Source organism: Rhodobacter sp. (assembly GCA_020637515.1).
In the GTDB taxonomy this organism is placed as follows: domain Bacteria; phylum Pseudomonadota; class Alphaproteobacteria; order Rhodobacterales; family Rhodobacteraceae; genus Pararhodobacter.
The window spans coordinates 56,853-112,272 of record JACKKG010000001.1; the positions used below are offsets into that span (position 1 = coordinate 56,853).

The following is a 55,420-nucleotide window of genomic DNA, read 5'->3' on the forward strand; positions in this document are numbered from 1 at the left end:
CGGCATCCTGACGGGCACAGCCGAGCACGCCGACAGCGTCCTGCTGGATATGCCTGACGACGATTGTTACCATATCGCCCCCGCCGCCGGGCTCCTTGAGCCGCTGGTCGATCTGGGCGAGCGCGTGTCGGACGGCGCGCCGCTGGCGCGGATCTGGCCGGCCGACCGGTCCGGCGAGGCGCCGGCCGTGATCCACGCGCAGCGCGACGGCGTGCTGGCGGCACGGCATTTCCCGGGGCTGATCCAGTTGGGCGATTGCCTGGCGGTGGTCGCCGTTCAGGCCTGACGGCCGACCGCCGCAGAACGTGGAAGGGATCAGACCCCCACGCCCGGGCCCAGGCAGGCCATCGGCCGGTCGTTCTGCTGCACCTCATACAACTCGGTCCCGGGCCCGTCGGGGCCCTGGAACACCCCGCGCAGCCCGTCGCCGTTCTGATAGAACCGCCAGCATTGTTCGTTGTCCGGCGCGTTGTCGTAGACGAAGCAGATGTTGCCGCCGCGTTCGTACCAGTGCCCGTCCTGGCAATCGTCGCCATTGAAGGCCCAGCGCACCTGACGGTCTGGCAAGTATTGTTCGACCCCGTAGGGCGTGCCCTGGAACGCATAGCTCAGGGTCCGGCCCAGGGTATAGGCGTCGAACGCCTCGGCCGACAGGGCGGGACCATCAGGCGCGACCTGCGGCGCCGCGTCCGGTTTGGACGGGACTTGCGCCAAGGCGGGCGGCGACAGGGCCGGCAGCGCAAGGGCCAGCGCCAGCGCGGCGAGGGGGATGGATCGCATCGACACCTCCACAAAGCGTTCGGGACCCCGGCCGCCGGCGGGGTGCGGGCGAACGGAGAACCGCCTCACTGTGCCAGAGCCAGGCTCGCGCGACCAGCCGCGGGCCGTCACGTTGCCGCGAGTCCGCCTGCCGCGCGCCCGGCGGCGAGCCGCACCAGTCGCGGGTCCATCACCCGCCGCCAAAGGGGTGGCACCAGCGCCAGCACCGCCATGGCGGGCAGCGGCGCGGGCAGCATCGGCGCGCCGTCGGGAAGGATCAGCTGCGGATAGGGGCGCGCGGGATGGGCGTGGTGATCCGAATGGCGCGGCGCGTTCAGCGTCACGGCCGAGGAATACCACCCGGCCGCGTTCCACGAATGGCCCGCGCCGACCGGCTCATAGCGCCCCTCGGACGTGCGGGATCGCCTGAGCCCGTAGTGCTGGACGTAATCCGACAGCAGCAGCTGCGCCTGCACATGCGAGGCCAGAAGCAGGTAGACCGCCAACCCCTTTGGCCCGAACAGCGCCAGGGCCAGCGCGATCAGGCCCAGCGCACCCCCCAGATACAGCGCGTAGGGGTTGCGCCGTCGCCCCTGGGCGCGCGCCGAAAGCGCCCGCTCGGCCGCCAGCCCGGCCCGGAAACTGCCGATCCAGGCGCGCGGCAGAAACCGCCAGTAGCCCTGCCCGCGCCGCGCCGAATTGGGGTCGTCGGGCGTCGCCACATGGACGTGGTGCACCAGCCGGTGCGCGGACACGTGGTGCCCGAACAGAAAGGTCACATAAACCGCCACGCCCAGCCGCATCAGCCAGCGGTCGGCGCGGTGGATCAGCTCATGCGCCGCCGGGTTGCCGACCTGACCGAAATAGAGCCCGAAACCGATCACCCCCGCCAGCCAGTCGGCGCCGTGCAGCCGCCCCGTCAGCGCCCACAGCGCAACCGGCATCAGCACCAGTTGCAGCGTCCCCGTCAGCGCCAGCAGGCCGTCGCCGGCGGGAAAGGCGCCCTCGCGCGGTGCCAGCGCGGTCAGCGGGTCCATGGCCAGCCAGAACGCCCCGACCGACAGCGGCGCCAGCCAGATCCAGACGCCGCCCCAGACCACCCCCGCGACCAGCAGGGCGGCGGGCAAAAGCGTGGCGATGGCAAAGGCATAAAGGCGCATGGCGTGACGATACCCCAAGCCCGGGCAACACAGAAGAGGCTGCCGCCCCTTCCATCCCCGGCCCGCACAGGCTAGGTGCAAGGAGTAAACAAAGGCCCAACCGGCGCGGAGGCCCCATGTCCTTTTTCGGTAAACTCAAGGAACGGATGTTCCGCTCGTCCTCGAAGCTGGACGAAGGGCTGGACGCGCTGGTCGCGGCCGATCCCGATCCCCAACCGCAGTCCCCGCCGGCCACAGCCCCCGAAACGGCGAAACCGGGGCTGCTGTCGCGCCTGACCGGGCGCACGGACGCGCCGCGCCGCATCCTGGACGACGCGATGATCGAGGACCTCGAGGATCTGCTGGTGCAGGCTGACCTGGGTGTGGACACCGCGCTCAAGGTCACCGCGAACATTGCCGCGACTCGCTTTGGCAAGAAGGTCACCACCGACGAGATCAAGACCGCCCTCGCGGCCGAGGTGGCGCGCATCATGGACCCCGTTGCGCGGCCCATGCCGATCTATCCAAAGCGCCCGCAGGTGGTGCTGGTGGTGGGCGTCAACGGCGCCGGCAAGACCACGACCATCGGCAAGCTGGCCTCGCAATTTCGCGCCGCCGGCAAGTCGGTCATCATCGCCGCCGGCGACACGTTCCGCGCGGCGGCCGTCGAACAGCTTCAGGTCTGGGGCCAGCGCGCCGGCGTTCCGGTGATGACCGCGCCCGAAGGGTCGGACCCGGCCTCGCTGGCCTTTGACGCGCTGACCCGCGCCCAGACCGAGGGCGCCGACCTGTTGATGATCGACACCGCCGGGCGGCTTCAGAACCGCGCCGACCTGATGGAGGAACTGGCCAAGATCGTCCGCGTGATCCGCAAGAAGGACCCCAGCGCGCCGCACAACACGCTGCTGGTGCTGGACGCGACCACCGGGCAGAACGCGCTGAACCAGGTCGAGGTGTTCCGCCAGATGGCCGATGTCACCGGCCTGATCATGACCAAGCTGGACGGCACGGCGCGCGGTGGCGTGCTGGTGGCGCTGGCGGACCGGTTCGGGCTGCCGATCCACGCGATCGGCGTGGGCGAACAGATCGACGATATGTCGCCCTTCGACCCGCAGGAGTTCGCCAGGGCCCTCACCGGCGCCGACTGACGCCGCCCACCCCAGCACAGGTTCCACGCCATGAGCGACTGGCTGATTTCGCAGGAAGGCACGCAGACCGGGCTCTACCTGTCGATGGGCTTTGCCCTGGCGGCGGCGGTGCTGCACGCGATCTTCGGCGCCTTGCAAAAGGGCCGGCACGATCCCTGGCTGTCTCGCGCGGCGATCGACACGGTGATCTTCGTGCTGGCGACGCCGGTCGCGCTGACGCTGGTGCCCTGGCCGGCCCCCCATCTGTGGCTGATCTTTGCCGGGGCCTGGGTCATTCATACCGTCTACAAGATCCTGCAGGCGATGACCTACACGCGCGGGGCCTATACCGTGGTCTATCCCGTGGTGCGCGGCACCGGACCGCTGTTCGCGGTGCTGGGCGCCGGTCTGATCTTTGGCGAGCATTTCAACGGCTGGCAGTGGTTCGGCGTGGCGGTGCTGCTGTCGGGGATCTATGGCCTTGCGCTTTACAACCTGCGCAAGTTGACCGTGGGGCGCGACAGACTGGTGCCGGCGCTGGGCTTTGCCGTGGCGACCGGGGCCATGGTCGCGCTCTATACCACCTATGACGCCTATGGCATTCGCGCGACCGAGAACCCGTTCACCTTCCTGGCGTGGTTCTTTGTCCTGGACAGCCTGTTCATGCCCGTGGTCGGCGCCCGCCGGCTGGTCGCGCTGCCGCGCGCCGAGCTGGTGGCCCTGCTCAAGCGCGGCTTTGTCGGCGCGATCGTCGCCTTCGCCAGTTTCGGCGGCATCATGCTGGCGACGCGGTTGGGACCGGTCGGCCAGGCGGCGGTTTTGCGCGAGACCTCGACCGTGTTCTCGGCGCTGATCGGCTGGCTGATGCTGGGCGAACACACCGGCCCGCGCCGCGTCGCGCTGATGGCGATGATCGCGGCCGGGGCGGTGATCGTGCAGCTGGCCGCCTAGCGCAGCGCCGCAACGAAGTCCGCGACCATCGCCACGATCAGGGGCGCCAGCGCAGGCGTGATGATGTGCCCCATGCCCGGCAGGGCGCGAAACGCGGCGCCGGGGATCGTCGCGGCGATCTCGCGGCCCAGATCCAGGGGGATCAGCGTGTCGTCCTCGCCGTGAAGGACCAGCGTGGGCAACCGCGTGCGCGCCAGCCCGGGACGGCGGTCGGGCGCACCGGACAGCGCCATGACCTGCCGGTTCATCCCCTCGGGATCGACGCCGCGGTCAAAGGCGACCTCTGCCATGGCGCGAATTGCGTCCTCGGGCATGGGGTAGCCGGGGCTGCCCCATTTGCCGTGTTCCTCGACCTGGGCGTCCAGATACTGCGCGCGGGTGCGCGGGCGAACCAGCAGGGCCTCGGCCCGGGCCAGCGCGGCAACCGCGTCGGCGCCGGCCTCGGCGCCCAGGGGTCGGCAGGCCGACATCACGATCACCGCAGACAACAGCCGATCCGGCGCGTCCAGCATCAGTTGCTGCACGACCATGCCGCCCATGGAAATCCCGAAGACATGCGCCCGCTCGATCGCCAGCGCATCCATGAGCCCGGTCACATCCGCCGCGAGATCGCCGATGCCATAGGGCGCGGGCAGGGCCTCGCCCCGCCGCAACCGGTCCAGGATCGAATCGGCGTCGGCCGGCTGCCCGGGCACCGGGCAGCGTTGCGACAGGCCGACATCGCGGTTGTCGAAGATCACGGTGCGAAAGCCGCGCGCGGCGAAGCCGTCGATCAGCGCGGCAGGCCAATGCGCCATCTGGCTGCCCTGCCCGCGGATCAGGATCAGCGGCACGCCGTTGTGCGGACCGTGATCCTCGATCGCCAATGAGATGCCGTTCGCGCGGATATGCTGCACGCCCATCACGCGGCGCCCCGGGTCTCGACCATGCGGATGTAATAGGCCGACCCCAGCGTCAGAAAGGCGTCGTCAAAGTTGAAACCGGGGTTGTGCAACGCGGGGCCGATCCCGTGGCCGATGGTGCATTGCACCCCCGGCACGATCTGCGCCATGTCCGCGAAATCCTCGGAGCCCATGACGCGTTCGGTGCGCAACTCGGCCTTGTCGCCGACCAGGTCCCGGGCGACCGCATAGACGTGCTGCGACAGGGTGGGGTCGTTTTCCAGCACGTCGAAGACATTGCGCATGTCGAGCTTGACCTCGATCCCGTGCGCGGCGGCGGTGCCGTCGCACAGCGCCTGCATCCGCTCGGTCACCCGGGCCGCCGCGTCCCGGTTGAAATAGCGCACGGTGCCGGCCAGCGTCGCCACCTCGGGGATGACGTTATAGGCCGCGCCGGCGTGGAACTGCGTGACCGAGACCACCACCGGATCGGTCGGCTTGATGTTGCGCGAGACGATGGTCTGGATCTGCCCGACCAGCGAGGCGGCGATCACCAGGCTGTCGATGCCGGTTTCCGGCGAGGCCGCGTGGCAGCCCTTTGCGGTGATGGTGATGTCGAAGAAATTCGCCCCCGCCAGCGCCGGCCCGGGGGTCACGCCGATCACGCCGGGCGCCTGATAGGGCGAGTTGTGCAGCGTATAGACCTCGTCGCAGGGAAACCGGTCGAACAGCCCGTCGGCGATCATCGCGCGGGCGCCACCGAGGCCTTCCTCGGCCGGCTGGAAGATGAACACCGCGGTGCCGGCGAAATCGGGATCCTCGGCCAGGTAGCGCGCGGCGCCCAGCAGCATCGTGGTGTGCGCGTCATGGCCACAGGCGTGCATCACGCCGGGCGTCTTCGAGGCATAGGGCAGGTTGGTCTGTTCGTGGATCGGCAGCGCGTCCATGTCGGCGCGCAGCCCGATGGTGCGCCCCGGTCGGTTGCCCTTGAGCACGCCGACCACGCCGGTCTTGCCCAGGCCCGTCGTCACCGCGAGTCCCAGCCGTTGCAGCTCGGCGGCGACGATGGCCGCGGTGCGGACCTCCTGAAAGCCCAGTTCGGGGTGCTGGTGCAGGTCGCGGCGGATCGCCGTCAGATCGGACGCATAGTCCTGAAGTCGCTGGGGAATGGTCATGGCAAGGCTCCTGTTCGAGGACCGCAGGCTGACGCGGCGCCCTGGGGGATGCAACCGGAATCGCGCGGTGCGGGTGGCGGCCGCCGGGGGCCAGCCCCCGGACCCCCGGGATATTTGACGCACAAAGAAGGGGCATTTGAGTCAAATTGTCGGCAATGGTCGCGGGCTTGCGGCGGCCGCGGCAGGCACTAGATTGGAGGGGACAGTCCGATGAAAGCCCGGCCCCGCCCATGATCCGTTACCGCCTGAAATGCGACCAGGGACACGAGTTCGAGAGCTGGTTCGCCTCGACCGCGGCCTTTGACGGCCTGCACAAGGCCGGGCACCTGGCCTGCGCGACATGCGGCAGCGCGCGGGTCGAAAAGGCGCTGATGGCGCCCTCGGTCGCGACCGTCGAGGCCGAGACCCGCCCGTTGGCCGCACCCGCCTCGGCGCTGGAGGAAAAGCTGGCGGCGCTGCGCCGGCATGTCGAGGAAACCTCGGATTACGTCGGCACGGATTTCGCGACCGAGGCGCGCGCGATCCATCTGGGCGAGGCGCCCGAGCGCCCGATCTGGGGCGAGGCCCGCCCGGACGAAGCCCGCGCGCTGGTCGAGGAGGGGGTTCCCGTGGCCCCCCTGCCCTTCATGGGCAAGGCCCGCGCGAACTGATTTCTCGACAAAGCCACAATTCTTTCGCGAATGCGCCGAATTCGGGGCCCTGGATACCGGGTAGCCAGTGGCTCTGTTCGCGTTGGAGGTTGTCATGCAAAAGTCCGTTCCCTCACCGGCCCGCGGGCCCCTCATCCGACCCGGCGATTCCGGCCTGGACTGGGTCACCGTTGCCGCCGCCGCGGGCAGCGTGGCGCTGGCGATCGGCATTTCGATGGCCGCCGGGGTTGGCGGTGGCGACGCGCCGCAGGACCCGTCCGTCTATTCCCAATCGGCGGCGCTTTAACGCCGTCTGGTCCCTCAAGTCCCGGCCAAGCGGACACCGGCCCCGGGCACAGTTTCATGGTTCTTCATTTCAGGAGTCGTTTCCTCATGTCTCAGATCCTTCCTTCCCTCGTCCGGTTCATCCGCGACGACCGCGGCGCCATCACGGTTGACTGGGTGGTTCTGGCCGCCGCCGTCAGCGGGTTGGGCCTGGCCTCGGTCGCCTCGGTCCGCGAGGGCACGGGCGCCCTGGGCAGCGACATCGCCAGCGCGCTTTCGGGCGCCACCGTAGCCGTGCTGGGCGAACTGGGCAGCGATGGCTATACCGGCCCCCGGGCGATCGGCGAGGGCCGCAGCACGGTCGAGACGTCGTATGCCTGTCCGCGCGGTTCGGGCGTGTGCTTCACCACCACGACCACGTTCACCAGCTTCCAGATGGCCGACGGCAGCACCTGGACGCGGCGCAGCGACGTCAACGACCTGCCCGACAGCGAGCCCTACGTCACCTGGTGGGATCAGGACGGCCACCTGGTCAACGACGCGCCGCGCATCGACGTCTGATCGCCGCCCGGCCCGGCTGTCCGGCTTGACCGGACGACGGGGTCGCGCCCCCAGCCCACCCCTGCCCCGCCCGGCCGCGTGCGGCGCCTCTTGCGCGCCCCTGCCCCCAAGTCTATGAGAGGCGCGCGCCGCGCATGGGGTCCGGCGCGCGTTCGGACGGGGGCCTGGATGCCTGTTCTGGTGATGAAATTCGGCGGCACCTCGGTGGCCGACCTGGCCCGCATCGAAAACGCGGCAGCGAAGGTCAAGCGCGAGGTCGAGCGCGGCTATGACGTGATCGTCATCGTTTCGGCGATGGCCGGCAAGACCAACGAACTGGTCAAATGGGTCAACGACACCTCAGGGTTCTATGACGCGCGCGAATACGACGCGGTCGTGTCGTCGGGCGAGAATGTCACCGCCGGGCTGATGGCGCTGCGACTTCAGGAAATGGGCGTGCCGGCGCGTAGCTGGCAGGGCTGGCAGGTGCCGATCAACACCACCTCGGCGCATGGCTCGGCGCGGTTCGTGTCGATCCCGCGCGAGAACATCGATTCGAAATTCGCCGAGGGCTTCAAGGTCGCCGTGGTCGCGGGGTTCCAGGGCGTCAGCCCCGAGGGCCGGATCACCACGCTGGGCCGGGGCGGCAGCGACACCACCGCCGTCGCCTTTGCCGCCGCCTTTGACGCCGATCGCTGCGACATCTACACCGATGTGGACGGGGTCTACACGACCGATCCGCGCATCACCTCGAAGGCGCGCAAGCTGGACAAGATCAGCTACGAGGAAATGCTGGAACTTGCGTCACTGGGCGCAAAGGTCCTGCAAACCCGTTCGGTCGAACTGGCGATGCGCTACAAGGTGCGCCTGCGGGTGCTGTCTTCGTTCGACGAAACCGATGAAACGTCCGGCACCCTGGTCTGCGACGAGGAGGAAATCATGGAATCGAAAGTCGTCTCTGGCGTCGCCCATTCGCGCGACGAGGCCAAGATCACCCTTTTCACCATCGACGACCGCCCCGGCATCGCGGCGGCGATCTTCGGCCCGCTGGCCGAGGCCGGGGTCAACGTGGACATGATCGTCCAGAACATCAGCGAAAAGGACTATGACGCGGCCCATTCGGGCGCCGTCACCGACATGACCTTTTCGTGCCCCGTGGATCAGGTGAAGCTGGCCAAGAAATCCATGGAAGAGGCCCGGGCCGCCGGCAAGATCAAGTATGATGAACTCATCATCGACACCGATGTCAGCAAGGTGTCGGTCGTGGGCATCGGGATGCGCAGCCACGCGGGCGTCGCCGCGCGCATGTTCCAGGCGCTGTCGGCCGAGAACATCAACATCAAGGTCATCGCCACCTCGGAGATCAAGATCTCGGTGCTGATCGACCGCAAATACATGGAACTGGCGGTGCAGACCCTGCACGACGCCTTTGCGCTGGAATCGGCGGTCTGACCGTGCCCCGGGGCACCCGCCAACCGGGTGCCCGCTTTTGCAGCACTGCCGGTTTTGCCCCGGTGCGGCCCCCGCGGCCGTCGCAAAGCTGTTTCCCTTCCGCTGCAAGTTGATCTAGAGTCGGCACGTCTCAACCCCTTCAACCCCGCCCGCCGCGCGCCCGAAACCGTCAGGTCAGGAACCCCTTCCGAATGCAGGATCGTAGCGAAAGCGAAAGCCGCCGCCTGCTGCGCCGCTTGCGCGACACGTTGGCCGAACCGGGCCAGGGGCAGGAACGGCTGGACCGCATCACCGGGCTGATCGCCGACTCGATGCATACGGATGTGTGCTCGATCTACCTGTTCCGCGACCGCGAGACGCTGGAACTGTGCGCAACCCGCGGCTTGAAACCCGAATCCGTGCACCGCACCCGGATGCGGCTGGGCGAGGGTCTGGTCGGCCGCGTGGCCCGCACCGCGGCGGCTGTGAACACCGCCAATGCGCCCGGCGAACGCGGGTTTCGATACATGCCCGAAACCGGCGAGGAAATCTATTCCAGCTTTCTCGGGGTGCCGATCCAGCGCCTGGGCGAGAAACTGGGCGTGCTGGTCGTGCAATCGCGCGAGGCCCGCGCCTATTCCGACGACGAGGTCTATGGCCTCGACGTGGTGGCGATGGTCCTGGCCGAAATGACCGAACTCGGCGCCTTTGTCAGCGACGACACGGCGATCGCCTCGTTGCACAAGCATCCGGTGATGATCCGCGCCGGATCGGGGCAAGAGGGCACCGCCGAAGGGCAGGTCTGGCTGCACGAGCCGCGCGTCGTGGTGACCAACCTGGTCAACGACGACCCCACCGCCGAAGCCGAACGCCTGCGCGACGCGGTCACGCGACTCAGGGGGTCGGTGGACGATCTGCTGGAAGCCACCGGCGACGTGGACAAGGAACAGCGCGACATTCTGGAAGCCTATCGCATGTTCGCGAATTCGCGCGGCTGGCTCAGGCGGATGGAGCAGTCCATCGAAAACGGCCTCTCGGCCGAGGCCGCCGTCGAAAAGGAACAGTCCGAGGCCCGCGCGCGTCTGCAACAGGCGCCCGACCCCTACCTGCGCGACCGCCTGCACGACCTGGACGACCTGTCGAACCGACTGCTGCGCATCCTGACCGGCCAGGGCAACGACACCGGCGCCACGCTGCCCGACCGGCCGATCCTGGTGGCGCGCAACATCGGCCCGGGCGAATTGCTGGAATACGGCAAGCAGTTGCGCGGCGTGGTGCTGGAGGAGGGCTCGGTCGGTTCGCACGCCGCCGTTGTGGCGCGGGCGCTGGCGATTCCGCTGGTCGTCCACGCCGAGGGCATCACGACCGAGGCCCTGAACGGCGACGCGATCATCGTTGATGCCGACGAGGGCGTGGTGCACCTGCGCCCCGACGAAAGCGTCGCCTCGGCGTTTCGCGACAAGATCGTCATGCAGACCCAGGCGGCCGCGCGTTTTGCCGCGCTGCGCGACCGGCCGGCCGTGGCGCGATGCGGTGCCCGCGTCGCGCTTCACATGAACGCCGGCATCATGGCCGACCTGCCCTCGCTCCTCGGTTCGGGGGCCGAGGGGGTGGGCCTGTTCCGCACCGAACTCCAATTCCTGCTGCGCAACTCGATGCCCCGGCGCTCGGACCTGGCGGCGCTTTATGCGCGCGTGCTGAAGGCCGCCGACGGGCGCCGCGTGGCGTTCCGCACGCTGGACATCGGCTCGGACAAGGTCATGCCCTACATGAACCGCCCTGAGGAACCGAACCCCGCCATGGGCTGGCGCGCGGTGCGGGTCGGGCTGGACAAGAAGGGCGTGATGCGGATGCAGTTGCAGGCCCTGATCCGCGCCCATGCCGGACGGCCGCTGACCGTCATGTTCCCGCTGGTCAGCGAAATGTCCGAATTCGCCGCCGCGCGCGAAATCCTGCTGCGCGAAATCGAACGCGAGGCCCATCTGGGCCACCCCTTGCCCGAACGGCTCGAGGTCGGCGCCATGCTGGAAACGCCCAGCCTGGCCTTCGCCCCCGAGGCCTTTTTCCGCATGGCCGACTTCATCTCGATCGGCGGGAACGACCTGAAGCAGTTCTTCTTCGCCGCCGACCGCGAGAACGAGCTGGTGCGGCGGCGCTATGACACGCTGTCGCTGAGCTTTTTCACCTTCATCCAGAAGATCGTGACGCGCTGCGCCGCGACGGGCACGCATCTTTCCTTCTGCGGCGAGGACGCCGGCCGCCCGATCGAGGCGCTGGCCCTTGCCGGTGCCGGGCTGCGCACCCTGTCCATGCGCCCCGCCGCGATCGGCCCGGTCAAGGACCTGATCCTGCGCGCCGATCTGAACGCCGTGGCCGAGATCATCGCCGACGCCAAACGCCGGGGCGAGGATCGGCTGCGCCCGGCGATCGTGGACTATGTCCGCAGCCTGCCGCCCCCGGACACCGCCCGCGCCCCCTAGGCCGCGGGCGTGGCGCTGTCGGGCGCCGGATCGGGCACGGCCCGCGTGACGGCGCCGGTGACGCCCTGCCAGGCACCAGGCGCCAGCGCCAGGGCCAGAACCCGGTCGGGGTTGGTCGGCGGCGGCATGAGAACGCCGTCCATCTTTTCGAAGCCAAAGCGCCGGTAATACGGATAGTCGCCCACCAGCATCACCCGCGTCCAGCCGGCTGCGCGCGCGCGCTTCAGCGATTCGCGGATCAGCAGGCCCGCCAGGCCTTCGCCTTGCCGCGTGGGGTGAACCGCCACCGGCCCCAGCAACAGCGCGGGCTGACCGCCGACCCGCACCGGCCAATAGCGGATGACCCCGGCCAGGGCGCCCGATTCATCCCACAGGCACAGGCACAATTGCGCCACCGGCGGCACATCGTCACGCAGACGATAGGACGACAACGCCGTCCGCCCGGGGGCAAAGCACAGGTCGTAAAGGGCCTCGACCTCCCACCAGTCGGCGGGCTCTTCCTGACTGAGATCCACCCCATCCTCCCGGTGCCGACCGTTGGAATCGCCCCTAACATGCTCAAGGATCAATTTCAAATGCCGGGCCGGACCCGAACGCGCGGTCCCCGGCAGGACCCTGAAAAGACGCGACAAGGCCAGGGGCCCGCATCACGCGGCAAAGTCGCGCTGGCGCGCGCAGGAGCGGCGGGTGGGTGGGTGGGAGCGACTGCGCGCGCTTATCCCAGAACCGCGCCGGGATTGAGAATGCCCGCCGGATCGAGCGCGCCCTTGATGGCCCGCATCGCCGCCAATCCGGCCGCATCGCCGTAGCGCACCAGATCCCGCGTCTTCAGGCGCCCGATTCCGTGTTCCGCGCTGATCGAACCGCCCATCGCGTTCACCAATCCATGAACGGTCTCGGTGATGGCCGGACGCAGCGCGTCATAGGCGTCGCGATGCCGCCCCTCGGCCGGAAAGACGTTGTAATGCAGGTTGCCGTCGCCGACATGGCCGAAACAATTGACCCGCATGTCGCCCAGGGCCCGCAGCGCCGCGTCGGCGCGGGCGATGAACGCGGGCAACGCGGCCAGCGGCAGGGCGACGTCGTGGCTGGCGATCGCGCCGACCAGGCGATTCGCCTCGGGGATGGCCTCGCGCAGGGACCAGAACTGCGCCCGATGCGCGGCACTGGTGGCGATCACGCCGTCCTGGACCAGCCCCTTCGCCAGCGCCACTTCGAACAGCGCGCTCAGCGCCTGCTCCGGGTCCAGTGCGGCCACCAGCCCCAGGTCAATCAGCACCGACCAGTCGGGCGGATCGGCAAAGGGCTGGCGTTGACCGGGCAGATGCCGGGCGACGAACCTGGGACCCTGCCCGCCGATCAGCTCAAAGGCCGAGACCCCCTCGCCCAGCCGCTCTTGCGCCAGCGCCAGAAGGGCCAGCGCGGCCTCGGGCGAGGGCACGGCCAGCATCGCCGCGCCGGTGCGCGCCGGGCGCGGGAACAGGCGCAGCGCGGCCGCCGTGATGACCCCCAGCGTCCCCTCGGAACCGATCAGCAGATGCCGCAGGTCGTAGCCCATGTTGTTCTTGCGCAGCCGCTTCAGACCGCCAACCACCGAGCCATCGGCCAGCACCGCCTCGACGCCCAGGCACAGCTCGCGCATGGTCCCCCAGCGCAGAACATTTGCGCCGCCCGCGTTGGTGGCCAGCAGCCCCCCGATTCGCGCCGAGCCCTGGCTACCCAGCGCCATGGGGAACAGCCGGTCCGCCTGTTCGGCCCGCGCCTGGACATCGGCCAGCACCGCGCCCGCGTCGGTCACCAGCACGTTCCCGGCGACGTCGATGTCGTGCAGGCGGGTCATGCGTTCGACCGACAGGATCAGGGGCAGCGGCCCGTCCGGCATGACCTGCCCCCCGACCAGCCCGGTGCCGCCCGCGTAGGGCACGACCCCGACCCGCGCGGCCTGGGCCGCGCGCAGGATGACCGACACCTCGGCGGTCGAGGCCGGCCGCGCCACCGCCCCCGCGCAGCCATGCATCCGCCCGCGCAATTCGACCAGGTAGCGCGCCTCGGGCGCGATCAGCGTGCCCGGAGGAAGCATGCCCGAAAGACCGTCCAGAAAGGCGCCGTCGCAAGGGTTCAGCATGGCAGACCCCGTGCGCCGTCATCCGCCGCGTGACCCGGCGCCACCCGCGGGCCGACCACCGACCACCCGGCGGGGCCGCCCCGAAGCCGCCGCAGGAGGGCCGGCTCAACCGACATCGGTGCGCCCCCGCCGGTCGCCGCGCAGGTTGGAATAGAGCACATGATTGCGCCAGCGGCCGTTGATCTGAAGATAGCTTTGCGCGACGCCTTCGTATTTGAAGCCGGACTTTTCCAGCACCGCGCGCGAGGCGGCGTTTTCGGGCAGGCAGGCAGCCTCGATCCGCGAGAGGTCGAGTTCGGTGAACGCGTGGTGCACCAGCGCCCGCAGCGCCTCGCGCATGTAGCCGTTGCGGGCAAAGGGCTGGCCGATCCAGTAGCCGACGGTGCCCGATTGCGCGGGCCCCCGGCGGATGTTGTCCAGCGTGATCGCCCCCAGGATCTGGCTGTCGCTGCGCCGGAACAGGAACAACGGCAGCCCGGTGCCTTGCGTGCGCATCCGCGCGGCCCATTGCACCCGCCCGGTGAACGCCCGGCGCGAGAGGTGATCCTCGGCCCAGGTCGGCTCCCACGGCGTCAGGAACCCGGCCGAGGCCACACGCAGGGCCGACCAGCCGCGATAGTCCGCGTGCTCGGGCAGGCGCAGGATCATGCGTTCGGTTTCCAGCCGGAACTTCCGCTTGGGGGCCAGCAGGAAACCGCCCATCACGCCACCAGCCTTTCGCGCAGCGCCTCCAGCGAGGGGGCGCCCGCCACCGGGCCATACAGCGCCATGCTGACGCGCGCCTCGGACACCAGCCGTTCGGCATAGGTGCGGATCGCGGGCAGGTCCACGGCGTCGATCTTCTGGATCGTTTCCTCCAGGTCCGGCACGCGGTCCCAGATCGCCATCAGCCGCGCCAGACGCTCGGCGCGGCTCGACGGGCTTTCCAGCCCCATCAACAGACCCGCCTTCATCTGGGTGCGGGCGCGGGCGACTTCGGTTTCGCTCAGATCCTCGGCCGCGCGCTTCATCTCGTCCACCGTCAGCGTCGCCAGTTCGGCAAGGTCCTCTTCGCCGGTGCCGGCGTAGATCGTGATCGCGCCGGTGTCGTCATGCGCGCCGGCCTGCGCAAAGGTCGTGTAGCACAGGCCGCGTTCCTCGCGCAGTTTCTGGAACAATCGCGAGGACATGCCGCCGCCCATGGCCGCAGCATAGATCTGCGCGGTGAACAGGTCGGGGTCGCGAAACGCCGGGCCCTCGAACGCCAGCGCGATATGCGCCTGCTCCAGGTCCTTGACCTCGCGCCGTTCGTTGACGTGGAACCGCGCGGGGGCAGCCTGCGGCATGACCAGCGCCGGCAGATGGCCGAACAGCCCCTCGGCCAGTGTGACCAGCATGTCGTGCTGCACCGCGCCCGAGGCCGCGAGAATCATCTGCCCCGGCCCGTAATGTCCGGTCACGAAGCGCCGCAGATCGGCCGCGTCGTAGCGTGCGATCCGGTCGGCGGGGCCCAGAATCGGCCGGCCCAGGGGCTGGTCGGGATAGCTGGCCTCTTGCAGCCAGTCAAAGATCACGTCGTCGGGCGTATCGGCGGCCTGGCCGATCTCTTGCAAGATGACATGGCGCTCGACCTCGATCTCGCGGGCCTCGAACGCGGGGTTCAGGACGATATCGGCGATCACGTCCAGCGCCAGGGGCACGTCGGCCTGAAGCACGCGCGCGTAATAGGCCGTCATCTCGCGCGAGGTATAGGCGTTGATGTAACCGCCGACGTCCTCGATTTCCTCGGCGATCTGCAAGGCGGTGCGGCGCGCGGTGCCCTTGAACGCCATGTGTTCCAGGAAATGCGCGATGCCGTTCTGTTCGGCCTGTTCGTGGCGGGCGCCAGCCGTCACCCAGATCCCAACCGCCGCCGAGGCCAGCCCCGGCATGGGTTCGGTGACGATGCGAAAGCCGTTCGGCAGCGTGGTGACGCGGTGCATCAGGCGCCCGCCCCCATGCCGATCCGGTCGAGAATCAGCGCCTGGAGCGCCGCGCGGTCACTGGTCATGCGCGTCACCCGCTCGGGCCGATCGAACAGGTCGGCCATGCGCGGGGGCAGCGGCGGGCGCAGCCCGGTGGCGCCCTCGACGGCATCGGGAAACTTGGCCGGGTGGGCGGTGGCCAGCGTCACCATCGGGTTGCGGCCCTGGTGATCCTCGGCCACGGCGACACCGACGGCGGTATGCGGGCAGATCAGCTCGGCCGAGGCCGCCAGCGTGGCGGAAATCGTGGCCGAGGTTTCCTTTTCGCTGACCCGGCCGGATTCGAATTCGGCGCGCAGGGCCTGCAATGCCCCCTGGCTGACGGTGAAGGTGCCGCGCGATTTCAATTCGTCCATCACCTGCGCGACCGCATTGCCGTCACGGCCATAGGCATCGAACAAAGCGCGCTCGAAGTTCGAGCTGACCTGAATATCCATCGACGGCGAAATCGACGGCCGCACCCCTTCGGTCTGGTAGATGCCGGTCGTCAGGCAGCGGTGCAGAATGTCGTTCTGGTTGGTCGCGATCACCAGCTTGCCGATCGGCAGCCCCATCTTGCGGGCGATGTAGCCGGCGAAGATGTCGCCGAAATTGCCCGTGGGCACGGTGAAATCCACGGGCCGGTGCGGTGCGCCCAGGCTGGTCGCCGCGCTGAAGTAATAGACGACCTGCGCCAGAACCCGGGCCCAGTTGATGCTGTTCACACCCGCCAGCCGCACCCGGTCGCGAAAGGCAAAGTCGTTGAACATGTCCTTGAGCAGGCCCTGGCATGTGTCGAAATCGCCATCGACGGCGATGGCGTGGACATTCGCGTCCTGGGGCGTCGTCATCTGGCGGCGCTGCACCTCGCTGACGCGGCCATGCGGGAACAGGATGAACACATCCACGTTCGAAAGCCCGCGAAACGCCTCGATCGCGGCCGAACCGGTATCGCCCGACGTCGCGCCGACGATGGTGATCCGGTCGCCTGAACGATCGAGCGAGGCCTGGAACAGCTGCCCGATCAGCTGCATGGCAAAGTCCTTGAAGGCCAGCGTCGGGCCGTGGAACAGTTCCAGCAGGAAATGATCGGGCGCCAGTTGCTTCAACGGCGCGCGCGCGGCGTGGCCAAAGCCCTGGTAGGCGCGCTCGATCAGCTTTTCCAGGTGGCTGTCGTCGAACGTGTCGCCGACAAAGGGCTTGATGACCCGAAAGGCGATTTCCTCGTAGCGCAGGCCGGCCAGCGCCACGATCGCGTCATGCGAAAACTGCGGCACGGTTTGCGGCACATACAGGCCGCCGTCTCGGGCCAGCCCTGTCAGCATCGCCTGCTCGAAGGTCAGAACGGGCGCGCTGCCCCGGGTCGAGATATAGTGCATCAGAGTTCCTCAAGCCTTGCTGCGCTGGATACGCCACAGCAGGGCGAATGTCATCACCGCCCAGACCGCCGCCAGCAGAAACCAGGTGATCGCATATTCCAGATGATCGTTGCGGAAGATCGCCGTGCTGATCGGCACGGTGACCAGCGGCGGCGCGGCGGCGCTGTCGTGGCTGGCGACGATCAGGAACGGCTCGGCGTTCAGCGCCCGGGCGATCGGCTCCGCCTCGCGCGAGAACCACAGGCCGTGCGCCAGGTCCGGCGCGGGCGTGTAGGCGTCGGTATCGGCGGGCCAGTCCAGATTGCCGGTCACGGCGACGTTGTCCGCGGCACCGGCGAAGGCTGCGCGCGCGCTCTCGGGCAGAAAGCCCCGGTCCACCAGAACCCGGCGTCCCCCGGCGGTTTCCAGCACCGCGATCACGCGGCTGCCCGGGCCGATCCCCTCGATGCTGGACAGCACATGCACCGCCTCGCCGGTGAAGCGCCCGCTCACGGTCACGGGCAGGAAGCGGTCGCGTTCGGGCGCCGGTTCGGCGGGCAACGCGACCGGGTCTTCGTGCACACGGGCCTCGACATGGGCGATGAGGTCCAGCTTCCACTCCAGCCGGCGCACCTGCCAGAACCCCAGCGACATCAGGATCGCAACACCGACAATCCCGAATATCCCCGCCCCGATCAACCGGCCCATGCCAGCGCCTTTCCTGCAAAGAGAACGGGGGGCACATAGCCCCCCGCGTGTCGATCAGCAAGTCGCGTCGCGGCCTTATTGGCCCCAGACATAGATCGAGGCGAACAGGAACAGCCACACGACATCGACAAAGTGCCAATACCAGGCCGCCGCCTCGAAGCCGACGTGGCGTTCCGGGGTGAAGTGGCCGGCACGCACCCGCAGGTAGCAGATGAACAGGAAAATCGTGCCGATGATCACATGCGCGCCGTGGAAGCCGGTCGCCATGAAGAACGAGGCGCCATAGATGTTGCCGGCAAAGCCAAAGGCGGCGTGGCTGTATTCGTAGCCTTGCAGCACGGTGAAGCACAGGCCCAGCACCACGGCCAGGATCAGACCGTTGGCCATGTCCTTGCGGTTGTTGTCATGCACCAGCGCGTGGTGCGCCCAGGTCGCGGCGCACCCCGACAGCAGCAGGATCAGCGTGTTGATGAGCGGCAGGTGCCAGGGGTTGAAGGTCTCGATCCCGGCGGGCGGCCAGGGGCCGTCCACGGCGGGGTAATCGGGCCCCATCGGATAGAGCGCGTGCTTGAAGAAGGTCCAGAACCACGCCGAGAAGAACATCACCTCGGAGATGATGAACAGGATGAAACCATAGCGCAGGCCGATCACCACGACCGGCGTGTGGTCGCCCGACTGGCTTTCGACGATGACGTCCGCCCACCAGGCATACATGGTGTAAAGCACGCCGACGAAGCCGATCAGGAAGATCCACGGCCCCATGTCGTGCATCCACAGAATGCCGCCGGTCAACATGGTAAAGGCCGAGACCGCGCCGACGAACGGCCAGATCGACGGTGGCAGGACGTGGTAATCGTGGTTCTTTGCGTGGGCCATATGGGTTCCCTCAGACTTTCCCGTTTCTTGCCGCTTGCGCGGTCCTTTCGTTCCCGGCCCCGGTTTGCGGGTGCCGAATTCCTCAGTTCGTCTCGACCGTGGCTGCCTGGCTGTCGTCGGGCAGCTCTGCCGGGTGGAAGGTATAGGACAAGGTGATCGTGGTCAGCCCCTCGGCCTGGACATCGGGATCGTCGAGGATGTCCGGATCGACATAGAAGGTGACCGGCATCTGCACCCGTTCACCGGGTTGCAGAACCTGCATGGTGAAGCAGAAGCAGGCGATCTTGATGAAATACCCGCCCGCCGAATAGGGCGTCACGTTGTAGCTGGCCGACCCCGCGATCACATGGTCGGTGGGGTTATAGGCCTCGTAGAACGCCATCCCGGTCTCGCCCAGCCGCAGGCGCATGGTCCGTTCGACCGGGTGGAACTCCCACGGGAAGCCACGCTCGACGCTGGCGTCGAAGCGGACCTCAACCTCCTGGTCCAGCACCACATCCGAGGGGCGCTCGGCTCGTGCCGTGGTGCCGCCGTAGCCGGTGACACGGCAGAACAGGTTGTAGGCGGGAATCGCGGCCCAGGCCAGCGCACCCATCAGCACCACCACGGCAACGGTCGTCGCCGCCGTCCGGCCAATGCCGTCAAGGCTGCGCCACCACCGCATCATTGGCCCGCCTCCGCCCCGGTCGGGTGGGTGCTGTGACGCGGGCTGAGCTGATAGGTGTGGTCATAGCCCTGCATGTCGCTGCCCTGGCTGATCTTCACCATCGTCAACCCGAAGGTCAGCAAGATGAAGGCCGCCAGCACCAGCCCCAGCCCGACATTGCGGCTGCGGCGGCGGCGGTGCAGTTCGTGTTCCTGTGTCAGCCCCATGTCACCGTCCCCCAATGCGCCAGTTCGGCCAGCCGGTCGGCCCAGGGCGTCGCCTCGACCAGGAAGGCCATGAAATGCAGGAACAGATAGGCCAGGGACAGCGCGAAGAAACGCTTTTCAACGGCGTAATTGTCGGCCTGCGCGGTTTCCTCGGGGCGGCGCCAGATGCGGATCGCCCCGATCAGGAACAGCACGTTCAACACCAGCGAGACCGCGAAATAGATCGGCCCCCCGATGGTGGTGAACGCCGCCGCCAGCGCCACCGGCATCAGCGCCACGGTATAGACCAGGATGTGCGCCCGCGTGGCCCGGCGGCCGTGGGTCACGGTCAGCATCGGCACGCGCGCCTTGTCGTAATCGTCGTTCATGAACAACGCCAGCGCCCAGAAATGGGGCGGCGTCCACATGAAGATCACCAGAAACATCAGCACCGATTCGATGCCGATATGGCCCGTCGCGGCGGCCCAGCCGATCATGGGCGGAAAAGCCCCCGCCGCGCCGCCGATGACGATGTTCTGCGGCGTCGAGCGCTTCAGCCACATGGTGTAGACCACCGCGTAGAAGAAGATGGTGAAGGCCAGAAGCCCGCCGGCCAGCAGGTTCGTGGCCAGCGACAGCATCACCACGCTGAGCCCCGACAGCGCCAGCCCCAGGCCCAGGGCTTCGCCGGGCTGGATGGTGCCCGCGGGCAAGGGACGCTTGGCGGTGCGACGCATGACGCGGTCGATGTCCGCATCCCACCACATGTTCAGCGCGCCCGAGGCCCCGCCGCCCAGCGCGATGAAGATGATCGCGGCCAGCGATTCGACCGGGTGCAGGTGCACGGGGGCAACCAGCAGGCCCACCATGGCGGTGAACACCACCAGCGACATGACGCGCGGCTTCAGAAGCTGCACATAGTCGCCGAAACCGGCCTCGCCGGTTCCGCCGCCCTGCACCGCGATATCTGCCTGGATGTCGCTCATCTTACCCCCGGAAAGATCGGGCGCCGCGCGGCGGACTGGCTCCGCGCGCGGCGCCCGGGGTCAACGTCAGTTCGAAGCCGAGGCGAGTTGCGTCGCCGCTTCGGTGTAGCCCGGCGCGGCGGCGAGGTTGGTCGCGCCATGCGATTGCAGCCAGGCGATGTAATCCGCTTCCGGCACGGCGCGGATCTCGATCGGCATGTAGGCGTGCCCCTGACCGCAGAGTTCCGAGCACTGGCCGAAATAGATCCCCGGTTCATCGACGTTGAACCAGGCCTGGGCCAGACGGCCGGGAACGGCGTCCTGCTTGACCGCGAAGGCCGGGATCGTCCACGAGTGGATCACGTCGGCACCGGTGACCTGCACCACGACGTTTCGACCCACGGGCACGACCATCGGCTCATCGACCGCGAGCAGGTTGAAGCTCTGGTCGTAGCCATGCGCCTCCAACTCGTCGGGTTGCAGCAGGTAGCTGGAGAATTCGACGCCGTGGTCGGGATACTCGTAACCCCAATACCACTGGTAGCCGGTGATCTTGATGGTCACATCCGCCTGCGGCATGATCTGCTGGCGGAACAACGCCGGCACGGTGAACGAGCCGATGAAGATCAGGATGAAGATCGGCAGGATCGTCCAGGCGACTTCCAGCGGCGAGTTGTGCGTGAACCGGGCCGGCGTCTGGTTGGCGCGGCGGTTGTAGCGCACGATCACCCACAGCAGCAGCAGGCAGACAAAGGCGGTGATGATCCCGATGATGATCAGCACCATATGGTCGATCCAGTGCGCCTCGTCCGCCAGCGAGGTCGAGGCGATTTGCAGCGCGATCCCCTCGGGATGCGGCGCGCCCCGGACTGGCAGGCCGTCGATGACGGTCTGCGCCATGGCCTGACCGGACAGGGCCAGCGTCAGTGCCACGGCGCCCAGACCGGTGGCCATCTTGGCGGACAGACGGGTGAGGTCCTTGAAAAGATGCATCTTATGTTCCCGTTTTACGCGGCTCTTCGACCGTCATTCTCCTCCGCCGGACGATCAGGGCGCCGGTTCGTGCGGGCATTGCACGGAACGGGGCGCCCGCCGACACGGGCGGTTTCCCTCTCTCCTAAAATCATATTAGCATCGCCAGAACAAGCCAAACCAATGCGTCAGGTTGCCGCCTCTTGATCTGTATCAAGGACGCGCCACACCGACGCGAAAGGACGCAGATGACCGCCACCGCCGCCACGCAGACCCCCGAGGCCCCGTTCCGTCCCTTCGAAACCGCGCTGGACCGCGACAACAGCCTGTCGTTGCTGCGCGGCGCGACCGAGGGCGCGGATGACGGCGAGCTGTTCCTCGAGCGGCGCCGGTCCGAATCACTCGTGCTGGACGACGGGCGAATCCGCAGCGCGGGCTATGACGCGGCCGAGGGTTTCGGCCTCAGGGCGGTGCGGGGCGATGTCGCAGGCTACGCCCACGCCTCGGAACTGAGCGAAAGCGCCCTGAAACGCGCGGTCGGCATGGCCCGTCTGGCGGTGGGATCGGGCGGCGGCACGCTGGCCGCCGCGCCGGCCGGAACCAACCGGCGTCTCTATGGCGATTTCGACCCGATCTCTGATGCCGGCTTTGCCGCCAAGATCGACACGCTGCGCGCCATCGACGAGTATCTGCGCGCGCTGGACAAGCGCGTGGTGCAGGTCACCGCGACCCTGGCCGCCAGCCTGCAGGAGGTGGCGATCCTGCGGCCTGAGGGCAATCTGATCACCGATGTCCGGCCGATGGCGCGGATTTCCATTGCGGTGATCGTGGAACGCGAGGGGCGGCGCGAATCGGGTCATCACGGTGGCGGTGGACGGATCGGCCTGTCGGGGCTGATGGACCCCTCGCACTGGCAGCCCGTGGCGCGCGAGGCGCTGCGCGTGGCGCTTGTGAACCTGGATGCCGTGCCGGCACCCGCCGGATCGCTGGAGGTGGTTCTGGGCCCGGGCTGGCCCGGCATCTTGCTGCACGAGGCCGTGGGCCACGGGCTGGAGGGCGATTTCAACCGCAAGAAGACTTCGGCCTTTGCCGGGCTGATGGGCCAGCAGGTCGCCGCCCGGGGGGTGACGGTGCTGGACGATGGCACGATCCCCGACCGGCGCGGTTCGGTCAGCGTCGATGACGAGGGCACGCCCGGCGCGCGCACCGTCCTGATCGAGGACGGCGTGCTGGTGGGCTACATGCAGGATCGCCAGAACGCCCGGCTGATGGGCGTGGAGCCCACCGGCAACGGCCGGCGCGAAAGCTACGCCCATGCGCCGATGCCACGCATGACGAACACCGTGATGTTGGCTGGCCGCGATGCCCCCGATTCGCTGGTTGCGGGCATGAAGGACGGCATCTGGGCGGTCGGCTTTGGCGGCGGGCAGGTGGACATCACCTCGGGCAAGTTCGTGTTTTCCTGCACCGAGGCCTACCGGGTGACGAACGGCAAGGTCGGCGCACCGGTCAAGGGCGCGACCCTGATCGGCGACGGGCCTTCGGTGTTGAAGAACGTGCGCGGCATCGGCAACGATCTGGCGCTGGACCCGGGCATCGGCAATTGCGGCAAGGCGGGGCAATGGGTGCCGGTGGGGGTTGGCCAGCCGTCGCTGCTGATCGGCGGGCTGACCGTCGGCGGCGTGGCCTAGGGGCGCGGCGACCCAGGGCGGTGGGGGCTGCCGCCCCCACACCCCCGCTTCAAGGGGGGCACGCCCCCCTTGAAAATCCCCGTGCGTATTTCGGACAAGATGATGCGGGGTGTCGCGCATTTATTCGGTGATGCGCGGAATTTCTTCACCACCTGTTAACCTTCTGCCGGCAACCTGCGAATCGAATGAGGCGAGGTTGCGATGGACGGGACTACACTTTCTTCTCCCACACCCTTCACCCCACCCACCACGGAAGAAGACCGCTTGTCGTGGCTTCGCCTCATTCGCTCGCGCCGGGTTGGCGCATCGACATTTCAGCGGCTGATGGCCGAACACGGCAGCGCGCAGGCGGCGTTGGCAGCCCTGCCCGCGCTGGCGGCTGCCGCGGGCGAATCGGATTATGCCCCCTTTCCCACCGAGGCCGCCTGGCGCGAGATCGACAGCGGCACCCGTCGGGGCGCCCGTCTGCTTTTCCTGGGTGCGCCCGGCTATCCGGCGGCGCTGGCCGCGCTGTCGGATCCGCCGCCGGTGTTGTGGGCGCGCGGATGCCAGGCGGTTCTGGACCGTCCCGCCGTGGCGCTGGTCGGATCGCGCAACGCCTCGAGCCTGGGCGGCCGCATGGCGCGCAAGCTTGCCGAGGGGCTGGGGTTCCACGGGTTGACCGTGGTGTCCGGCCTGGCCCGGGGCATCGATACCGTGGCGCATCAGGCGGCCCTGAAGACCGGCACCGTCGCCGTCATGGCGGGCGGTGTCGATGTGATCTATCCCGCCGAGAACGCGCCCCTGGCCGCCGCCATCGCCGACCAGGGCGCGCTGGTGTCCGAACAGCCGATCGGCCTGCAACCGCAGGCGCGCCATTTCCCGCGCCGTAACCGGCTGATCGCGGGGCTGGCCCATGCCGTGGTGGTGGTCGAGGCCGCCGATGGCTCGGGCAGTCTGATCACCGCCCGCGATGCGCTGGACCAGGGGCGCGAGGTGATGGCGGTGCCCGGCCACCCGATGGACGCCCGCGCCGCCGGGTGCAACCGGCTGATCCGCGACGGCGCGCGGCTGGTCGCGGGGGTCGAGGACGTGATCGCCGCGCTCGAGGACAGTCTGGCCGCGCACCCGCCCGTCGCGGCCGCGCGGCGCGCCGCCGATCCGGCGCCGGCGCCGGCGGCGACCGTCACGCGCCCGAATGCCGTGGACACGCTGACCTTGCACCGCCAAATCCTGGACAGGCTCGGCTCGGCCCCGGTGGCCGAGGATCAACTCGTGCGCGATCTTGGCCTGCCGGCCGCCACGCTCGCGCCGGCGCTGCTGTTTCTGGAACTCGACGGTCGGGTGCAGCGCCAACCCGGCGGAATGTTGGCCCGGGCCTGACCCCTCGCCGCGCCCCCCCCCCCTCAGCGCGCGCGACGCGGACGGCCCGGCGGTGACGGCGCGCCCCGCCAGGCCCCTGGCCCGGGTGCCGGAAACTGCCCCGCGCCAGGCCTGTCGCCCCCCGGAATGCCCCCCCGAATGCCCCAAGATTTGCGCCCGGAACATACCACCCGAACCGGCGTGCAAACCGGGGCGCGCGGCCCCTGGGTGGGGCCGGAAAGACCCCGTGCCAAAGCAGCGGCGCACCGGCCTCGCGATTGACATCCACCCGCGTTCGACCCATCTATGCGGCGCGGTTGAACCCGCGCGCCCCGGATTGACCGGATGAAAGGCGTTCATCGTCAGAGGTTTGCATGGCAGTTGTCGTCGTCGAGTCCCCCGCCAAGGCCAAGACCATCAACAAATACCTGGGCAAGGACTATACCGTTCTGGCGTCATTCGGCCATGTGCGCGACCTGCCGGCCAAGGACGGCTCGGTCGATCCCGACCACGATTTCGACATGAAATGGGAGGTCGCGGCGGATTCGAAAAAGCACATCAAGGCGATCACCGACGCCCTGAAGGACGACGACACGCTGATCCTGGCCACCGACCCCGACCGCGAGGGCGAGGCGATCTCGTGGCACCTGGAACAGGCGCTGGAAAAGAAGCTGAAGGGCAAGACCGTGAGCCGCGTCACCTTCAACGCGATCACGAAAACCGCGATCCTCGAGGCGATGAAGCACCCCCGGCAGGTGGACGCGCCGCTGGTCGAGGCCTATCTCGCGCGGCGCGCGCTGGACTATCTGGTGGGGTTCAACCTGTCGCCCGTGCTGTGGCGCAAATTGCCGGGCGCGCGTTCGGCCGGGCGGGTCCAGTCGGTCTGCCTGCGCCTGATCGTCGAGCGCGAGATGGAGATCGAGGCCTTCCGCGCCCGCGAATACTGGAGTGTGACCGCCACGCTGGCCAATGCCCGGGGCGCCGAGTTCACCGCACGGATGGTCAACCTGGGTGGCAAGAAGCTGGACAAGTTCGACCTGGCGACCCAGCAGGCTGCCGAGATCGCCGTGCAGGCGCTGACCTCGCGCGATCTCTTCGTGCAGTCGGTCGAGGCCAAGCCCGCGCAGCGCCACCCGACGGCGCCCTTCATGACCTCGACCCTGCAACAGGAGGCCAGCCGCAAGTTCGGCATGGGCGCCAAGCAGACCATGGCCGCCGCGCAGCGTCTCTACGAGGCCGGGCATATCACCTACATGCGGACCGACGGCATCGACATGGCGCCCGAGGCCGTGGCCCAGGCCCGGGACGAAATTGCCCGCCGGTTCGGCAAGGATTATGTCCCCGCCAGCCCGCGGATCTACAAGAACAAGGCCAAGAACGCGCAGGAAGCGCACGAGTGCATCCGCCCGACCGACATGGCCGCGGACCCCGACAGCCTGCGCCTGGCCGAGAGCGACCAGCGCAAGCTCTACGATCTGATCTGGAAGCGCACCATCGCTTGCCAGATGGAGGCCGCGCGCCTGGAGCGCACCACCGCCGAGATCGGCTCAAAGGACGGGCAGGTCGGCTTGCGCGCGACGGGTCAGGTGGTTCTGTTCGACGGTTTCCTCAAGGTCTACGAGGAAGGCCGCGACGATGAAGACGGCGACGAAGGGCGCCTGCCGCAACTGTCGCAGGGCGAAGCCACCGGCAAGAAGGCGATCGTGCCCGAGCAGCACTTCACCCAACCGCCGCCGCGCTACACGGAAGCGACGCTGGTCAAGCGGATGGAAGAGCTGGGCATCGGGCGCCCCTCGACCTATGCCAGCATCGTCACCACGATCCAGGAACGCGGCTATGTCCGCAAGGACAAGAACCGACTGATCCCCGAAGACAAGGGCCGGCTGGTGACGATCTTCCTGGTCAACTATTTCCGCAAATATCTGGAATACGATTTCACCGCCGATCTGGAAGAGCAACTCGACGATGTCTCGGCCGGGTCGCGGAACTACAAGGAGGTTCTGTCCGGCTTCTGGCGCGACTTTCACGCCGCGATCGAGGAAACGACCGAACTGCGCATCACCGATGTGCTGGAAAAGATCGACGAGGTCCTGGCGCCGCATCTCTATCCCCCGCGCGAGGATGGCGGCGATCCCCGCCTGTGTCCGACCTGCGGAAAGGGGCGGCTCAATCTGAAGACCGCGCGTTCGGGCGGGGCCTTCATCGGCTGCAACAATTATCCCGAGTGCCGCTATACCCGGCCGCTGTCGGGCGACGAGGGGGACGCCGAGCTTTCCGGCGACGGAAAGCTTCTGGGCCACGATCAGGGCGATCCGATCTTTCTGCGGGCCGGGCGCTTTGGCCCCTATGTCCAGCGCGGCGAGGTCTCGGCCGAGGTGCCCAAGCCGCCCCGCGCCAGCCTGCCCAAGGGCTGGGCGCCCGATGCGATGGACCTGGACAAGGCCGTGAGCCTGCTCTCGCTGCCGCGCCCCATCGGCCCGCACCCTGAGGACGGCGCCCTGGTCGAGGCCGGGATCGGGCGCTTTGGCCCCTATGTGAAGCACAACGCCACCTACGCGAACCTTCCCGAGGTGGACGAAGTGTTCACCATTGGCATGAACCGCGCGGTCGAGGTCCTGGCCGCCAAGCTTGCGCGCGGCCCGGGGCGCGGCGCCACGGCGCAACCCCTGAAGGTGCTGGGCGATCATCCCGATGGCGGGTCCGTGCAGGTGATGCCGGGCCGCTACGGGCCCTATGTCAAATGGGACAAGGTCAACGCGACCCTGCCCAAGGACGTCGCGCCCGACGCCGTCACCCTGGAGCAGGCGCTGGAACTGATCGCGGCCAAGGCTGCGACCAAGGGCAAGGGCAAGGCCGCCAAAAGCCCGGCCAAGGCCCCCGCAAAGCCCAAAGCCACGCCCAAGGCCAAGCCCAAGGCAAAGACGTCCGGCGGCTGACGCACCGGCTAGAAGGCGCGGGAAATCAGTCTGAGGCTGTCCAGCCAGTGCACCAGCCCTGAGACCGGCTGCGGCGGGCGAACCCGGTTTGCGCGCGCGACATAGGACTGGATGACCCCATCCACCCCCCGGGCGATGCCCCGATCCATGAACACCAGCCCGTTTTCGAAGTCATGGGCAAAGCTGCGGCGGTTCAGGTTGGTCGAGGCGATGATCGCCAGCCGCCCGTCGATGGTGATGAGCTTTGCGTGCAGCAGGCGCGGGAAGGGATCGTAATCGAAAAACCGCACCCAGCCGCCAAAGGCGTTGGCAAAGGCCCGGTTCAGCCCCGACACCATGAAATCCGTCGCCTCGCGCACGCGCACCGTGGTCACGACCGTGACCTCGACCCCACGATCGCGGGCACGGTGCAGGGCGGCGTCGATGTTGTCGGGCAGGTTCAGATAGGGAATGGCGATGTGGATCGACCGCTGCGCGGCATCGATCAGCCCCGCATAATAGCGCGCCATCGCCTCGCCATCGGTGAACGGGATCGAGATGTAGTGCCGCACCACGCCGTCCCGCACCGTCGCCGCCCCCCCCGGGGCTGCAAGCGGCCGCAACGCCTGGCTGTCGTAATCGCGATGCCACAGCGCCCCCATATGCGCGGCGATCAGTCGCACGGTGGCGTCGCGGCTCAGTTCGATTTCAAAGTCGTCGTAGGCGGTGAAGCCCCCGGTCAGCCGATTGTGGCTGGGGTCATACTGATGCAGAAAGGGCCAGGCGCTCAGATCCCGGGGGCTTTCAAAGAAATACCCCTCGTGAATGTTGCGCCCGCCGATCATGGCGCGCGATCGCCCCGGTTCGCGCGCAAGGGTGGCGAACAGCTTGACATGCGTGATGCGGTGCAACCGCCCCAACTGCCCCTCAAGCCCGCGCGCGGCGCTGGCGGGCAGGCGATAGGGCTGCACCTGCACGGTCGGATAGCGGGCGGCCAACCCCTCGAACAGGGCGCGGTCGGTGTCGGTCAGCATGATATCGGACACCAGGATCCGCACCACCGTGCCCCGCGCCGCGTGCCAGGCCAGCATCCGGGCAATCAGGTAGCCCGCGAAATCCGCGTTCAGGTTCAGATAGTTGACGTAAATCAGATCGAGATGCGGCGCGTCACGCCAATCCAGCGCCATGTCCGGATCGCCCACCTCGAGCGCCGCGCGGCTGACGCGGGCGCCGGTCAGGGCCTCGATCTTGGCGTTCAGCGCATCCAGCCCGTCAGGCAACATCCGGCTGGCGCCGACCGGCGCGGGACAGGTGGCCGACAACCCGCCCGACGCCATGAAGGCCCGGTCCAACGCATCCCCCCCGGCGCTGCGCGCGCAGCCCGGCACGATCGCATCCAGACGCGCGACGGCGGGCAGCGCGGTTTCCTCGCGCTGGACATGCAGCGTCCAGGCCGGGCGCCCGCCTGGCGTCACGCTCAGGTCGCAGGCCCCGGTCGCGGGGTCGAGGTCCAGCCAGCTGCGCGCGCGCTCGGCCGGGCCGACACGAAAGCGCACCGGCTGGCCGGCGGCGGTCCAGGCATCCGTCTGGCCGTGATCGGCGCCCTCGAACCGGTGCCGCGCGGGCGCGTCGCAGCGGGCCTCGACGGTGTAGGCGCCGCGCCCCTGCGCCAGAAAGGTCAACGAGGACAGGCGCGCGCCGGCGCCCGTGAAATAGGCGCGCCCCTGCCCCGCGGCGGGGCCGTCTGGCGACAGCACCAGGTAGCTGACCTGATGATTGCCACCCTCGGGCGCCGGAACCGGCTGCGCAGGCTGGGGCCGCACGGGCGAACAGGCCGCCAGCGCCAGGACCGCAAGCACGAGCAGGGAACGAAATCCAGTCAACATGGCGCGCACAATACCCCGGCGAGACCGGGGCGCAAGAGGCGCGCGCCGCCAGGCGGCCACGCCGATTGACTTCGCCGCACTGCCGCGTCAAAAACGGGACAACCAGCTTTCGGGGGGTATCATGCAGAAGATCTACGGTTCCGCCGCCGAAGCCCTGGACGGGCTTCTGTTCGACGGAATGACCATCGCGTCGGGCGGCTTCGGCCTGTGCGGCATTCCGGAACTGCTGATCGCCGCGATCCGGGACTCGGGCGTCAAGGGGCTGACGGTGGCCTCGAACAACGCTGGCGTGGACGAATTCGGCCTGGGCGTTCTGCTGCAATCGCGGCAGGTGAAGAAGATGATCTCGTCCTATGTCGGCGAAAACGCCGAGTTCATGCGACAGTATCTGTCCGGCGAGCTGGAGCTGGAGTTCAACCCCCAGGGCACGCTGGCCGAACGCATGCGCGCCGGCGGCGCGGGCATCCCCGGGTTCTACACCAAGACCGGCGTCGGCACGGTCATTGCCGATGGCAAGGAACACAAGGATTTCAACGGCGAGACCTATATCCTGGAAACCGGGCTGGTGATGGATATCGCGATCGTCAAGGCGTGGAAGGCGGACACCACCGGCAACGCCGTGTTCCGCAAGACCGCGCGCAACTTCAATCCTCCGGCGGCGACCTGCGGCAAGGTCTGCATCATGGAGGTCGAGGAAATCGTGCCCGCCGGCTCGCTGGACCCCGATCACATTCATCTGCCCGGGATCTACGTGCACCGCCTGATCCAGGGCGAGCACGAGAAGCGCATCGAACAGCGCACCACGCGCAAGGCATAAGGAGGGCTGACATCATGGCTTGGGATCGCAACCAGATGGCCGCCCGGGCGGCGCAGGAATTGCAGGACGGGATGTATGTGAACCTGGGGATCGGCATTCCGACCCTGGTGGCGAACTATATCCCCGAGGGGATGACCGTGACCTTGCAGTCGGAAAACGGCATGCTGGGCATCGGCCCCTTCCCGACCGACGACGCCGTGGACGCCGACCTCATCAACGCCGGCAAGCAGACCGTGACGGCGCTGCCCCACACCGCCTATTTCGACAGCGCGACCTCGTTCGCGATGATCCGGGGCGGAAAGATCGCCATGGCGATCCTGGGCGCGATGGAAGTGGCCGAGAACGGCGACCTGGCGAACTGGATGATCCCCGGCAAGCTGGTCAAGGGCATGGGCGGCGCGATGGACCTGGTGGCCGGTGTCAAGCGAGTCATCGTGGTGATGGACCACACTTCGAAGCACGGGGAATCCAAGGTGCTGAAATCCTGCACCCTGCCCCTGACGGGCAAGGCGGTGGTCAACCGGATCATCACGAACCTGGGTGTTCTGGACGTTGTCGAAGGCGGGTTGAGGATCGTCGAATGCGCCGAGGGCGTGAGCGAAGCCGACCTGCGTGCCGCGACCGAGGCGACGATCGTCGGCTGAGAGCGTCGGCTGCGGCGCGGTTTGACGCAGGTTGACGCGGCGGCGGGGGCTGCCGCCCCCGCACCCCCGCTTCAAGGGGGGCACGCCCCCCTTGAAAATCCCTGTGCGTATTTCGGACAAGATGATGGGGCGCCCGATTGCGGCGCCCTTGCTCATTTGCCGGAGGGGGGGCCGGTTTCGAACAGGTCCTGCTGGTTGGCCGGTCTGGGCGGGGTCAGGCCAAGGTGCCCCCAACTGGCCTGGGTCAGCATCCGACCGCGCGGCGTGCGCGCGGCCAGGCCCTGCTGCAACAGAAAGGGTTCGATCACCTCTTCGATCGCATCGCGGCTTTCGCTGAGCGCGGCGGCGATGGTTTCCACCCCCACCGGCCCGCCGCCGTAGCTTTCCGCGATGAGCCGCAGGTAGCGCCGATCCGCGCCGTCGAGGCCGAGATGATCCACGCCCAGCCGATTCAGCGCGTTGTCGGCCAGCGCACAGGTCAGGCGGCCGTCGCCTTCGACCAGGGCGAAATCCACGACGCGGCGCAACAGGCGGTTGGCGATCCGCGGGGTGCCGCGGGCGCGGCGCGCGATTTCGCGCACGCCCGCGTCCTCGGCCGCGATGTTGAGCAGCCGTGCCCCGCGCGCGACGATCTCGCACAGTTCGGGTTCGGTATAGAATTGCAGCCGCGTCGGGATGCCGAACCGGTCCCTGAGCGGCGTGGTCAGCAGGCCCAGCCGCGTGGTGGCGCCGACCAGGGTGAAGGGTTGCAGTTCGATCCGCACGGTGCGCGCCGCCGGCCCTTCGCCAATCACCAGGTCGAGCTGGAAATCCTCCATCGCGGGGTAGAGGACCTCTTCAACGGCGGGATTGAGGCGGTGGATCTCGTCGATGAAGAGCACGTCGCGGGCTTCGAGGTTGGTCAGGATCGCCGCCAGATCGCCCGCCTTGGCCAGCACCGGACCCGAGGTCATGCGGAACCCGACGCCCAGTTCGCGCGCCATGATCTGTGCCAGCGTGGTCTTGCCCAGCCCGGGCGGGCCGTAGAACAGCGTGTGGTCCATCGCCTCGCCGCGCAGTCGGGCCGACTGGATGAACACCTTGAGATTGGCCCGAGCCTCGTGCTGGCCGATGAATTCGTCCAGCATCTGCGGCCTGAGGGCGCGGTCGGCGTCCTCGGGCTGGCGATCTGGGCGAAGCGTCTGGTCTGGCGATGTCATGCGGCAGGTTGATCGGAAAGGCCGGCAGGCGTCAACGTCTGGTTCACGGGATCACGTCGGGATTGCGCGGGCAACGGGGTCACGACTTTGGCGCCAGCAGTTTCAGGGCCGCCCGGATCAGAGCGGGGGTTTCGCCGTGGTCTTCGGCGGCGGTGGCGACGGCCTGTGCCGCCTCGGACGGGCCATAGCCCAGATTGGTCAGCGCCGACAGCGCGTCCGCCTGGGCCTGCTGGGCTTGGCGGCGCGCCTCGGCCCGGGGTCCGGAGGGCGCGGCGCCCGCGTCGGCCACGGCCGCAATCGGCGCCGCGCCCGCGCCGGAAGGCACGGTTTCGATCACCGCGCCCTCGGGCGTGAGATCGGCGGCCGCGGCGCCCATCGCCATCACGGTGGGGGCCTTGTCCTTCAGTTCCAGCACGACGCGCTGCGCCAGCTTCGGACCCACGCCCGGCGCCTTGCGCACCGCGCCCGCATCGCCGATCGCGATGGCGCGCGAGACGCCCTCGGGCCCCAGCGTGCCCAGAATGGCCATCGCCGCCTTGGCCCCGACGCCCTGCACCGACATCAGCAGCCGGTGCCATTCCTTTTCGGCCAGGGTCAGAAAGCCGAAAAGCTGCAACAGATCCTCGCGCACCAGAAGTTCGGTATAGAGCGCGGCCATGCCCCCCGGCCCGGGCAGAGCCATCAGCGTGCGTTCGGACACATGGACGATGTAGCCGACGCCCTTCACGTCCAGCAGCACGTGATCCGTGGCGCGATAGTCGATCCGACCCGACAGCTTGCCAATCATTCCGCGGCCCTCAACGCGGCTTGCAGGCGGCCCGCGCTTTGCATGTGAAACGCGTGGCAGATGGCAACCGCCAGCGCGTCGGCCGCGTCCGGACCGGCGATCGTCACCCCCGGCAATTGCATCCGCACCATGTGATCGACCTGCACCTTGGCCGCCTTGCCCACGCCGACCACGGCCTTCTTGACCGCGTTGGGCGCGTATTCGCCGACGGTCAGGCCGGCCTGAGCGGGCACCAGCAGCGCGATGGCCCGGGCATGGCCCAGTTTCAGAGTCGCCACCGCGTCCTTGTTGACAAAGGTCTGTTCGACCGCCGCGCAATCCGGGACCTGCTGGCGCAGGACCGCTTCGAGCTGGATGTGCAGGCTCAGGAGCCGGCTGGCCAGATCCGCCCCCTCGGAATGCAGCACGCCATTTCCGACGTGGCGCAGGCGCGTGCCCTGAACGTCGATCACGCCCCAACCGAGATTGCGCAAACCGGGATCGATTCCCATCACACGCATGCGTCGCCCTGCCCTTTGATTCCCCCGCCCGGTTTGTCCCGGGCTTTGGTCCGGACTAGCACGAAAAGGGAACATTGGCCAGAAGAAAGCGGAAATCGGCGCCCGAGGGGCCATTCAGCCATTGCATCCGACGCGAACGGCGTTAATGTGGTCGCATTCCATCCGCACCCCCGCGAGAAGGGCTGTTTCGCGCGCCCTCACAGTCATGCCACTTGCGCATAGCTGCAATGCAGCAATTCCGTCTACTCCCTGCCCGTGGCCTCGGCTATCTGATCGTCAGAAGCACAATGCTTCAGCAGACTTGAAACGACAGGAGCCTCCGATGGCCTTTTTTGCCTCTGCCCGCCCCGTTGCCGATGGCGTGTTCGGCCGTTCGCTCGGGTTCTCGGTCGCCGATTTCTTTGCCCGCTTTGCCGCGTGGAACGACCTGCGTGTCACCCGCCGCGAGCTTGGGAAACTGACCGACCGTGAACTGGACGATATCGGCCTGTGCCGTGGTGACATCGACGGCGTGATCAACGCCCTGCGCTGATCCTCGCTGACCGAGCCCAGAACAACGCCGCCCCGGGAAACCGTGGCGGCGTTCTCCATTTCAGGTGTCAGAAGTCAGTGCGCCGGGCCGCGAAAGGTGGCCGCCAGGGCGCGGCTGACCGGATCCGGCCCGGCGATCCAGAACCGGACCTGCGCGCCAAAGCCCGCGTCGGGCGGAAGTGGCGCGTCAAAGCCCGTGTCACGGCTGGCCATGGCCGCGCCCTTCAGCAGGAAGAAGCACACCAGCGCCCCGGCCAGAACCCCGCCGGCCCGGGCAAGGCGCCGTCGCCAGGGGTTTTCACGGGTCTTCAGGTCGTCCACGCGGCTGGTCAGGACGGTGTCCATGCGGCGAAGAAAATCGGCACTCTGCATCGGCTTGCTCGGCTTTGAAACGGGCTGAGCACCGAATCTAGAGGCGAATCGCGGCAAAAATCAGGCGCGACGCAGGACCAAGGTGGCCCAGTCCCCGATTTCCTCGCGCGAGACCTCGACAAAGCCGGCCGCGACATACGCGGCCAGAACATCGCGCGCCTGCGTGACCAGCAGTCCCGACAGGATCGCCAGACTGCCGGGCGCGGTGTGCCGACCCATGTCGGGCGCGATCTGGATCAGGGGCCCTTTGAGGATGTTGGCAAAGACCAGATCGAACGGCGCACGCGCGTGAATCGCGGGATGATCGAAGCCGACCGCCTCGAGGCAGTCGATCCGGCCCGCCAGGCCGTTCGCATCGACATTCGCCTCGGCGACCTCGACGGCGACCGCGTCGATGTCGGTGGCCAGGACTGTTTCGGGCCAGAGCTTTGCCGCGCCCATCGCCAGAACCGCGGTGCCGCAACCCACGTCGATCACGTTGCGGCCGTGAAAGCCACCCTCTGCCAGCCGGTCCAGGGCGCGCAGACAGCCCAGCGTGGTGCCGTGATGCCCGGTGCCAAAGGCCATTGCGGCCTCGATCAGCAGACCGATGCGCCCGGCCGGAAGCTTGTCGGCGTCATGGCTGCCATAGACAAAGAAGCGACCGGCCTCGACCGGCGACAACTCGCGCCGGACATGGGCGACCCAGTCGATCTCGGGCAGTTCCGAGACCGCGAATTCCGCCGCACCGAACGCGGCGGCCATCAGCGTCAGGGCAATCTCGTCGGGCGCCTCGGTGAAATAGGCACCGACCTCCCACAGCCCCGACCCATCCTCGAGCTCGAACACCCCGACACCGACGGGCTCAGGGTCGAGATCTTCCAGCGCCTCGCCCAGGGCCTGGGCGCGGGTTTCGTCGGGCAGGGTGGTCAGGGCGGTATAGGTGGGCATGGGGACTCCGGGGTTTCCGCGGGCCTATCCCGTCGCGCGCCCCAAGGCAAGAGAACTGACCCCGAGCGCGCCCTTGCCTGACAGGCGCATGGGGATTTTCAAGGGGGGCATGCCCCCCTTGAAGCGGGGGTGCGGGGGCGGCAGCCCCCGCCGCCCCGTCACCTCGCAGCACGCGTTACCCGTCCAGCCCCGGCTCGTCCAGCAGCGACCTGCCAGCCCGATCCTCGACCTCGATCACCCACAGATCGGGGTCCCGCGCCCGCTCGCGCGCCAGCCGTTCGTCCATCTCGCGCTCGGGCCCCTGGGCGACCCGAACCCAGCGGCGGGCCTCCGTCAGCAAGTCGAACTCGCGCTGATACAGCGTCGCCGTGCCGTCGAGAGGGCTTTGCTTGACCAGCACCGCACCCGCCGTCTCGTCGCCCCTTCGCACGACAAAGGCGGGGATATCGGCCAGCCTGAGGCGTGTCAGGTAGGCCTGCACCCAGAAACCGGCGGTCAGGCGCGGGGTCATGGGCGGGGCGAGGGGCTGCTCGCCCCTCGCGCTCCCTCGCCAAAGGGGGGGCACGCCCCCCCTTTGGAAACCCCGGTGCGTATTTCCGACAAGATGATGGACGCCTCAGGCATCGCCGTCGCGGAAATCGAGCCCCATCTCGCTGTAGCGTTCGCTTTCGTTCAGCCAGTTCTCGCGCACGCGGACGGTCAGGAAAAGGTGCACCTTGCGGTCGAGGAAGGTCGCGATCTCGGCGCGCGCCTGCTGTCCGATCGCCTTTACCGTTTCGCCCTTGTGGCCCAGGACGATCCCCTTGTGCCCGTCGCGAGCGACGAAGATCACCTGGTCGATCCGCACCGACCCGTCCTCACGGTCTTCCCAGGCCTCGGTTTCGACGGTCAGCTCGTAGGGCAATTCCTGGTGCAGCCTGAGGGTGCATTTCTCGCGCGTCATTTCGGCCGCAATCATCCGCAGCGGCAGGTCGGCGATCTGGTCTTCGGGATAGAGCCAGGGGCCTTCGGGCAGCGACTCGCCCAGCCAGCTGCGCAGCGCGTCGGTGCCGTATCCCCGTTCCGCCGAGATCATGAACGTCCGCGCGAAGGGATAGGCCGCGTTCAGCTCCTGCGACAGCGCCAGCAGGGTTTCGGATTTCACCTTGTCGATCTTGTTGATCGCCAGCGCCACCACCTGCCCGGGTGTCGCGCGGTCCTTGAGCGCGTCGATGATCGCCCGCGCGCCATCGGTCAGGCCGCGGTGGGCCTCGATCAGCAGCACGACGATATCGGCATCCGCCGCCCCACCCCAGGCGGCCGCGACCATCGCCCGGTCCAGCCGGCGCCGCGGGCGGAACAGGCCGGGCGTATCGACGAAGACGATCTGCGCCTGGCCGTCCATGGCGATGCCGCGGATCCGGGCCCGCGTGGTCTGCACCTTGTGGGTGACGATGGACACCTTGGCCCCGACCATCCGGTTCAGGAGGGTCGATTTGCCCGCGTTGGGTTCTCCGATCAGGGCGACGAAGCCCGCGCGTGTGGTCATGCTGAATCCTCTGGCTATGCCTTGCGCCTTATACCACGCCCGGTGCAAGCGCCATACCGCCCGGGTCTTGACCGCCGCCCGGACCTGCGGCACAGGTCCGGCAATGGCAGCCCGAACGGAATAGGCCGGTCTTGTCCCTGTTGCGCCTTTTGATCCGGGCCCTGTTTGCCCGGCCCCGCCGCGGCCCTCGTGGCCGTCCGCGCCGCGCCGGGGCGTCGAATTCGCCCCCAAAGATCACCCGGACGATCCAGGGCCGCTGCACCGTGATCGACGGCGACACGGTCATCATTCAAGGCACAAGGCTGCGCCTGTTCGGGATCGACGCGCCCGAACTGGACCACCCCTATGGGCAGAAATCGAAATGGGCGGTGATCCGGATGTGCCAGGACCAGGTGGTCACCGCCGAACTGCATGAGAGTGTCTCGTACGACCGCAAAGTCGCGCGTTGCGTCCTGCCCGACGGGCGCGACATTGGCGCCGAACTGGTCCGGATGGGGCTGGCGCTGGACTGGCCCAAATTCTCGGGCGGCCGTTACGGCCATCTGGAGCCTGCGGGAATCCGGCGCAAGCTGTGGCGCGCGGACGCCCGGCAAAAGGGCCGGATGCCCCAGGCCCGCTGAACCGGCGCGCGCCGCTCAGCGCCGACTGCGCGCCAGGGTGAACAGGCCCGATCCGACAATCAGCGCCGACCCCAGCAGCATCGACGGGTCGGGCCGCTCGCCGAACACCAGCACGGCGAGGATCAGCGCGAAAACGAGGCGCGTGTAGCGAAACGGCGTCACCACCGACACTTCGCCCGAGCGCATCGCCACGGTCAGCGCGCTGTAGGCACCGACCCCGAACAGCGCCGCGCCGAGGATACGCAGCGCCGCCCCGGGCCCGGGAAGGACCGGCACCGCCCCGCTGGCGCCCTGCACCACCAAACCCGCCAGCGCCAGGACCCCCATGCCCAGGACCCCCAGTTGCGCATTCGTCACGGTCAGCGGCGCCGCGCGCGTGGCCAGATCGCGCCCGGCAAAGCCCAGCATCCCCAGCACCGCGAACAGCGCCGCCATGTCCACGCCCTGCCCCGAGGGGCGCAAGACCAGAAGAACGCCCAGGAACCCGATGCCGATCGCCGTCCAGCGGCGCCAGCCCACGCGTTCGCCAAAGACCCAGACCGCGCCGCCCACCACCACCAGTGGCGTGGCCTGCAAGATGGCAGAGGTCGCACCGAGATCGGCAAAGGCCAGCGCCAGCGAGTAGAACAACCGCCCGCAGAGTTCCATCGCCGAGCGGATCGACAGACCGCGCGACAGCCCACCCGCCGGCAGCACGCGTTCCCGGCGCAACCAGGCCATCGCCGCGAACAGCGCCATGCCCAGCAGGCCAAAGCCCGTCATCACCGTCGCCGCCGGCACCAGCTGCGTCGCGGATTTGACCAACGTGTCCTCGCAGGCGAAGGCCGCCATCGCCAGCACCATGAAGGTTGCGCCCCGCCGATTGGTGCTCACGCTTCGCTGACCCGTGCCAGCAGCGACTGGGCGGCAGCCTGTTCGCCGGCCCGTTTCGACCCGGCCTTGGCCCGCGCCGCGTTGCCGTCGGCCAGGCGCACCTCGATGGTGAAGACCGGCGCGTGCGGCGGGCCCTCGCGGCTGATTTCGACGTAGACGGGCGGCGCCTCGCCCCGCGCCTGTGCCCATTCCTGCAACGCGGTCTTGGCGTCGCGCGCGTCGGCTTCGACACGCGCGACGCGATCGGCCCAATGGCGCAGGATCACCGCGCGCGCGGCCTCGAGCCCGCCGTCCAGGTAGACCGCCGCAAGGACGGCCTCCATCGCGTCGCCCAGCAGCGCCTCTTTTCGGCGTCCCCCTGACAGCATCTCGGAGCGGCCCAGCTTCAGCACCGCGCCCAGGTCGATGGCGCGCGCGACATCGGCGCAGGTTTCCTTGCGCACCAGGGCGTTGAACCGGGGCGCCAGTTGGCCTTCGGTCGCCTGGCGGTCAGCGGCGAACAGGGTCTCGGCGATGACCAGGCCCAGCACCCGGTCCCCCAGGAACTCGAGCCGCTGGTTGTGCGGCCGCGTGGCGGACCCCGCCGAGGCGTGGGTCAGCGCCCGGATCAGCAGCTCGGTCCGGGCGAAATCATGACCCAGCCGCTGGGCAAAGGCAGCGAGGTCGGACGACAATGTGAGTCCCTTGGCCATGGCTCAATCCAGCGCGTGCAGAAAACGGTCGGACCGCCAGGTCCAGAACGCCAGCATCGACGATCCCGCCGACGAAAAAACCACCCGGTCGGCGCGACCGATCAGGTTTTCGAAGGGCACGAAACCCACGCCACCTTGCGACTGCGGAAAGCGGGAATCCAGCGAATTGTCGCGGTTGTCGCCCATGAAGAAAAACTGCCCGTCGGGCACCGTGAATTCGGCGGTGTCATCGGCGCGCCCCCCGTCCCGGATGCTGAGCACGCGATAGCGCACGCCGTTGGGCAACGTCTCGATCTCGCGCTGCTTGCGGCAATCGCCGCCGGGCTGCGGGTGGTTGCGGCAACGCGGCAACTGCGCGGCAGCCCCCTGGGGCGCATAGGGTTCGATGTAGTCTGACACCGCCTCGCGCCGAACGGGTTCGCCGTTGATGTAGAGCAGCCCCGCGCGCATCTGGATGCGGTCCCCGGGCAGGCCGATCAGTCGCTTGACATAGTCCTCGCCGCTGACCGGGTGGCGAAACACGACGATGTCCCCGCGCTCGGGCATCCGGGCGAACAGACGTCCCTCGATCGGGCACAGACCCATCGGGCAGGACCAGCGCGACCAACCATAGGCCATCTTGTTCACGAACAGGAAATCGCCGATCAGCAGCGTTTCCTTCATCGACCCCGAGGGGATCCAGAACGGCTGGAAAAAGACCGTGCGGAACAGGCCCGCGAGGAGCAGCGCCCAGAAGACTGTCCTGGCGGTCTCGCGCCAGCCTTCGCCTTTGCGCGTCGCGGTATCGGTCACGGCCCTGGTCCCTCTGGTTTCAGGGCTCTTTGGGCGCGGTGGGGGGCGGTGTCAAGCCGCCCGCCCCTCATTCGCCGAAGTGCAGCGAGTGGAAGAACCGGTCGGGCCGCCAGGTCCAGAACGCCAGCATCGAGGTCCCCGCGGACGAGAACATGACCCGGTCGGCGCGGCCGATCAGGTTTTCGACCGGCACGAAACCGACGCCGCCGGCGGTCTGCGCAAACCGCGAGTCGACCGAATTGTCGCGGTTGTCGCCCATGAAGAACACGTGCCCCTCGGGCACGGTGAAGACCGGCGTGTTGTCGGCGAACCCGTTGTCCTCGATGTTCAGGACCGGGTAGCTGACACCGTTGGGAAGGGTCTCGATCTCGCGGCCCTTCCGGCACTCGCCGCCCTGCCCCACCGGCGCATTCTCGCAGCGCGGATACTGGCCGGCCGCGCCCTGACGCTCATAGAGTTCGACGAAATCGCCATCAGGCCGGCGGCCCACCGGCGTGTCGTTGATATAGAGCAGCCCCGCGCGCACCTGGATGCGGTCGCCGGGCAGGCCGATCACCCGCTTGATCAGATCGTCGCCGCTGACCGGGTGGCGGAACACCACGATATCGCCGCGCTCGGGCAAAGCGCCGAAGATCCGCCCCGAAATCGGGCACAGCGCAAAGGGGCAGGAATAGCGCGAATAGCCATAGGCCATCTTGTTCACGAACAGGAAATCGCCGATCAGCAGCGTTTCCTTCATCGACCCCGAGGGGATCCAGAACGGCTGGAAGAACAGCGTCCGGAACAACCCGGCGATCACCAGCGCCCAGAAGATGGTCTTCACGGTCTCCCAGAGACCTTCCTTCTTTTCGGTGGCTGCGGCCATGACGGGCTCCCTGTTCCGATGCCCGGGTGTCATGCGGCCCGGGCGCGATGCTGTCAAGCGCCAGAACCCGGCCTTCAGCGGGACGTGAGCGGGAAAGGGGGCCAGCCCCCTCGCCGCTTGCGCGGCTCACCCCCGGGATATTTCCGGCACAAAGAAGGGCCGTTTACCGTTTCTTAATCCCGCCCTTCTTTGTGCTGCAAATATCCTCCGGGAGGGTCCGGGAGGGTGGAAAACCCTCCCGGCGGTCGCAACCCGCGCGGGGGGTGGGCTTCAAGCCAGGGGGCGGGCCTCGATCACCACGAAGGCCTGGGCCCAGGGGTGGTCGTCGGTCAGCGAGACATGCACCACCGCCTCATGCCCCGGCGGCGTCATCGCCGCCAGCCGTTCGGCCGCCCAGCCCGTCAGCACCATCACCGGCTGCCCGCCGCGGCGGTTGGCGACGCCCATGTCCTTCCAGGAGATCCCCATCGCCAGCCCGGTTCCCAGGGCCTTGGAGCACGCCTCTTTCGCGGCCCATCGCTTGGCCAGCGTGCCGACCTCGTCCTTGCGCCGTGCGGCCTTGGCCAGTTCGATGTCGGTGAAGACGCGCTTTCGGAACCGGTCCCCGAAGCGGTCCAGCGTGGCGGCGATACGGTCGATGTTCGCCAGATCGGTGCCGATGCCCAGGATCACTCGAACCGGACCTCGCCGCTGGCCTGGTTGAGACGGATCTCCATCCGTTCGGCGATCGCCGGCTGACCGGATTCCATCCCCGCGTGCCAGTGCCCGACGGGGACCGACAGCAGCAGCCCCTTGCCCGGGTCGTAGCTGGCGGCGATCCCCGGCACGTCGATCGAGAAGAACCCCGTCCCCGGCGCGGCCGAGGCGACCCGGCATTGCCGGTAGACCGGCCCGTCCTGGTCCCCCGATGGCATCAGGATCAGAAGATGCGCCGCGCAGCAGACCGGTTCGCCGCCGGTGTCCAGCAGCGCCACGCGGATCGCGCCGTTCGCATAAGTGCGGCTGTTCTGGTCCCAGGGTTCGGCGATATTCGCGGGACTGGCGATCCAGTCGCAATCGGCCACGACCTGCGCCGGGGCGGACAGCGGCACGGCGGCAACAAGGGCAACGAGGGCGCAAAGGGAAAGGGCTTTCATGAATTCCTCCGGGGCGAATGCCGGGGCATCATCGCCCGCGCGGGCCCGCCGGGCAAGCCGCGGGTGGGTCACGATGCGCTCAACGGCGCGGTCAGGATCTTCAGCGCGGCCAGAGCGAACAGCAGCGCGAACACCGCGTCGAACCCGCGCCGCGCCCTGAGATAGGCACGCGCGACCGGCGGGGCGGAAAACAGCAGCGCCATCGCGCTCAAGGTCACGGCCGAGGTCGCGAGGCACGCCAGCCCGACCTGCCACAGCACGGCCACCGGCGCATCCGCCGGCACAGCCAGCGCAAAGACCGCGCCCCAGAACAGCACCGCCTTGGGGTTGGTCAGGTGGATCAGCGCGCCCCGGGCCCAGACCCGACGCAAGCCGTCGGCGACCGGCCGGGCCATCCTGGTGGCGCCGGGACGCAGCGCGGCACGGGCCGATTTCCACGCCAGCCACCCCAGATAGCCCGCCCCGGCATAGCGCAGCAGCGCGAAGATCCAGGCGTGGCTGAGCATCGCGGCGCCCAGGCCCAGCCCGGCGAGCAGGCCCCAGACGGCCGAGCCCGTCACCACCCCCCAGGCCAGGGCAAGCCCCGGCGCGCGTCCGCCCTCCATGGCCGAGCCGGTGATCGCCAGCGTCGCCGGCCCGGGCGAGACAATGGCCACCATCCAGCCCAGCAGGATCGGCAACAGGTCGTGAAACGGCATGTCCGGGTCAGCCGCGGGCCGCATCCATCAGGCGGCGCATCTCGCGGATCGCCGGGTCGAGGCCCAGGAACACCGCCTCGGAAATCAGGAAATGACCGATGTTCAACTCGCGGATCTCGCGGGTCGCGGCAAACGGCGAGACCGTGGCAAAGCTGAGCCCGTGGCCGGCGTGCACCTCGATCCCGGCGGACTGTGCCAGGCGGGCGCCGCGCAGCAAGGCGGCCAGTTCCAGTGCCGCCGCTTCGACCGCCCCCTCGGCCACCAGGTCGCAATAGCGGCCGGTGTGCAGTTCCACCACCGGGGCGCGGACGCGCGCGGCGGCTTCGATCTGGCGCGGATCGTGGCCGATGAACAGCGACACGCGGCTGCCGGCCTCGGTCAGCGGTGCGATGAAATCGGCCAGTCGGTTCATGTCGCCCGCCACGTCGAGCCCGCCCTCGGTGGTGCGTTCCTCGCGCTTCTCGGGGACCAGGCAGACGGCGTGCGGGCGGTGGCGCAGGGCGATGGCCTGCATTTCCGTCGTCGCCGCCATTTCAAAGTTGAGCGGAATCGCGATCGCCGCCATCAGGCGGTCGATATCGCTGTCGATGATGTGGCGGCGGTCCTCGCGCAGATGGGCCGTGATGCCGTCGGCCCCGGCCTCTTGTGCGACCAGCGCGGCGCGCACCGGATCGGGATAGGCAGCGCCCCGCGCGTTGCGCAGCGTGGCGACGTGGTCGATGTTCACGCCCAGGCGAAGCGGCGCAAGCGGGGGGGCGGCGGTCATGTCTCGTCTCCGGTATCCAGGGCGCGCTGGCGGTGGCGCGCGGCCTCGAATCGTTGTTTCAGGCGCTTCTGGCGGCTGCGCTGATAGGCGCGCACCAGCGGCAGGTGCACGAAATACGCGGCCACGGCAAAGGGCAAGCCCAGAAGCAGGCCGCCCACCATATAGGGCAGGTAGACCTCGTGCCAGAAGCTGACAAGCCGGCCCCAGTGCACGGGGTCGCCCGTGATGACGGTGAACAGGTTGTGCGACAGTTCGCTGCCAGCGCGGCCGATGGCGCTGATGACGCCCGACACGGACATCCGCACCTCGGTTCCCAACAGACGCCCGCCCAGTTCGAGCCCGCCCGCCGCCATCAGCGGAAAGGTCAGCGGGTTGCCGTAGAACGTGGCCAGCAACGCCGCCAGGATGTTGCCGCGAAAGATCCAGGCGACCAGCGCGGCGGTGACGAAATGCAACCCGTAGAGCGGCAGGAAAGAGACATATAGCCCCGCGGCGATGCCGATGCAGATGCGCTCGGGCGAATCGGGAAGCCGGCGCATCCGGTGCAGGATATAGGTTGCCGCCCGACGCCACCCGCCGCGCGGCCAGAAGAATTCCGCAATCGTCCGCAGCAGGGGTCTGGTGTCTCGGCGCTTGAAGATCACGCGCGGCGGTCCGGATTCAGGGTTGGCGGTTCGGGTCTCGTTGGCGGATGACCTGGGCGACGTCGGTTTCGGCGGAAAGAATGGTCAGGATACGATGAAGATGCTCGGCATCCGATACGTCGATCTCGACGAAAATGCGGAAATAATCGGGTTTTCGGTCCAGAAAGCGCAGATCCGAGATATTCGCGCCCTGTTCGCCGATCAGGCTGCACACCCGGCCCAGCACACCGGCGCTGTTGGTGATCGTCAGCTCCAGCGAGACGGTGTGACAGGCGGGATGCTTGCCGCCATGCCATTGCAGGTCGATCCAGCGTTCGGGCTGGCTTTCAAAGGCCGCCAGCGCCTCGCAATCGATCGCATGGGCGACGACCCCCTTGCCGCGATAGGTGATGCCGACGATCCGTTCGCCCGGCACCGGCTGGCAGCAGGCGGCGCGGCGGAACGGTATATCGGGGTCCAGCCCCGACACGGGGCGCGAGACATCGACCTCGGGCCCGGTCAGGGCGGCGGTTTCGGGATAGAGCTGCTCGACCACCGAGCGCGCGCTGATCTCGGCCGCGCCGATCCGCGACAGCAGATCGTTCGGCCCTTTCAGCCCCTGCGCCCGGGCGGCGGTGTCCAGCGCCTTGTCGGTGACCTTGCGGCCGACCTTTTCGAACGCGACCCGGGACAGTTCGCGCCCCAGCCGAATGAAGCGTTCGCGGTCTTCCTCGCGCAGCGCCCGCCGGATCGAGGCCTTGGCCCGCCCCGTGTACACCAGTTCGATCCACGAGTTCTGCGGGCGCTGTCCCTCGGCGGTGATGATCTCGACCGACTGACCGTTCCTGAGCCGCGTCCACAGCGGCACGCGCAACCCGTCCACCTTGGCCGAAACGGTCGCGTTGCCGATGCGGGTGTGGATCGCATAGGCGAAATCCAGGGGCGTCGCACCCTTGGGCAGTTGCACCACGTCACCCTTGGGGGTGAAGCAGAACACCTGATCGGCATACATCTCCATCTTGACGTGTTCGAGGAACTCGTCGTGATCCTCGGAGCTGTCCAGACGTTCGGTCAGGCCCGCGATCCAGCGCGCAGGGTCCACCGCGAACGGGTTGGCGGTGCGGGTGCCGTCCTTGTAGGCCCAATGCGCGGCGACCCCGGCCTCGGCGACCTCGTGCATCTCGCGGGTGCGGATCTGCACCTCGACCCGCTTGCCATCGCGCCCTGAGACGGTGGTGTGGATCGACCGGTACCCGTTCGACTTGGGCTGGCTGATGTAGTCCTTGAACCGGCCCGGCACCGCGCGCCACCGCTGATGGATCAGCCCCAGGACCTGATAGCACTGGGCCACGTCATCGACGATGATGCGAAAGCCGTAGATGTCGGACAGGCGGCTGAAGGACAGCTCCTTTTCCTGCATCTTGCGCCAGACGGAATAGGGTTTCTTCGCCCGGCCATAGACCGTGCCGTCCAGCCCGGCCTTTTCCAGTTCGAAGCGGATGTCGGCGGTGATGCGGGCGATCACGTCGCCCGATTCGCGCTGCAAGGTGATGAAGCGGCGCAGGATCGAATTGCGCGCCTCGGGGTTGAGCACGCGAAAGGCCAGATCCTCCAGCTCCTCGCGCATCCATTGCATCCCCATCCGCCCGGCCAGCGGCGCGAAGATCTCCATCGTCTCGCGGGCCTTTTGGGCCTGCTTGTCGGGGCGCATCGACCGGATGGTGCGCATGTTGTGCAGACGGTCGGCCAGCTTGACCAGGATCACGCGCATGTCGCGCGACATCGCCATCAGCAGCTTGCGGAAATTCTCGGCCTGCTTGGCCGCGCCGCTCTTGACCTCGGACGACAGTTGCAGGTTGGTCAGCTTGGTCACGCCATCGACCAGTTCCGCCACGTCATGGCCGAACAGCCCCTGGACCTCGTCATAGGTCGAGCGCGTGTCCTCGATCGTGTCGTGCAGAAGCGCGGTGACGATCGTCGCGTCATCGAGCCGCATCTCGGTCAGGATCGAGGCGACGGCGACGGGATGGGTGAAGTAGGGCTCGCCCGAGTGACGGAACTGGCCCTCATGCATCGCCTCGCCATAGGCCCAGGCGCGGCGGATGAGGGCCTCGTCGCAGGTCGGATTGTAGTTGCGGATCAGCGCAACCAGATCGTCGGGCGTGATCACGGTCGATCCTGCCCGAAACGCCGGGTCAGTCCTGCTCGGGCTGGGCGGCGACGAGCTGGCGCAGCAATTGCTCCTCGCTCATGTCGTCCAGCACCGGGCGGTCGGCCTGCGCGCCCATGCGCAGGGCCATGTCGTCGTCCTCGGGCATGTCCACTTCGTTCTGGGTGCGCATCGATTCGATCAGACGCTCCCGCAGGTCGTCGGCGCCCTGGGTCTCGTCGGCGATCTCGCGCAGGGCGACGACCGGGTTCTTGTCGTTGTCGCGGTCCACGGTGATGGGCGCGCCGGCCGCAACCTCGCGCGCACGATGGGCAGCCAGGATCACCAGCTCGAAGCGGTTCGGAACCTTGTCAACGCAATCTTCGACCGTCACGCGGGCCATGAAGCACTCCATTTGCGGGAATGGGGAGGATCAGCCTGTGGTCTCTAATGCCATTCGACAGGATTGACAAGCGCGCGTTTCCGCGCAGTTGCGCCGACCGCGATCAAATCGGCCGGATTTCCGCCGTTTCCGCCGGATCGAGCCCCGCCAGCATCTGCCGAACGCTGCGACCAAGGATCGGATGAACCCAGTCGGGCGCGACATCGGCCAGGGGCACCAGGACGAATCCGCGTTCGTGCAGGCGCGGATGGGGCACGATCAACTCGCCGGGCGCCAGGCGCATCTGATCCGCCAGCGGCAGCCCCATCCAGTGACGGAAGGTCGCCACATCGGGCATCACCCGGTCGCCCGCCGCCAGCAGGTCCAGATCGATGACGCGCTGTCCCCAGCGCACCGTGCGCACGCGGCCCATCTCGGCCTCGATCGCGTGCAGCGCGGCCAGCGCCTCGGTGGGGGAAAGGGGCGACTCGGCGGTGGCGCAGGCGTTGACAAAGTCGGGGCCCGCCCCGGCGGGAAAGGCAGGGGTCGCATAAAGGTGTCCCAATCGCAGGTTTTTGAACCCCGCGCGTTTGATCTTTTCCACCGCATCCTTAACTAATGCAACGTTGGTCCCGAGGTCATCGAAGGCGTTGCTGCCGAGCGCCAACAGGAAGCGGTTGCGGTCGTCGTTTGTCACAATTATGGTCCTGACAGGTTCGTGTGCATTCCTGCGATCCGCCTGACCCCCGGACGATCTTGTGTCCCAAACGAGTGCTAGTGACGGGCGCGGCTTCAGACATACTGGCTGATGTTGCCGTATTTGAAAGGACGAAGGATGTTTTACAAGGATGAGCGACTTGCGCTGTTCATCGACGGCGCGAACCTCTTCGCTGCGGGAAAATCGCTCGGCTTCGACATCGACTACAAGCTGCTCCGCCAGGAGTTCATGCGCCGGGGCAAGCTGCTGCGCGCGTTCTACTATACGGCGCTGCTCGAGAATGACGACTATTCCCCGATCCGTCCGCTGATCGACTGGCTGAACTATAACGGCTACACGATGGTGACCAAACCGGCCAAGGAATACACCGACTCGCTGGGTCGCCGGAAGGTCAAGGGCAACATGGACATCGAACTGACGGTGAACGCGATGGAGATCGCCCATCGTCTGGACCACGCGGTGCTGTTCTCGGGCGATGGCGATTTCCGGCCGCTGGTCGAATCGCTGCAACGCCAGGGGGTGCGCGTCTCGGTCGTGTCCACGATCCGCTCGCAACCGCCCATGATCGCCGACGAATTGCGCCGCCAGGCCGACAATTTCATCGAGCTCGACGAGTTGCGCGACGTGATCGGCCGGCCGCCGCGCGAACCGCGGTTGCAACGCGACGAGGCGCATGTCGGGGCCGAGAGCACCGAAACCTGACCGTGCTGACGGCGCTGGCGGGCCTGTTCGCCGCGGCGTTCACGGCTGCGACGGTCTTGCCCTTTCAATCCGAACTGATCTTTGCCGGTCTTCAGATTGCGGGCCTGGCGCCGGTCTGGGCGCTGATCGTCGTGGCCTCGCTGGGCAACACGCTGGGCACCTATGTAAACTACTGGCTGGGCTGGCGGCTTGAAAGCGCCGGCGCGCATCGCTGGCTCAAGGTGCCCGATTCGCAATTCGCCCGCGCGCGGCTGTGGTGGGGGCGCTGGGGCGTCTGGACGCTGCTGCTGTCGTGGATGCCGGTGTTGGACCTGACCACCGTGATGGCCGGCTCGATGCGGACGCCGCTTTGGCAATTCACGCTGCTGGTCGCGCTGGCCAAGACCGGGCGATACCTGGCGCTGGCGGCCATCACCGCCGGCATCTTTGGCTGACGGTTCCGCGCCAGCCAATATCGAGGCCCCTTTCCCCTGCCACCGCTTTGCCGTTACAAAGACCCCATGAAATGGACGATCCCGAACACGCTGACAGTCCTGCGTTTGCTGGCCGCCCCCGGCGTGGCGGTGATGTTTCTCTATTTCGCGCGCCCCTGGGCGGACTGGTTCGCGCTGGTGCTGTTCCTGGTCGCGGCGATCACGGATTATTTCGACGGCTACCTGGCCCGCCTGTGGCGGCAGGAAAGCCGCATGGGCGCGATGCTGGATCCGATCGCCGACAAGGCGATGGTGGTCATCGCGCTGCTGGTGCTGACGGGCTATTCCGGCATGGACCCCTGGCTGATCCTGCCCGCCACGGTGATTCTGTTCCGTGAGGTGTTCGTGTCGGGCCTGCGGGAATACCTGGGCAACACCTCGCGCCTGCTGGCGGTGACGAAACTGGCCAAATGGAAGACCACCGCGCAGATGGTGGCGATCTCGACGCTGTTTGCCGCGCTGGGGCTGGAATACGTGCGCGAACAGGCGCTGGCCCGCAACCGCGAGGTCATTTCGGAAATGGCCTCGACCGGGATCGACGCGCAGCGCAATCTGCTGTCGCTGGCCAATCTCAGCGGGGAAACAGTCTGGACCGTGGGGCTGTTGCTGATCTGGATCGCGGCGGCGCTGACGGCCATCACCGGCTGGGACTATTTCCGAAAGGCCCTGCCGCATCTCGGGGATAGGGCGGAATGACGCTGACGGTTCTCTATTTCGCCTGGTTGCGCGAACGCATCGGACTGCCGCGCGAAACGGTCGAAACCGGCGCCGCAACCGTGGCCGACCTGGTGGCCGAACTCAGCGCGCGCGAGGCACGCTATGCGCTGGCGTTCTCGGACCTCAAGGCGGTGCGGGTGGCGCTGGACCAGGACCTGTCGGATTTCGACGCGCCGCTGGCCGGTGTGCGCGAGGTCGCCTTTTTCCCGCCGATGACCGGGGGCTAAGGCGATGGTGGTGCGGGTTCAGGCGACGGCGTTCGACTATGGCGCCGAAAGCGCGGCCTTCGCTGCGGGGGCGCGCGGCGCGGGCGCGGTGGTCACCTTTGCCGGGCTGGTGCGCGACAATGGCGGCGCGCTGACCGGCATGGAGATCGAGCATTACCCCGGCATGACCGAACGCGCCCTCGCCGGGATCGAGGCCGAGGCCACCGCGCGCTGGTCGCTGGATGCCGCGCTCATCATCCATCGCCACGGACCGATGGCGCCGGGCGAGATGATCATGATGGTGGCGACCGCCGCCCGTCACCGGGCCGAGGCCTTTGCCGCCGCCGAATTCCTGATGGATTACCTGAAATCCCGCGCGCCGTTCTGGAAAAAGGAATTTACGGCGGATGGCACCGACTGGGTCGCCGCCCGGGACGCCGACGAGGACGCGCTCAGACGCTGGTGATCTATTTGCCGGCCTGTGGCTGGCCGGCCGGATCGACAAAGACCACGGGCAGGGTGAATTCGGCGCGCTGGCCGCTGGCGCGGTCCACCACCTCGGTGCGCAGGGCATAGGCGCCGACCGCCCCCGACACGCGATAGGTGAGGTGAAAGAACCCGTCCAGCGGACTGCTGCGGCTGTCCAGTTGAATCGCGCCCATCGGCACCAGGCTGTCGGTCATCTGCCGACCGTCCGGCGTTTCCAGCGTAAAGGCGACATCGAACAGCAACTGGTTCACGTTGCCAGGCCGCGGGGTCAGGGAAAAGCCGTAGACCTCGACATAGGCCTCGACCGGTTCGCCGGCCAGATAGACGTTGTCGGCGCGCGGCTGGAACATGCCGAAGCCCTCGGCCCGGCCCTGCGTCAGATGGGCGTTGGTCACGCCAAATCCGGTGGCTTGCGTGACCTGTCGCAGAAAGGCGCGACCGGCGGCATAGGCCTCGGCCCGCTGACCGGAGGCTAGCAGGGCCTCGATCCGTGCCGCGGCGTCCTGGAGCGGATGCGCCCCCTCGCCCGGCAACGCCTGCACCGGCATCGGCGCGACACCACCATACAACAGGCCCGCGGCCATTCCCGACGCACCTTGCTGCGCGCCCGCCGGCAACGGCAGGGCCGCCAGCAAGGCCACAAGGCCCAATCGGGACCGCAATGTCATCTTGGAAACCCGGCGCATCGGTCTCACGGTATCGTTGTCAGAGGGACACTCTGCCCGCGCGGGCCGCATCCGTCTAGGCCCGCTCGCGGCGATGTGTTCCGTCAGGCGCGGCCATGAAGCTGCTGGCGCAGCGTCTCGGCCTCGTGCCGGGAATCGCGCAGACCGTCCATGGCGGCGCGCAGCTCGGCCTGAAGCTGGGCGATCTCGCGCGTCGTCTCGTCGTCGCGGTGATGGATATAGGCGATGGCCTGATCGCGCGTTTCCTCGGCCTCGTGCAGGGCGTGCGCCATGCGTTCGAGTTCGCCGAGATCGGCCTGCGTGACGCGGGTAAAGCGGTGGACCAGCCAGTTGGCGAACCAACCCAGCGCAAAGGCCAGCGTCAGCACGATGGCGGTCACGATGACGAATTCGGTGCGGTTCATGACGGTCTCCGGTTACTCGTCGGCTGCGGCGGGGGCGGCGTCGGCCTGGTCTTCGTCCCCGCTGCCGACGGTGGGGGCGACGTCCGCCGCGTCGGGCGCACCCGGGCGAGGACGGGGGCGCACGGTATCCGCGCCGGGGGTCTGGATCTCGAACGTGAGCTGCGCTTCCAGCGCCGGATCCAGCGGCTCGGGCGGCGCCTCGGGGCGGATCAGATGGAATTCGATACGGCGGTTGGCCTCGCGCCCGGCCTCGGTGCCGTTGTCAGCGATGGGATCGGCGGCGCCATAACCGCGCGCCACCAACGAGGCGACCAGGACCCGGCGCGCCAGCAGGGCGTTGATGACCGCCTCGGCCCGGGCCTGGCTGAGGTTGAGGTTGGTCTCCTCGCGGCCCTGGCTGTCGGTGTAACCCGCCACCTCGAACGGCAGTTCGCCGCATTCGTGCAACACGTCCGCGATCTGGTCGATGACCCGGCCCGAGGCCGTGTCGATCCGCGCCGAACCGGGGTCGAAATTGATCTTGGTTTCGGCCTGGATCGCCTGGATCCGCGCCTCGCAATTGTCGGGGGTCGGCGCATTGGCCACGGGGTCCAGGGCCTCGACATACTGGACGGTGGACTGGAACACCGCGTCCGCGCCCAGCCCCTGCACCACCGCCTGCGCGACCTGGTTGCGGACATCGGGATTGCCCGAATTGCCGGAAACACTGATCGTATCGGGGCGCACGCGCACGATGCCGTCATGCAGTTCCGACAGGGCCTCGACCCCGGTGAGCACGCGCAGCGCCCATCCTTGGGGCAGGTCGTCGGACAGGCGGGCGGCCATGTCCACGGCGCCGCGTCCGAACCGCGCGCCGGCCATCGCCTGCACCGCGTCGCGGATGCGTTCGTCGGGCAGGCGCCCGGCGATGGTGACGCGGCCCTCGGCATCGAGCGTCAGCACCACCTCGGGCGCGGCGGTGTCGGCGGCGTCGGTCGCGGGCGCTTCCTGGTGCGAGGCGTCCAGGCTGAAGGCATCGGGCAGCGAGGTTTCCAGCCGCCCCACGGCGCGGTCATAGGCGGCCGCATCGACGGTGTGGGCGGCGACCAGGACCACCGTTCCATCGGAAATCGTCAGGCTGCCGTCGCCCAGCGCGGCCAGCGCCGCGATCGAGACCGCCGCGGCCTCGCCCCAGCGTGGCGAGGGGGCGCCCAGCGCCAGCGGACAATTCAGCCGCTGCGTGCCACCGGCCGCGACCAGCGCGTCGGCGATCGCGGTCTGCGCCGCGTCGGTATCGGCGGAACAGGCCGTGACACGCAGCGCGCCGGCCTCGGCATCGACGCGCAACAGGAACGGCGCGGCGACCGGGCGCGGGGCGATCAGGTCCAGCGCCAGGACCTGCCCGCGGGGCGCGATCTCGCGCAGCGCGGCCTCGAGCGTGCGGCGCGCCTCGGCGCTGTCCACCAGCGCCTCGACCTCGATCCGGCCGGCCGAGACGGAAATGCGGCCAACGCGGAACCGTTGCAGCGCCTCGACGGCAAAGGCCTCGGCCGCGACCCAGCCCCCCGGCACGGCGTAATCCGACGTTTGCAGCATGTCCTCGACACGGGCACCGGGCAGCGCCGCGGACAGCCGGTCGGTGATCGGATTGTCGCCCTCGTCGGCGGGCACCAGGCCGATGACGGAAATCTCGTCGCGATTGCGCATCACCTCGATGCGGAACACCGGCGCCACGACGGCGGCGTGGCGCGCCACGGCGATCGTTTCGCTGATGCGCGAGGCGTCCATCACCGCGCCCGCCACCTGCAAGGCGCGGATGCGCGCGCTTTCGTCCGGCGCGCTGCCACCCAAGGTCACGTTCAACCCGTCCGGCTGGACGCTCACCCATGTCAGCCCTGCCTCGGTCATCGCGGCGCGCAAGGCGCTGGTGTTGCGATGCTCGACCAGGGTCGTCATCGCCATGGCCGCGCCCAGCGCAAGCAGGGCCGCAAGGACGAAGGCCGCCACCGAATAGAGCAAGGGTTTGTTGAACATGGGCCTTCCTGCGCGGTTGCCGGACGGATCTGACCTAGCCCCATGCGGGCGGCGATGCAATCAGACCAGAAGCGCGGCGGCGAAAATCAGCACAACGATCAACCCGGCGTCGCGATTCGAATGGAACAGTTTGAGACACAAGGCGGAATCGTTGATGTTCAGCCGCCCGAGCTGCCAGTTCATATGCGCGCCAAAGGCCCATGCTCCCGCCAATGTGAGCGACAGGCGCAACGGTTCGGCAAGCGGCGCCAGCGCATAGATGATCGCCAGCGACATCAGCACGACCGACACCACCAGGAACCCCCTGAGCCAGTTCTCGCTGTTGTCGCCGAACAGCCGCGCGGTGGACTTGACGCCGATCAGCGCGTCGTCCTCGCGGTCCTGGTGGGCATAGATGGTGTCGTAGAACAGCGTCCAGGCGATCCCGGCGAGGTAGAGAACCACCGCCGGCCAGTCCAGCGCGCCGGTCTGCGCCGTCCAGGCCAGCAGGGCGCCCCAGTTGAACGCCAGCCCCAGAAAGACCTGCGGCCACCAGGTGAAGCGTTTCGCAAAGGGATAGATCGCCACCGGCAACAGCGACAGCACCCCCAGCCAGATCGCGGCGGCGTTGAAGGTCAGCAGCAGCAGGAACCCGGCCAGCGCCTGGATACCCATCCACATCAGCGCCTCGCGCACGGTGACCGCCCCGGCCGCCAGCGGCCGGTTGCGCGTGCGTTCGACCAGCGGGTCGATGTCGCGGTCGGTGATGTCGTTCCAGGTGCAGCCCGCGCCGCGCATCAGGAAGGCACCCAGCGCGCAGGCGATCATGATCCACAGCGTATGCGCGCCCGCCGTTTCGGGATGCGCCAGCGCCCCCAGCAAGGCCCCCCACCAGCAGGGCAGCAGCAGCAGCCAGGTGCCGATCGGCCGGTCGGCGCGGCTGAGCCGCAGGTAGGGGCGCAATTCGTCCGGCGCCCGGGTATCGACCCAGTTCCCTTCGACCCGGTCGGCGATCGGCCGGTCGGACGCGGGCCTGTCACCCTCTGGTCTTTGGTTGTCGCCGGTCATACAGTTTCGTCCATGCCCGAGAGTCTGCCCCGAAACGATCCCCGCCCCAAGGTGCGCCTTTTTCTAGAGCAAGCTCTGGGGGCAGGGCAACACGTTCCCTTGACGCAGGACCAGGCGCATTACCTGGGCAACGTCTTGCGCCTGACCGACGGGGCCGAGATCGCGGTGTTCAACGGCACCCAGGGCGAATGGCGTGCGCGCATCGACCAGTTGGGCAAGCGGGGCGGGACTGTCGTCTGCGTCGATCCCGTCGCACCGCAGCGCGACCCGCCGGACCTGTGGCTGATCTTCGCACCGATCAAGAAGGCGCGGACGGATTTCATCGTCGAAAAGGCGGTCGAGCTGGGCGCGGCCCGCATCCTGCCCGTGCAGACCGATTTCACCAATTCCGAACGCATCCGCCGCGACCGGCTTCAAGCCCACGCGATCGAGGCCGCCGAGCAGTCGGCCGGAACCTTCGTCCCCGAGGTGAGCGAGCTGCAACCCCTGTCGCGGTTGCTGTCCGGCTGGCCCGAAGGGCGCGCATTGTGGTGGGCGGACGAAGGGCTGGCCGGGGCCGATGCAACCGGGCTGGCCGACCCGGCCCCGCCGCCCGCGGCGATCCTGATCGGGCCCGAGGGCGGCTTTTCGCCGGCCGAACGCGCGCGCCTGACCGCGCTGCCATTCATTCGCCGCCTGTCGCTGGGGCCGCGCATCTTGCGCGCGGACACCGCCGCGGTCGCGGCGCTGACGCTGTGGCAGGCGCGCCATGGCGACTGGGGCTGAGCGCCGATGGCCGGCTTCCTGCGCCCCCAGGCCCGCGCCGCGCTTGCCCGCTGGGCCGAAACCGGCATCGCGCTGGCGGTGACGGGGCTGGGCGCCTGGTGGGCGTGGACCGGGCTGGGGCTGCTGCGCTGGGGCGCCATCGCGCTGGCCGTGATCGGCGCCGCGCTGACCTTTGGCGCCGTGCAGCGCGCGCGCTTCCATCGGCCGGGCCAGGCGCCCGGTCTGGTCGAGCTGGACGAGGGCGAGGTGCGCTATCTCGGTCCACGCGGCGGCGGCGTGCTGGCGCTGGACCGGATGGCCTCGTTGTCGATCAGCGCCGACCGCCGGTTCTGGCTGGCGGAATCGCTCGATGGTGGCATTCTCGCCGTGCCCTGCACCGCCCAGGGCAGCGAGGTTCTGTTCGACGCCTTTTCCACCCTTCCCGGCCTGGACATGGAGCGCCTGCTGCGACTCGCCGCCCAGCCCCCCGGCGAGCGGGCGCAAACGATCTGGCAGCGGCGCGCATTGCACCTCTTGACTTGACCCGCCCCGCGCGACAGGTCTGGGGTCCAATTTGTCATCCCGGAGCACCCTTGCCATGTCCATCCCCCAATCCGGCGGCGGGCCGATCGAGCATCGCGACCAGTTGGCCGAATACCTTGCTTCGGGGTGCAAACCGGCCAGCGACTGGCGCATCGGCACCGAGCACGAGAAGTTCGGCTACTGCAAGGACAGCCTGAAACCCCTGCCTTACGCGGGCGAACATTCGATCCTCAGCGTGCTGGAGGGGTTGCGCGACCGCTACGGCTGGCAGCCGGTGCTGGAAGGCGACAAGCTGATCGGCCTGACGCTGAACGGCGCCAACGTCAGCCTGGAGCCGGGCGGCCAACTGGAGCTGTCGGGCGCCCCTCTGGAATCGATCCACCAGACCTGCGACGAGGTGAACGAACACCTGCGCGAGGTGAAATCCATCGCCGACGGGATCGGTGTCGGGTTCATCGGCCTGGGTGCGGCACCGATCTGGACGCATGACGACATGCCGCTCATGCCCAAGGGGCGCTACCGGCTGATGGACAACTACATGCAGACCGTCGGCACCCATGGCACGCAGATGATGCGGCGCACCTGCACGGTTCAGGTGAACCTCGACTTTGCGTCCGAGGCCGACATGGTGCAGAAGTTCCGCGTGGCGCTGGCGCTGCAACCGGTGGCAACGGCGCTCTTTGCCAATTCGCCGTTTTTCGAGGGC

General features: G+C 68.3%; 61 protein-coding genes and 1 pseudogene (2 of these 62 only partly in view). 23 read left to right on the top strand and 39 right to left on the bottom strand.

Features of this window, described 5'->3' with window-relative positions:
* Window positions 1–286 carry the final stretch of an N-alpha-acetyl diaminobutyric acid deacetylase DoeB gene (doeB, locus tag H6900_00255; GenBank protein ID MCC0071697.1) on the top strand. Its footprint begins 716 nt before the window's first position, so 286 of the gene's 1,002 nt are visible here — the last part of the coding sequence; its start codon lies off the left edge, out of view; the stop codon is at window positions 284–286.
* A gap of 29 nt (window positions 287–315) precedes the next feature.
* On the opposite strand, the gene H6900_00260 is transcribed toward doeB, so the two are convergent.
* Together H6900_00260 and H6900_00265 are read right to left on the bottom strand one after the other, a co-directional pair.
* Complete coding sequence (locus H6900_00260; GenBank protein MCC0071698.1) at window positions 316–780, bottom strand: hypothetical protein; 465 nt, start codon at window positions 778–780, stop codon at window positions 316–318.
* 107 nt (window positions 781–887) lie between these two features.
* Window positions 888–1,919 (bottom strand): alkane 1-monooxygenase, encoded by a 1,032-nt coding sequence (locus H6900_00265; protein ID MCC0071699.1) that lies wholly within the window; start codon window positions 1,917–1,919, stop codon window positions 888–890.
* Window positions 1,920–2,035: 116 nt separating this feature from the next.
* Here H6900_00265 and ftsY point away from each other — a divergent pair, with 116 nt between their 5' ends.
* Entirely contained in the window at window positions 2,036–3,046 is a 1,011-nt protein-coding gene (gene ftsY, locus H6900_00270) for a signal recognition particle-docking protein FtsY (protein ID MCC0071700.1), read from the top strand.
* 30 nt (window positions 3,047–3,076) lie between these two features.
* Window positions 3,077–3,976 (top strand): EamA family transporter, encoded by a 900-nt coding sequence (locus H6900_00275; GenBank protein MCC0071701.1) that lies wholly within the window; start codon window positions 3,077–3,079, stop codon window positions 3,974–3,976.
* Here H6900_00275 and H6900_00280 read toward each other — a convergent pair.
* Window positions 3,973–4,878, bottom strand: coding sequence for an alpha/beta fold hydrolase (locus tag H6900_00280; GenBank protein ID MCC0071702.1), 906 nt, complete (start codon window positions 4,876–4,878; stop codon window positions 3,973–3,975). The genes H6900_00275 and H6900_00280 overlap by 4 nt on opposite strands.
* Window positions 4,878–6,032 carry an amidohydrolase gene (locus H6900_00285; protein ID MCC0071703.1) on the bottom strand — a complete coding sequence of 385 codons (1,155 nt, stop codon included), beginning with the start codon at window positions 6,030–6,032 and terminating at the stop codon, window positions 4,878–4,880. The genes H6900_00280 and H6900_00285 overlap by 1 nt, the downstream gene beginning before the upstream one ends.
* Window positions 6,033–6,262: 230 nt before the next feature.
* Between H6900_00285 and H6900_00290 the strand changes: the two genes are divergently transcribed.
* The 5 genes and pseudogenes from H6900_00290 (at window position 6,263) to ptsP (ending at window position 11,397) form a co-directional block, all read left to right on the top strand.
* Window positions 6,263–6,682: a DUF1178 family protein gene (locus H6900_00290; protein MCC0071704.1), complete on the top strand. Its 420-nt coding sequence runs from the start codon at window positions 6,263–6,265 to the stop codon at window positions 6,680–6,682.
* Window positions 6,683–6,776: 94 nt separating this feature from the next.
* Complete coding sequence (locus H6900_00295; GenBank protein MCC0071705.1) at window positions 6,777–6,968, top strand: hypothetical protein; 192 nt, start codon at window positions 6,777–6,779, stop codon at window positions 6,966–6,968.
* Between the two features lie 86 nt (window positions 6,969–7,054).
* Window positions 7,055–7,237 (top strand): annotated as a pseudogene (locus H6900_00300) (hypothetical protein).
* A 438-nt stretch (window positions 7,238–7,675) separates the two neighbouring features.
* On the top strand, window positions 7,676–8,938 hold the full coding sequence (locus H6900_00305; GenBank protein MCC0071706.1) for an aspartate kinase: 1,263 nt from the start codon (window positions 7,676–7,678) through the stop codon (window positions 8,936–8,938).
* 191 nt (window positions 8,939–9,129) lie between these two features.
* A complete protein-coding gene (gene ptsP / locus H6900_00310) occupies window positions 9,130–11,397 on the top strand; it encodes a phosphoenolpyruvate--protein phosphotransferase (protein ID MCC0071707.1) in 2,268 nt (755 codons plus the stop codon).
* Here ptsP and H6900_00315 read toward each other — a convergent pair.
* The 11 genes from H6900_00315 to coxB form a co-directional block, all read right to left on the bottom strand.
* Window positions 11,394–11,912, bottom strand: a complete 519-nt coding sequence (locus H6900_00315; protein ID MCC0071708.1) for an N-acetyltransferase — start codon at window positions 11,910–11,912, stop codon at window positions 11,394–11,396. The genes ptsP and H6900_00315 overlap by 4 nt on opposite strands.
* Window positions 11,913–12,112: 200 nt before the next feature.
* Window positions 12,113–13,522 carry an FAD-binding oxidoreductase gene (locus H6900_00320; GenBank protein ID MCC0071709.1) on the bottom strand — a complete coding sequence of 470 codons (1,410 nt, stop codon included), beginning with the start codon at window positions 13,520–13,522 and terminating at the stop codon, window positions 12,113–12,115.
* Between the two features lie 105 nt (window positions 13,523–13,627).
* The gene (locus H6900_00325) at window positions 13,628–14,212 is read right to left on the bottom strand and encodes a GNAT family N-acetyltransferase (GenBank protein ID MCC0071710.1); all 585 of its coding nucleotides are present in this window, start codon (window positions 14,210–14,212) and stop codon (window positions 13,628–13,630) included.
* An 11-nt stretch (window positions 14,213–14,223) separates the two neighbouring features.
* Window positions 14,224–15,483 carry an insulinase family protein gene (locus tag H6900_00330; protein MCC0071711.1) on the bottom strand — a complete coding sequence of 420 codons (1,260 nt, stop codon included), beginning with the start codon at window positions 15,481–15,483 and terminating at the stop codon, window positions 14,224–14,226.
* On the bottom strand, window positions 15,483–16,883 hold the full coding sequence (locus tag H6900_00335) for a threonine synthase (protein ID MCC0071712.1): 1,401 nt from the start codon (window positions 16,881–16,883) through the stop codon (window positions 15,483–15,485). The genes H6900_00330 and H6900_00335 overlap by 1 nt, the downstream gene beginning before the upstream one ends.
* A 9-nt stretch (window positions 16,884–16,892) precedes the next feature.
* The gene (locus tag H6900_00340; GenBank protein MCC0071713.1) at window positions 16,893–17,570 is read right to left on the bottom strand and encodes an SURF1 family protein; all 678 of its coding nucleotides are present in this window, start codon (window positions 17,568–17,570) and stop codon (window positions 16,893–16,895) included.
* Window positions 17,571–17,645: 75 nt separating this feature from the next.
* A complete protein-coding gene (locus H6900_00345; GenBank protein MCC0071714.1) occupies window positions 17,646–18,446 on the bottom strand; it encodes a cytochrome c oxidase subunit 3 in 801 nt (266 codons plus the stop codon).
* An 82-nt stretch (window positions 18,447–18,528) separates the two neighbouring features.
* Window positions 18,529–19,113, bottom strand: a complete 585-nt coding sequence (locus tag H6900_00350) for a cytochrome c oxidase assembly protein (GenBank protein ID MCC0071715.1) — start codon at window positions 19,111–19,113, stop codon at window positions 18,529–18,531.
* On the bottom strand, window positions 19,110–19,319 hold the full coding sequence (locus H6900_00355) for a hypothetical protein (protein MCC0071716.1): 210 nt from the start codon (window positions 19,317–19,319) through the stop codon (window positions 19,110–19,112). The genes H6900_00350 and H6900_00355 overlap by 4 nt, the downstream gene beginning before the upstream one ends.
* Window positions 19,310–20,284, bottom strand: coding sequence for a protoheme IX farnesyltransferase (locus tag H6900_00360; GenBank protein ID MCC0071717.1), 975 nt, complete (start codon window positions 20,282–20,284; stop codon window positions 19,310–19,312). Before H6900_00360 ends, H6900_00355 begins: the two co-directional genes overlap by 10 nt.
* 66 nt (window positions 20,285–20,350) lie before the next feature.
* On the bottom strand, window positions 20,351–21,217 hold the full coding sequence (coxB, locus tag H6900_00365) for a cytochrome c oxidase subunit II (GenBank protein ID MCC0071718.1): 867 nt from the start codon (window positions 21,215–21,217) through the stop codon (window positions 20,351–20,353).
* A 266-nt stretch (window positions 21,218–21,483) separates the two neighbouring features.
* On the opposite strand from coxB, the gene tldD reads away from it, so the two are divergent.
* The 3 genes from tldD (at window position 21,484) to topA (ending at window position 27,203) form a co-directional block, all read left to right on the top strand.
* Entirely contained in the window at window positions 21,484–22,926 is a 1,443-nt protein-coding gene (gene tldD / locus H6900_00370; GenBank protein ID MCC0071719.1) for a metalloprotease TldD, read from the top strand.
* Window positions 22,927–23,127: 201 nt separating this feature from the next.
* Window positions 23,128–24,288, top strand: a complete 1,161-nt coding sequence (gene dprA, locus H6900_00375; protein ID MCC0071720.1) for a DNA-protecting protein DprA — start codon at window positions 23,128–23,130, stop codon at window positions 24,286–24,288.
* Between the two features lie 353 nt (window positions 24,289–24,641).
* Window positions 24,642–27,203 (top strand): type I DNA topoisomerase, encoded by a 2,562-nt coding sequence (topA, locus tag H6900_00380; protein ID MCC0071721.1) that lies wholly within the window; start codon window positions 24,642–24,644, stop codon window positions 27,201–27,203.
* A gap of 8 nt (window positions 27,204–27,211) precedes the next feature.
* Here topA and H6900_00385 read toward each other — a convergent pair whose 3' ends face one another.
* Window positions 27,212–29,068, bottom strand: coding sequence for a phosphatidylserine/phosphatidylglycerophosphate/cardiolipin synthase family protein (locus H6900_00385; protein ID MCC0071722.1), 1,857 nt, complete (start codon window positions 29,066–29,068; stop codon window positions 27,212–27,214).
* Between the two features lie 121 nt (window positions 29,069–29,189).
* Between H6900_00385 and H6900_00390 the strand changes: the two genes are divergently transcribed.
* Together H6900_00390 and H6900_00395 are read left to right on the top strand one after the other, a co-directional pair.
* The gene (locus tag H6900_00390) at window positions 29,190–29,885 is read left to right on the top strand and encodes a CoA transferase subunit A (protein ID MCC0071723.1); all 696 of its coding nucleotides are present in this window, start codon (window positions 29,190–29,192) and stop codon (window positions 29,883–29,885) included.
* 14 nt (window positions 29,886–29,899) lie between these two features.
* Window positions 29,900–30,529, top strand: coding sequence for a CoA transferase subunit B (locus H6900_00395; GenBank protein MCC0071724.1), 630 nt, complete (start codon window positions 29,900–29,902; stop codon window positions 30,527–30,529).
* Window positions 30,530–30,681: 152 nt separating this feature from the next.
* Here the strand turns inward: H6900_00395 and ruvB are convergent, their stop codons facing one another.
* The 3 genes from ruvB to ruvC all read right to left on the bottom strand — a co-directional run bounded on the left by ruvB (window position 30,682) and on the right by ruvC (window position 33,015).
* A complete protein-coding gene (ruvB, locus tag H6900_00400; GenBank protein MCC0071725.1) occupies window positions 30,682–31,728 on the bottom strand; it encodes a Holliday junction branch migration DNA helicase RuvB in 1,047 nt (348 codons plus the stop codon).
* Window positions 31,729–31,807: 79 nt separating this feature from the next.
* Window positions 31,808–32,515 carry a Holliday junction branch migration protein RuvA gene (gene ruvA / locus H6900_00405; GenBank protein MCC0071726.1) on the bottom strand — a complete coding sequence of 236 codons (708 nt, stop codon included), beginning with the start codon at window positions 32,513–32,515 and terminating at the stop codon, window positions 31,808–31,810.
* Window positions 32,512–33,015: a crossover junction endodeoxyribonuclease RuvC gene (ruvC, locus tag H6900_00410; GenBank protein MCC0071727.1), complete on the bottom strand. Its 504-nt coding sequence runs from the start codon at window positions 33,013–33,015 to the stop codon at window positions 32,512–32,514. The genes ruvA and ruvC overlap by 4 nt, the downstream gene beginning before the upstream one ends.
* Window positions 33,016–33,337: 322 nt before the next feature.
* Here ruvC and H6900_00415 point away from each other — a divergent pair, with 322 nt between their 5' ends.
* Window positions 33,338–33,547, top strand: coding sequence for a DUF1127 domain-containing protein (locus H6900_00415; GenBank protein MCC0071728.1), 210 nt, complete (start codon window positions 33,338–33,340; stop codon window positions 33,545–33,547).
* Window positions 33,548–33,621: 74 nt separating this feature from the next.
* On the opposite strand, the gene H6900_00420 is transcribed toward H6900_00415, so the two are convergent.
* From H6900_00420 to era, 4 genes are all read right to left on the bottom strand, one after another.
* Entirely contained in the window at window positions 33,622–33,918 is a 297-nt protein-coding gene (locus H6900_00420; GenBank protein ID MCC0071729.1) for a hypothetical protein, read from the bottom strand.
* A gap of 60 nt (window positions 33,919–33,978) precedes the next feature.
* Window positions 33,979–34,848: a 50S ribosomal protein L11 methyltransferase gene (locus H6900_00425; GenBank protein ID MCC0071730.1), complete on the bottom strand. Its 870-nt coding sequence runs from the start codon at window positions 34,846–34,848 to the stop codon at window positions 33,979–33,981.
* A gap of 175 nt (window positions 34,849–35,023) precedes the next feature.
* Window positions 35,024–35,359 carry a DUF1491 family protein gene (locus tag H6900_00430; GenBank protein ID MCC0071731.1) on the bottom strand — a complete coding sequence of 112 codons (336 nt, stop codon included), beginning with the start codon at window positions 35,357–35,359 and terminating at the stop codon, window positions 35,024–35,026.
* A gap of 105 nt (window positions 35,360–35,464) precedes the next feature.
* Entirely contained in the window at window positions 35,465–36,376 is a 912-nt protein-coding gene (gene era / locus H6900_00435; GenBank protein ID MCC0071732.1) for a GTPase Era, read from the bottom strand.
* Between the two features lie 308 nt (window positions 36,377–36,684).
* On the opposite strand from era, the gene H6900_00440 reads away from it, so the two are divergent.
* Entirely contained in the window at window positions 36,685–36,996 is a 312-nt protein-coding gene (locus H6900_00440; GenBank protein ID MCC0071733.1) for a thermonuclease family protein, read from the top strand.
* A 15-nt stretch (window positions 36,997–37,011) separates the two neighbouring features.
* Here H6900_00440 and H6900_00445 read toward each other — a convergent pair whose 3' ends face one another.
* The 12 genes from H6900_00445 to folK all read right to left on the bottom strand — a co-directional run bounded on the left by H6900_00445 (window position 37,012) and on the right by folK (window position 46,642).
* A complete protein-coding gene (locus H6900_00445; protein ID MCC0071734.1) occupies window positions 37,012–37,839 on the bottom strand; it encodes a DMT family transporter in 828 nt (275 codons plus the stop codon).
* A 26-nt stretch (window positions 37,840–37,865) separates the two neighbouring features.
* On the bottom strand, window positions 37,866–38,561 hold the full coding sequence (gene rnc / locus H6900_00450) for a ribonuclease III (protein ID MCC0071735.1): 696 nt from the start codon (window positions 38,559–38,561) through the stop codon (window positions 37,866–37,868).
* 3 nt (window positions 38,562–38,564) lie between these two features.
* Entirely contained in the window at window positions 38,565–39,353 is a 789-nt protein-coding gene (lepB, locus tag H6900_00455) for a signal peptidase I (GenBank protein MCC0071736.1), read from the bottom strand.
* Between the two features lie 67 nt (window positions 39,354–39,420).
* Complete coding sequence (gene lepB / locus H6900_00460; protein ID MCC0071737.1) at window positions 39,421–40,218, bottom strand: signal peptidase I; 798 nt, start codon at window positions 40,216–40,218, stop codon at window positions 39,421–39,423.
* 270 nt (window positions 40,219–40,488) lie between these two features.
* A complete protein-coding gene (locus tag H6900_00465; GenBank protein ID MCC0071738.1) occupies window positions 40,489–40,890 on the bottom strand; it encodes a holo-ACP synthase in 402 nt (133 codons plus the stop codon).
* On the bottom strand, window positions 40,887–41,354 hold the full coding sequence (locus tag H6900_00470) for a hypothetical protein (GenBank protein MCC0071739.1): 468 nt from the start codon (window positions 41,352–41,354) through the stop codon (window positions 40,887–40,889). The genes H6900_00465 and H6900_00470 overlap by 4 nt, the downstream gene beginning before the upstream one ends.
* 68 nt (window positions 41,355–41,422) lie before the next feature.
* Window positions 41,423–42,052 (bottom strand): LysE family translocator, encoded by a 630-nt coding sequence (locus H6900_00475; GenBank protein ID MCC0071740.1) that lies wholly within the window; start codon window positions 42,050–42,052, stop codon window positions 41,423–41,425.
* A gap of 7 nt (window positions 42,053–42,059) precedes the next feature.
* Window positions 42,060–42,818 (bottom strand): pyridoxine 5'-phosphate synthase, encoded by a 759-nt coding sequence (locus tag H6900_00480; GenBank protein ID MCC0071741.1) that lies wholly within the window; start codon window positions 42,816–42,818, stop codon window positions 42,060–42,062.
* Complete coding sequence (locus tag H6900_00485) at window positions 42,815–43,462, bottom strand: DUF2062 domain-containing protein (GenBank protein MCC0071742.1); 648 nt, start codon at window positions 43,460–43,462, stop codon at window positions 42,815–42,817. The genes H6900_00480 and H6900_00485 overlap by 4 nt, the downstream gene beginning before the upstream one ends.
* Window positions 43,463–43,478: 16 nt before the next feature.
* A complete protein-coding gene (locus H6900_00490; protein ID MCC0071743.1) occupies window positions 43,479–45,611 on the bottom strand; it encodes a bifunctional (p)ppGpp synthetase/guanosine-3',5'-bis(diphosphate) 3'-pyrophosphohydrolase in 2,133 nt (710 codons plus the stop codon).
* Window positions 45,612–45,636: 25 nt separating this feature from the next.
* Window positions 45,637–45,993: a DNA-directed RNA polymerase subunit omega gene (locus H6900_00495; protein MCC0071744.1), complete on the bottom strand. Its 357-nt coding sequence runs from the start codon at window positions 45,991–45,993 to the stop codon at window positions 45,637–45,639.
* Between the two features lie 103 nt (window positions 45,994–46,096).
* Window positions 46,097–46,642, bottom strand: coding sequence for a 2-amino-4-hydroxy-6-hydroxymethyldihydropteridine diphosphokinase (gene folK, locus H6900_00500; protein ID MCC0071745.1), 546 nt, complete (start codon window positions 46,640–46,642; stop codon window positions 46,097–46,099).
* Window positions 46,643–46,807: 165 nt separating this feature from the next.
* On the opposite strand from folK, the gene H6900_00505 reads away from it, so the two are divergent.
* The 5 genes from H6900_00505 (at window position 46,808) to H6900_00525 (ending at window position 49,254) form a co-directional block, all read left to right on the top strand.
* A complete protein-coding gene (locus H6900_00505) occupies window positions 46,808–47,392 on the top strand; it encodes an NYN domain-containing protein (protein ID MCC0071746.1) in 585 nt (194 codons plus the stop codon).
* A gap of 14 nt (window positions 47,393–47,406) precedes the next feature.
* A complete protein-coding gene (locus H6900_00510; protein MCC0071747.1) occupies window positions 47,407–47,826 on the top strand; it encodes a DedA family protein in 420 nt (139 codons plus the stop codon).
* Window positions 47,827–47,892: 66 nt separating this feature from the next.
* A complete protein-coding gene (gene pgsA, locus H6900_00515) occupies window positions 47,893–48,561 on the top strand; it encodes a CDP-diacylglycerol--glycerol-3-phosphate 3-phosphatidyltransferase (protein ID MCC0071748.1) in 669 nt (222 codons plus the stop codon).
* 2 nt (window positions 48,562–48,563) lie between these two features.
* Window positions 48,564–48,809 carry a molybdopterin converting factor subunit 1 gene (gene moaD, locus H6900_00520; GenBank protein ID MCC0071749.1) on the top strand — a complete coding sequence of 82 codons (246 nt, stop codon included), beginning with the start codon at window positions 48,564–48,566 and terminating at the stop codon, window positions 48,807–48,809.
* A 4-nt stretch (window positions 48,810–48,813) separates the two neighbouring features.
* Entirely contained in the window at window positions 48,814–49,254 is a 441-nt protein-coding gene (locus H6900_00525; GenBank protein MCC0071750.1) for a molybdenum cofactor biosynthesis protein MoaE, read from the top strand.
* A 1-nt stretch (window position 49,255) separates the two neighbouring features.
* Here the strand turns inward: H6900_00525 and H6900_00530 are convergent, their stop codons facing one another.
* The 4 genes from H6900_00530 to H6900_00545 form a co-directional block, all read right to left on the bottom strand.
* Entirely contained in the window at window positions 49,256–49,861 is a 606-nt protein-coding gene (locus H6900_00530; protein ID MCC0071751.1) for a hypothetical protein, read from the bottom strand.
* A 185-nt stretch (window positions 49,862–50,046) separates the two neighbouring features.
* Window positions 50,047–50,367, bottom strand: a complete 321-nt coding sequence (locus H6900_00535; GenBank protein ID MCC0071752.1) for a hypothetical protein — start codon at window positions 50,365–50,367, stop codon at window positions 50,047–50,049.
* A 12-nt stretch (window positions 50,368–50,379) separates the two neighbouring features.
* Window positions 50,380–52,380 carry an OmpA family protein gene (locus tag H6900_00540; GenBank protein MCC0071753.1) on the bottom strand — a complete coding sequence of 667 codons (2,001 nt, stop codon included), beginning with the start codon at window positions 52,378–52,380 and terminating at the stop codon, window positions 50,380–50,382.
* 60 nt (window positions 52,381–52,440) lie between these two features.
* Entirely contained in the window at window positions 52,441–53,427 is a 987-nt protein-coding gene (locus H6900_00545) for a 4-hydroxybenzoate octaprenyltransferase (protein MCC0071754.1), read from the bottom strand.
* Between the two features lie 12 nt (window positions 53,428–53,439).
* Here H6900_00545 and H6900_00550 point away from each other — a divergent pair, with 12 nt between their 5' ends.
* The 3 genes in view from H6900_00550 to H6900_00560 are tightly spaced (at most 55 nt apart) and all read left to right on the top strand, a layout consistent with a single transcriptional unit that may run on beyond the window.
* A complete protein-coding gene (locus H6900_00550; protein ID MCC0071755.1) occupies window positions 53,440–54,192 on the top strand; it encodes a 16S rRNA (uracil(1498)-N(3))-methyltransferase in 753 nt (250 codons plus the stop codon).
* 6 nt (window positions 54,193–54,198) lie between these two features.
* On the top strand, window positions 54,199–54,714 hold the full coding sequence (locus H6900_00555; protein MCC0071756.1) for a hypothetical protein: 516 nt from the start codon (window positions 54,199–54,201) through the stop codon (window positions 54,712–54,714).
* 55 nt (window positions 54,715–54,769) lie between these two features.
* Window positions 54,770–55,420: the start of a glutamate--cysteine ligase gene (locus tag H6900_00560; GenBank protein MCC0071757.1), read on the top strand. The gene runs 720 nt beyond the window's last position; only the first 651 of its 1,371 coding nucleotides appear in the window; the start codon lies at window positions 54,770–54,772; the stop codon falls past the right edge of the window.

Coding starts and splice junctions, on each gene's coding strand:
- H6900_00305 (MCC0071706.1), top strand. CDS start 7,676: ATGCCTGTTCTGGTGATGAAATTCGGCGGCACCTCGGTGGCCGACCTG.
- H6900_00425 (MCC0071730.1), bottom strand. CDS start 34,848: ATGCCCACCTATACCGCCCTGACCACCCTGCCCGACGAAACCCGCGCC.
- H6900_00475 (MCC0071740.1), bottom strand. CDS start 42,052: ATGCCGTTTCACGACCTGTTGCCGATCCTGCTGGGCTGGATGGTGGCC.
- H6900_00430 (MCC0071731.1), bottom strand. CDS start 35,359: ATGACCCCGCGCCTGACCGCCGGTTTCTGGGTGCAGGCCTACCTGACA.
- pgsA (MCC0071748.1), top strand. CDS start 47,893: ATGAAATGGACGATCCCGAACACGCTGACAGTCCTGCGTTTGCTGGCC.
- H6900_00395 (MCC0071724.1), top strand. CDS start 29,900: ATGGCTTGGGATCGCAACCAGATGGCCGCCCGGGCGGCGCAGGAATTG.
- H6900_00265 (MCC0071699.1), bottom strand. CDS start 1,919: ATGCGCCTTTATGCCTTTGCCATCGCCACGCTTTTGCCCGCCGCCCTG.
- H6900_00390 (MCC0071723.1), top strand. CDS start 29,190: ATGCAGAAGATCTACGGTTCCGCCGCCGAAGCCCTGGACGGGCTTCTG.
- ftsY (MCC0071700.1), top strand. CDS start 2,036: ATGTCCTTTTTCGGTAAACTCAAGGAACGGATGTTCCGCTCGTCCTCG.
- H6900_00275 (MCC0071701.1), top strand. CDS start 3,077: ATGAGCGACTGGCTGATTTCGCAGGAAGGCACGCAGACCGGGCTCTAC.
- ruvB (MCC0071725.1), bottom strand. CDS start 31,728: ATGACATCGCCAGACCAGACGCTTCGCCCAGATCGCCAGCCCGAGGAC.
- H6900_00345 (MCC0071714.1), bottom strand. CDS start 18,446: ATGGCCCACGCAAAGAACCACGATTACCACGTCCTGCCACCGTCGATC.
- H6900_00545 (MCC0071754.1), bottom strand. CDS start 53,427: ATGACCGGCGACAACCAAAGACCAGAGGGTGACAGGCCCGCGTCCGAC.
- H6900_00420 (MCC0071729.1), bottom strand. CDS start 33,918: ATGCAGAGTGCCGATTTTCTTCGCCGCATGGACACCGTCCTGACCAGC.
- H6900_00280 (MCC0071702.1), bottom strand. CDS start 4,878: ATGGGCGTGCAGCATATCCGCGCGAACGGCATCTCATTGGCGATCGAG.
- H6900_00470 (MCC0071739.1), bottom strand. CDS start 41,354: ATGAAAGCCCTTTCCCTTTGCGCCCTCGTTGCCCTTGTTGCCGCCGTG.
- H6900_00525 (MCC0071750.1), top strand. CDS start 48,814: ATGGTGGTGCGGGTTCAGGCGACGGCGTTCGACTATGGCGCCGAAAGC.
- lepB (MCC0071737.1), bottom strand. CDS start 40,218: ATGGCCGCAGCCACCGAAAAGAAGGAAGGTCTCTGGGAGACCGTGAAG.
- topA (MCC0071721.1), top strand. CDS start 24,642: ATGGCAGTTGTCGTCGTCGAGTCCCCCGCCAAGGCCAAGACCATCAAC.
- era (MCC0071732.1), bottom strand. CDS start 36,376: ATGACCACACGCGCGGGCTTCGTCGCCCTGATCGGAGAACCCAACGCG.
- H6900_00530 (MCC0071751.1), bottom strand. CDS start 49,861: ATGGCCGCGGGCCTGTTGTATGGTGGTGTCGCGCCGATGCCGGTGCAG.
- H6900_00350 (MCC0071715.1), bottom strand. CDS start 19,113: ATGATGCGGTGGTGGCGCAGCCTTGACGGCATTGGCCGGACGGCGGCG.
- H6900_00335 (MCC0071712.1), bottom strand. CDS start 16,883: ATGCACTATATCTCGACCCGGGGCAGCGCGCCCGTTCTGACCTTCGAG.
- ruvC (MCC0071727.1), bottom strand. CDS start 33,015: ATGCGTGTGATGGGAATCGATCCCGGTTTGCGCAATCTCGGTTGGGGC.
- H6900_00320 (MCC0071709.1), bottom strand. CDS start 13,522: ATGCTGAACCCTTGCGACGGCGCCTTTCTGGACGGTCTTTCGGGCATG.
- H6900_00495 (MCC0071744.1), bottom strand. CDS start 45,993: ATGGCCCGCGTGACGGTCGAAGATTGCGTTGACAAGGTTCCGAACCGC.
- H6900_00340 (MCC0071713.1), bottom strand. CDS start 17,570: ATGGGCCGGTTGATCGGGGCGGGGATATTCGGGATTGTCGGTGTTGCG.
- H6900_00535 (MCC0071752.1), bottom strand. CDS start 50,367: ATGAACCGCACCGAATTCGTCATCGTGACCGCCATCGTGCTGACGCTG.
- H6900_00330 (MCC0071711.1), bottom strand. CDS start 15,483: ATGCACCGCGTCACCACGCTGCCGAACGGCTTTCGCATCGTCACCGAA.
- rnc (MCC0071735.1), bottom strand. CDS start 38,561: ATGGCCAAGGGACTCACATTGTCGTCCGACCTCGCTGCCTTTGCCCAG.
- H6900_00360 (MCC0071717.1), bottom strand. CDS start 20,284: ATGAGCGACATCCAGGCAGATATCGCGGTGCAGGGCGGCGGAACCGGC.
- H6900_00355 (MCC0071716.1), bottom strand. CDS start 19,319: ATGGGGCTGACACAGGAACACGAACTGCACCGCCGCCGCCGCAGCCGC.
- H6900_00260 (MCC0071698.1), bottom strand. CDS start 780: ATGCGATCCATCCCCCTCGCCGCGCTGGCGCTGGCCCTTGCGCTGCCG.
- H6900_00290 (MCC0071704.1), top strand. CDS start 6,263: ATGATCCGTTACCGCCTGAAATGCGACCAGGGACACGAGTTCGAGAGC.
- H6900_00385 (MCC0071722.1), bottom strand. CDS start 29,068: ATGTTGACTGGATTTCGTTCCCTGCTCGTGCTTGCGGTCCTGGCGCTG.
- H6900_00480 (MCC0071741.1), bottom strand. CDS start 42,818: ATGACCGCCGCCCCCCCGCTTGCGCCGCTTCGCCTGGGCGTGAACATC.
- H6900_00445 (MCC0071734.1), bottom strand. CDS start 37,839: ATGGTGCTGGCGATGGCGGCCTTCGCCTGCGAGGACACGTTGGTCAAA.
- coxB (MCC0071718.1), bottom strand. CDS start 21,217: ATGGCCACCGGTCTGGGCGCCGTGGCACTGACGCTGGCCCTGTCCGGT.
- tldD (MCC0071719.1), top strand. CDS start 21,484: ATGACCGCCACCGCCGCCACGCAGACCCCCGAGGCCCCGTTCCGTCCC.
- ptsP (MCC0071707.1), top strand. CDS start 9,130: ATGCAGGATCGTAGCGAAAGCGAAAGCCGCCGCCTGCTGCGCCGCTTG.
- H6900_00540 (MCC0071753.1), bottom strand. CDS start 52,380: ATGTTCAACAAACCCTTGCTCTATTCGGTGGCGGCCTTCGTCCTTGCG.
- ruvA (MCC0071726.1), bottom strand. CDS start 32,515: ATGATTGGCAAGCTGTCGGGTCGGATCGACTATCGCGCCACGGATCAC.
- dprA (MCC0071720.1), top strand. CDS start 23,128: ATGGACGGGACTACACTTTCTTCTCCCACACCCTTCACCCCACCCACC.
- H6900_00415 (MCC0071728.1), top strand. CDS start 33,338: ATGGCCTTTTTTGCCTCTGCCCGCCCCGTTGCCGATGGCGTGTTCGGC.
- H6900_00505 (MCC0071746.1), top strand. CDS start 46,808: ATGTTTTACAAGGATGAGCGACTTGCGCTGTTCATCGACGGCGCGAAC.
- H6900_00555 (MCC0071756.1), top strand. CDS start 54,199: ATGGCCGGCTTCCTGCGCCCCCAGGCCCGCGCCGCGCTTGCCCGCTGG.
- H6900_00295 (MCC0071705.1), top strand. CDS start 6,777: ATGCAAAAGTCCGTTCCCTCACCGGCCCGCGGGCCCCTCATCCGACCC.
- H6900_00550 (MCC0071755.1), top strand. CDS start 53,440: ATGCCCGAGAGTCTGCCCCGAAACGATCCCCGCCCCAAGGTGCGCCTT.
- H6900_00285 (MCC0071703.1), bottom strand. CDS start 6,032: ATGACCATTCCCCAGCGACTTCAGGACTATGCGTCCGATCTGACGGCG.